The following is a 57,671-nucleotide window of genomic DNA, read 5'->3' on the forward strand; positions in this document are numbered from 1 at the left end:
CAGCAGCAATTAACGATCAAAACAGCAGCAAGTTGATCAGCGAATCACCAGCAGCTGGTACTTCTTCTTCCCAAGACGCACTACATAGTAGCCATCGCCCAGCGCCTTTTCCGCCGCAAAGACCTCTGCAGCCTTCATATTGTCATCCATACCCGCAGCGACAGTGTTCACCCACACTGCATTTCGCCCCAGCGCATCCTTTACCTGCTTGCCCGCCGCCATTCCAACATCGGCAAGCAGCTGCGTGAGCGGTCGCTCCAGTAAGTCACCTCGCGACAACTCAGCCGAGGGCAAGCCATCCAACCGTAATTGCTCCAGATCGGCCACCGAAAGATCTGCCAGTTCGCCGGAGAACAACGCCTCCGTAATACGCTGCGCCGCCGCGAGCCCGTCATCGCCGTGAATCAGCGCCGTCATCTGCTCTGCCAATACGCGCTGCGCTTGAGGGCGACCTCCCGCCTGCGCGTCTTCGGCTTCTATTTCAGCAATCCGCTCAACACTCAGGAACGTGAAGTAACGCAGGAATTTGTATACATCGGCATCGGCGGTACCCAGCCAGAATTGATAGAAGGCGTAAGGCGATGTCTTTTCCGGATCCAGCCAAATCGTGCCGGACTCCGTTTTACCGAACTTCGTACCATCAGCTTTGGTGACGAGCGGCATTGTCAAACCGTGCACAGCACCGCCATGCATTCGGCGAGTCAGGTCGATACCCGCTGTGATATTCCCCCACTGATCTGAACCACCCAACTGCAAGCTGCACCCATGCCGCTTATGCAACTCTGCAAAATCCAGGGCCTGAAGCAGCGAGTAGCTAAACTCGGTAAATGAAATCCCAGAGCCCTCACGATCGATTCGCTGCTTCACAGACTCCTTGGCAATCATGCTATTCACCGAGAAGTGCTTGCCGACATCACGCAAGAACTCAAGCGCTGTCATGGGCCCAAACCAGTCCAGATTATTCGCCATCTCCGCGGAATTATCACCGCAGTCAAAACTCACGAAGCGCGATATTTGGGAGCGCAAACGCTCAACCCACCCCGCCACCACATCAGGCGTGTTCAACTGCCTTTCCTGTGCTTTAAAGCTGGGGTCACCAATCAAACCGGTCGCACCACCCACCAACGCTATGGGTTTATGACCGGCATCCTGAAAACGCTTTAGCGCCAATAGCGGCACTAAATGGCCAATATGCAAACTGTCTGCAGTGGGATCAAAGCCACAATACAAGGTCCGAGGAGCTTCAGAGAGGTACTCCGAAAGACCGTTTTCGCCGGTCATTTGCGCGATGAGCCCACGCGCCTCCAAATCGGCCAGTAACCGAATATCGAGCCTTGTCATGTTTAAAGAACCTTAATTCACTATTTCTGTCATACCAAACGCAGGGTACTGCGTCGACGCGAAAGGCAGGGACTGCCTAGGGCCGAGCACGATACAACAAGCCCTGTAAAAATGGAACGCGGCCCCCAGACCGCAGGCGCCACAAAAGCTAGAAATTACGTTAACATTCGGTAAATACGCCTTATAGCACCACAAGTCTTTGTTATAATGGTCAAAAAAACGCCAAATGACATTTACCCGGAACCACGATGCTTGACCGCCAAAAAAAACGACACGCAGCCTTCCGGGAAGGCCCTCGCTTCCCACGGCGGCATTTAGCTATTGCCGCGTCAACGCTGATCGCCTTGGGGATCTCCCTGCTGATGCTGCCCGGAGAAAATGCCGAGGCCAAACGCACAGCGATTCCTCTTAACCTGGAACTCACGCCGATCAGTCCGAGCGAACAGGAACCGGAGCCCCTCTCACCCATAGAACCGCAGCGCGAGTGGCTGGAGATCGAGGTTCGGCCAGGCGACTCGCTCTCAAGCATTTTCAATCGCGCCAAGCTGAGCCCGCAAGACCTACACGAGCTGATAAGCACCGCTAAGAAAACCAAGGCATTGAATCGCATTCGCCCCGGCCAGAAACTCGGCTTTCAGATTAGCGACCAAGGCAAGCTGGACGCGATGAGCCTGCAAGTTGATAAGCTCAACAGCCTGATATATGAGCGCGGCGTAACCGGCTTTTCTACGACAGAAGTCAGCGAAACCCCAGAGGTTCGACAACGCGTCGCGAGTGCGACCATTACCAGCTCTCTATATAAAGCAGCGCAAGAAGCCGGGGTCAGCCAGAGCATCATCATGGAGCTTGCCAATATATTTGGCGGGGTTCTGGACTTCGTCTACGATGTGCGGAAGAACGATTATTTCATCGTCATCTATGAGGAGCTCTACCTCAATGGAGAACACCTTGGCAGCGGCCAAATCCTCGCGGCCCAGTACTTTAATCGCGGCGACTCCTTCCAAGCGTACCGCTATGTGAACAAACAGGGTGAGATCGACTACTTCTCGGAAAGCGGCGAGAGCATGCGCAAGGCGTTTTTGCGAGCCCCACTCGATTTTACCCGCATCAGCTCCCGCTTTGACCCCAAACGCCTTCACCCCGTCTTTAAAACGGTGCGCCCGCACCGAGGCGTTGACTACGCAGCCCCCCGCGGCACACCGGTATATGCGGCAGGCGATGGCAGAGTACTGGAGGCCGGCTACTCAAGAGCAAACGGCAACTACGTTTTTATCAAACACGGCGAAGCGTACGTGACCAAATACCTCCACCTGCACAAACGCGCCGTGTCTCGCGGAGAACGAGTTCGCCAGCGGGAGACTATTGGCTGGGTAGGCTCAACAGGCTATGCCACGGGGCCACACTTGCACTACGAATTCCTGATGAATGGCGTGCATCGCAACCCCGCCACGATCGTCGACAAACTGCCGCCGCCCACTCGCGTCGGGCGTAACGATATGCCGGACTTTTTACAACAGATCAGCGGTCTGCAGTTACAGCTGCGCACCTATGCCGCACAGCGCAACTACAACAGCCCCGGCTCCGAAGGGTGAGCAGCTCGCTATATATTGGGCTGATGTGTGGCACCAGCCTCGATGCAATAGACATTGCCCTGATTGACACCGCGAACCAGTGCGAACTACTTGCCGCCGCCGAGGCACCACTGCCCAGTGCGCTTCGCAACGCTCTACTCGCACTGTGCAGTGCTGGCGACAACGAAATTGAGCGAATGGGCCAAGCCGATCGCGAGCTTGCCCTCGCCCTTGCGCAAGCGGTGAATCAGTTTCTGCGCTCCCAAAGCTTAAACGCTCAACAGATCGCCGCCATCGGCTCCCACGGCCAAACAATACGGCACCGCCCCACAAGCCCGCAAAGGCCTGTCGAGCAGGCATATACACTGCAGATTGGCGACCCAAACACAATTGCCGAGGAGACCGGCATAACCACCATTGCCGACTTCCGTCGCCGCGATATCGCCGCTGGCGGCCAGGGCGCACCGCTCGTCCCCGCCTTCCATGCGGCCGTCTTCTCCCGCGCGGGCAGCAATCGGGTGATCGCAAATATCGGTGGTATGGCCAACATCACTGTATTGCACAAGAACGGCAGCGTTAACGGCTATGATACCGGCCCTGGCAATGTCCTTATGGACAGCTGGGTTCAACATCGCAGGAATATTGAGTTCGACCGCGATGGCGACTGGGCCCGCAGCGGAACCGTAAACACCGGCTTACTCGAGAAGCTACTCGACAACCCCTATTATCGGCAAACCGGCCCCAAAAGCACCGGCCGAGAGCACTACAACCTTGGCACCCTGAAGGCGCTGCTAAATACACTCCCGCCAATACCCGACAACGACGTTCAGGCAACGCTGCTTGAAGCAACAGCGGTAACATTGAGCGATGCAATTAAAGCTGAAAACTTGGAGGGCGAGGTATCGCTATTTCTTTGTGGCGGAGGAGCATATAACGGCGCATTGCGGCAGCGGCTTGAAGAAAAACTATCAGAGATGGTCGTTGAAAAGACAGATGCTCTCGGCATTCCGGCCAACGCAGTAGAGTCTGCCGCATTTGCGTGGTTGGCCTATGCCGCGCTCAACGGCAAGCCCGGCAATGTGCCAAGCGTAACGGGCGCCAAAGGCGCCCGCATACTAGGGGCTATCTACCCCGGCTAAGTTAGCGTTTAAAATTTGTAACCCACGCTAATGGTGTAAACCATCGGATCCACATCAATATCTGCGGTGAACTTACTGCCACCGTCAGTGCGAATTTCGGCCTCAGTTTCCAGGTCGAGCCAACGCGCCGACGCATTCACCAACCAACGCTCGTTCACGTGGTAGTCAGCACCCACTTGCAAGGCGATACCGAATGAGTCTTCAAGGTCGATACTGCCCTTGTCTACCGCGCTTTCGAATTCAGACGTCAGGTCCTCGTCAAACAGCACTGTATAGTTCAAACCCACACCAGCGTAGGGTTGAAAGCCGTTCACCGATGCAAAGTGATAAACCATGCTCAAGGTGGGTGGCAAATGTTTGAAGGTAGCGATATCAACACCGGCTAACGCACCGCGACCTGTCGCCGTATGTTCGAACGGTGTTGCCGCTAACAACTCGACCCCCCAGTTCGCATCCAGCATATACTCGGCGGTAATACCCAGCTGCGTGTCGCTGTCCAGGCCCACTTTCGCGGCCATCGGGCTTCCATTCGCAACGATATTATCGCTACTTTCCCGCGGGTCAGTCGTGGTAACACCACCACGCACCACCCAATCACCAGCTTCGAAACTGTGTGCGGCAATTGGCGCTACCAAGCTACCAAGAAGAAGGGGAACCCATGCTTTCATCTGTTTCATATCGTCATCCTCATGAGGAGTTATCTTCGTTCTGGATTCCATTAGAACGAATTTTCTGAGGGCGACTCTTGATCTAGATTAAGCCTTACTAAAAATAAGGGAATTTAGCGATTGCATAAAAAAATACTGTCTGGCGCCAGTATCTTAAATGCGCGTCAGCGCAGATTTACTCAGACGAGAGTTAAATAGAAAAGGACGAACCACAACCACAGGTGGTACTGGCATTTGGGTTGCTAACAACAAAACGCGAGCCTTCCAAGCCTTCGGTATAGTCGAGCTCAGCACCTTCAATATACTGATAGCTAAGCGGATCGACCAATACAACGACGCCCTCTTTCTCAACCAGCGTATCGTCTTCCTCTGCCAATTCGTCGAAGGTAAAACCGTATTGGAAACCAGAGCATCCACCACCGGTGACAAACACCCGAAGCTTGAGGTCATCATTCGCCTCTTCTTCCATCAGGTGTTTAACCTTCGCCACAGCACGCTCCGTTAACTGCAATACTGACGGCGTATACTCTTCTACTACTGACATACCTTACCTCACTGCTTTTACCCAAAGGGCAGGACACAATTATCCTCTTATCCGAGTAAAACAGTCAAGAATGCCAGACACTAGGGCAACAGCGCGACACCATCCAGGCCCGCAGACTCATCCAAGCCGAACATCAGGTTCATATTTTGGATGGCCTGGCCCGAAGCACCTTTTACGAGGTTGTCGATCACTGACAGCACCACCAGGGTGTTGCGGTTTTGCGGGCGATGCAGCGCAATGCGGCAGGTATTTACACCGCGCACTGTCCTTGTTTGCGGCAGACTTCCCAGCGGCATTACGTCGACAAAGGGCGCATCGGCATAGCGCTTTTCGTACATAAATTGCAGCTCGTCCAAACCCACGGCGGGGTCCAACAGCTCTGAGTACAAAGTGGCGTGGATACCGCGCACTTGTGGTAACAAATGCGGTGTGAAGGTCAACTGCACGGGCTTACCAGATGCCGACGACAACTCCTGCTCAATCTCAGGTAAATGGCGGTGGCCCGCCACGCCATAGGCTTTAAAGCTACCATCTAACTCGGCAAACAAGGTATCCACCTTCGCCTGCCGGCCAGCGCCACTCACCCCAGACGCCGCACTAGCAATAAGCCGCTGATCGTCTATTAGCTGCTGCTCAAGTAGTGGCAAAAACCCTAACTCCACCGCCGTTGGGTAACACCCCGGGCAGGCGATCAAGCGTGCGCCTTTTATCGCGTCGCTGTTGCGCTCTGGCAATCCGTACACCGCCTCGGCGAGCAACTCGGGGCAGGCGTGCTCTTCGTTGTACCATTGTGACCACAACGCGGCATCGCGGATACGGAAGTCGGCCGACAAATCAATCACCCGCGTGCCGCCAGCAAGCAGCTCGGGCACCAGCTGCATTGCGACGTTGTGGGGGGTCGCGAAGAACACAACGTCACAGGAAGACAGTGCTGCCACATCAGGCACTGAGAAGGCGAGATCACAAACACCGCGCAAACTTGGAAAGAGCTGATCAACCGGCACGCCGTCTTCGGCCCTTGAGGTAATCATTGCCACTTCAGCATTGGGGTGGGCGGCAATAAGGCGCAGCAGCTCCGCACCGGTATACCCCGTTCCACCAACAATCCCAACCTTTAACACGGGCCTATCTCCTATTCACTTATCTGTCGTCGATGAAGTATTGCTAGCGACCTCATCATCTTGCTTGCTTTTGAGCAAATGCTCCCAACTGCGAACTAAATCCTGTGCGAGCACGTGGTATACCGGCTGCGGCATTACCAGCTTTGAAACGACCGTTGCCGCTAATGCACTCACCATTAAGGCCGGTAGTATATCGTGATTATTCCCTGTTAACTCTAAAACAATCACGAAGGCGGTGATTGGCCGCTGCACCACACCAGCGAAATAGCTCGCCATGCCGACGAGTATCAATGCTGTCGCCTGCACATTGGGGAAGAGGCTCGTCATCGATGCACCCAACTCCGCCCCCGCCGCCAAGCTGGGCGAAAAGATCCCGCCGGGAATACCACTGAAATAGGTAAGCATCGTCGCCAGAATCCGGCCAAACGCTGTCCACCAACTGCCCTCGGCTTGCTGAGCCAGCAGCGCTTTTGCCTCCACGTAGCCACTACCCATGGTCGCGCCGCCGGATACCAACCCCATCAGCGCTAACACCACGCCAATCACCATTGCCACTCGCATTGGTCGCGCTCGCACCAAAGGCGCCACCGCACGACTTCCTTCGACCAAAAAGAAACTGAACAGACCACCGAGTAATCCGCAGACGACACTGGCAGCAATAATGAAGGGATAGTCTTCAAACGGCATCGCGGTGACATCTGGCACGCCGAAGTAACTGTAGTGACCAGCAAACATGAGCACGACAACACCCGAGAGGATGATTGCCATAATCAACGTCCCCGTTGTGCGCGCCTCCATCGACTGCTGCAGCTCTTCGATGGCAAAAACGATACCGGCCAACGGTGCATTAAATGCAGCAGACACTCCAGCGGCACCCCCGGCCACAATCAGGCTGCTTTCAATTTGTTTTTGCTTCAACTTTGCCCAATGACCAAATTGATACATTAGCGCGGCGCCAACATGTACGCTGGGACCCTCACGCCCCACTGTTGCCCCCAACAGCAACGCGGCACAGGTTAGCAGTACTTTTAATATCGCGACCGGCAGCGATAGGAAGGGGCCTCGAAGCCAGTGATAACTCTGTTTGTGCACCAACAGCACCTGCGGTATCCCACTGCCTCGCGACGCCTTGGCCAAACGGTTCATCAACCACACAATCGCCATCAGGCCGAGTGGCGTTATCACCAGAAACGCATACGGATACTGCGAGTGCGCGTGCTCAAAAAGAGAAAAACTCTCCTCAGAGAGCCAGGCGAACCCCTGTATCACCAACCCCACAGTTAAGGCGCCAAGCCAAAACACTGCACGCATTTTCCAATCTTCCAGCGTACCGAGCTGACGCCGAGTGTGACGACGGTTCAATATCCACCACAAACGCAAGCGACGACGAGCGCGAGCAATGATGCTGTATTCCATGCCAATAAAGCCTGCGGGTAATTGCGAGAAGTGAGATAGCAGCCTAGCCAGACTGCCCAATAAGCGCGCAACTATTGTATGCTAAAGCCACCTACCGCCCAACTGCTGAGTAACATAAGCGAGCCCCACCCCATGCTCTGGTTTAAAGCCCTGCACATTATTGCCGTTGTTTGCTGGTTTGCCGGCATATTTTACCTCCCCCGCCTGTTTGTTTATCACGCCATGGCTGAAGACGCCGCCACGCAGCGTCATCTCTCGACCATGGAGCAAAAGCTCTACCGCTTCGTTAGCCCGTTTGCGATGTTGACCGTCATCTTTGGCATCGCCATGATTGCGTACAACCCCAATTACTACCTGCACGCTGGCTGGCTGTGGCTTAAGCTGGCCTTTGTCGCCTTCTTAATCGTTTACCACCTATACTGCGGCAAACTCGTAAAACGCTTTGCGAATAACGAGAACCAACGTGGCCACGTGTTTTACCGCTGGTTCAACGAAGCGCCCGTTATTGCGCTGTTCGCTATTGTATTTCTTGTTGTACTCAAACCCTTTTAAAACCCGTATACCCAGTGAAGCCGACGACAAGATGTCGCGCTTCCCTAGGAAAAATCGCCCCAAGTCGGGATAATACCCGGCGCTTATCTGCCCAATATTGAGGTTCTCGCATCCACCATGAGTCGTTCAGAGCAGCTATTCCAGCAAGCCCGCCAACACATCCCCGGCGGTGTAAACAGCCCCGTCAGAGCCTTCAAAGCCGTTGGCGGCACCCCGCGCTTTATTGAGCGCGCAGAAGGGGCCTATGTCTTTGATGTCGATGGCAAACGCTATATCGACTACGTTCTCTCGTGGGGGCCTATGCTGCTCGGTCACGCCCACCCCTCAGTGATTACTGCGGTAACGGAACAAATTCAAAAGGGCCTCAGCTTCGGCGCGCCCACCGAAATAGAAACACGACTGGCAGACCGTCTTTGCGACATCGTTCCCGGCATGGACATGGTGCGCATGGTGAACTCTGGCACCGAGGCGACGATGAGCGCGATACGCCTGGCGCGAGGTGCCACGGGGCGAGATAAAATTATCAAATTCGAAGGCTGCTACCACGGTCACTCCGACTCCCTGCTAATCAAAGCTGGCTCTGGAGCACTGACCTTTGGCGTACCCAGCTCACCAGGGGTACCGGCCGCACTCGCCGAGCATACCGTCACCCTCAGTTACAACGATATTGAGGGCGTACAAAAGGCGTTTGCTGAGTTTGGCGACCAAGTTGCCTGTGTGATCGTTGAGCCCGTCGCGGGCAACATGAACTGCGTTCCCCCGCTGCCCGGCTTCTTAGAGTGCCTGCGCGAGTGTTGCGACGCTCACCAAAGCCTGCTGATTATCGATGAAGTAATGACCGGCTTCCGCCTTGGCCTCCAAGGCGCTCAAGGCTATTACGGCGTAACAGCAGACATCACCTGCCTGGGCAAAGTGATCGGCGGCGGCATGCCGGTGGCTGCCTTCGGCGGTCGACGCGACATTATGGAGCAGCTGGCACCCAGCGGCCCCGTCTACCAAGCGGGAACCCTGTCCGGCAACCCCGCGGCCATGGCCGCCGGTCTGACGATGATTGACGCCATTTCTCAGCCGGACTTCTACAACATACCCTTCGCTCGCACTGACATGCTTATTAATGGCTTACATGCACGCGCTGAAGCGGCTGGCATTCCCCTGAGCAGCAACCATGTTGGCACCATGTTCGGTGTGTTCTTCACCGAAGAGAAACGCATCAGCAACTACCAGCAGGTGATGGCCTGTGACACCGACCGCTTTAACCGCTTCTTCCACGGCATGCTGGAGGGCGGCGTATACCTCGCCCCAGCGTCCTATGAAGCAGGCTTTATGTCGGCGGCCCACACTGAGGCCGATATTCAGGAAACGCTGGATGTTGCTGAGCGCGTGTTCGCCAACCTTCGCTGATCCCACATTACAAGGATGCAAATCATGACGACCTCCCTGCAACGCGGTGCTTTTCCTGCCACGCGGATGCGTCGCTTACGCGCAGCTGATTTCAGTCGCCGCTTGGCGCGCGAAAGCTCACTCACGCCGGACGACCTGATATACCCGATGTTCGTCCACGAGGGTGAGAATCGGCGCGAGGCCGTGGCGTCCATGCCCGGAGTCGAGCGGTTGAGCATCGACCTGCTTGCCAAAGAAGCGAAAGCCCTGGTCGAGCTAGGCATACCGGCGATTGCCCTGTTCCCTGTTGTCGGCGACGGCGGCAAATCTCTTCACGCCGAAGAAGCTTACAACCCCGACGGTTTGGCGCAGCGAGCGATCAGAGCCGTCAAAGATGCCGCGCCCGAACTGGGCGTGATTACCGATGTCGCCCTCGACCCTTACACCACGCACGGCCAAGACGGCATCATTGATAAGCACGGCTATGTACTCAACGACATCACCACCGAAGTACTGTGTAAGCAGGCTCTCGCACAAGCGGATGCTGGCGCCGACGTCGTGGCCCCCTCTGACATGATGGACGGCCGTATCGGCGCCATCCGCCAGAACCTCGAAGCCGCGGGGCACATCAATACCTGCATACTCAGCTACGCCGCCAAATATGCATCGAGTTACTACGGCCCGTTCCGCGACGCCGTCGGCTCAGCGGGCAACCTGGGTAGCGGCAACAAGTACAGCTATCAAATGGACCCCGCCAACAGCAACGAAGCACTTCATGAATGCGCTCTCGACCTTGCCGAGGGTGCCGACATGATCATGGTGAAGCCCGGCATGCCCTACCTGGACATTGTTCGCCAAGTGAAAGATGAGCTGCGTGTCCCCACCTACGCCTACCAAGTGAGCGGGGAATACGCCATGCACTGCGCAGCATTCGACAATGGCTGGCTGAATCGCGAAGCAGTAATTTTGGAATCGCTACTGTCATTCAAGCGCGCTGGCGCCGACGGTGTTTTGAGCTACTTTGCCAAAGAAGCGGCAATATTACTGAACCGCTAGTCTTTACCCTGTAACAGGGAGGACTTATGGTTCTAAAACAATAGTTACGCACAACAAGAAATAACGACCACAACAGGGGAAGAGCATGATCAACAAAAAATTGATGACCGCAGCAATGCTAGCGACATTCGCGGCCGGCACACAGGCCGACATTCTCGGTGCCACAGCAGGTGCCTATCAGTGGAAGCAAAGCTGGGAAGGTGACGTTCAATCAGGCCCAGACGCCATCGACATGAACGACGACCTGGGCTACGACGACGAGACGGGCACCAGTATTTACGTCGCCCTGGAACACCCCATTCCGGTACTCCCTAATATCCGCCTGCAGCGCACCGACCTGGATATTTCTGAGCGCAACAACCTGTCTCGTACTTTCACGTTCGAAGGAGACGTCTACACCGCGGCTGATACCGTTGACTCAACGACCGACCTCACGCATACCGATGCCACGTTCTACTACGAAGTGTTGGACAACTGGGTAAACCTGGATGTCGGCCTGACGGTTCGTATGTTCGACGGTGAGGTTCGCCTGGCCACTACCGGCCGCGAAGGTTCGATCGAGCTGGATGCGCCGGTACCGATGCTCTACGGTAACGCACGTTTCAACCTGCCCTTAACTGGCTTGTACGCACAGGCAGTGGGCAATGTGATTAGCTTTGGCGACAACAGCGTGACCGACATGGCAGTAGGACTGGGCTACGAAGTGGCTATCGTGTCTCTGGAAGTCGGCTACCGCAACTTTGACGTCTCGCTGGAAGATGACGACGAAGAAGCCAGTGTGACTGTCGATGGCATTTACTTTGGCGTTAATATCGACATCTAAGCCCCGCGGTAAATAGAGGCTTCACAAACGCGCAGTACGGGGAACCGCTGCGCGTTTTTATTTGTCTGATGATCACATAGCCCCGCGATAACCCGAGTACGACAACATGCTCCGATTATTCGGCCCACTGCTACTCTCATTGCTAAGCCCATCAGTCCTCGCCTGCGACTGCCTGTGGCAGGGCCCCTTCAAAGCCGTATACGACAACGCCGACCTGCTCGCGCATGTGCGTGTTGAGGCCACCAAAGGCAATAGCGCCGACCTCAGGTTATTAGAGACCCTATCCGGAAAAGAGTATCGTGAGAACATTCGCTTGTGGGCAGACACTGGCGAACTCTGCCGCCCGGAAATCGACCAGTTCAGCGAGGGCAGCGAATGGGTAATTGCGGCGCAGCGCATCGACACCCCGCCCGAAGATAGCTTTAACCCCTTCAAGCCCAACATCAGTTTTGGCCGCCGAGGCGATTACTTTTTGTCCAGCTGCGGCGTATATTGGCTCCCGGTCAAAGGCGGACGCGTCAGCGGTAACATATTAACGGCAACCCGCTGGCAGTACCTCGACCCAAAAAAAACGCCTGTCATCATGCCCTTGTTTTACCAGTGGCTAAACGGCGAAGTCAGCGACGCCACGCTAAGCGAAGCCGTTCGCCCGCAGCCAGCCTCTCGCCAACTGCTTAACGATACAAAGATATTCCTATGGCAGCTTGAGCGGGAACGGAGCGAGACCGAGTAACTCGTCCAGCATCGCCAGGGACATTCCCCATATCCGCCGACCACCATAAAAGTAGCAGGGTAAATTCAACGCCAGCTTTCCCCTGCGCCACTCCATTCGCTCGCGGTTACTGTGGTCCATTAAAAATGCCAGCGGCACCCATACCGCTTCGGCCACTTCGTGATTGGGGGTAATGCCAACCGGCGTATGCAAGCGGTAAACGTAGGGCGAAACCACCATTGGCCGGCGCCCGGAATGAGGCCTGCTGACCAAGTCCGACAGTCGGCCAATGCAATGACCGGCCTTTTCCAAATCGACACCCAGCTCTTCCAAGGTTTCGCGCTCTGCAGTGCGAATGCCCGTTATGTCATCTGGATCCATGCGCCCACCGGGAAAACCCATGTGACCGGACCAGGGGTCGCCCTCCCTTTCGGCCCGCTTTATCATCAAAACCTCTAACTCATCAGCATGCTCGCGAAGCACAAGCGCCACCGCCGAGCGCTTAACCCAGCGACGCCACCAGCGGCGGCGCGGGCGCGATGCGCTGAGTGCCAACATGAGATGTTTCAGGGTTAATTTGCTGCCTTTCACCGCTTTCAGCCTCGCGTTTCCCAGAACTTAGCCATAAAGACGTTGCAAGCGATCTACCGCTTTTTCCAGTTGCGCCATACTGGTGGTATAGGCAAACCTAACATGCTTCTCTGCACCGTAACGGCCGAAGTCTGCCCCCGGTGTTATTGCAATGCCGTGCTCCTCGAGCAATTCCAGGCAAAATTGCTGGCTGTCCTTGGCAAACCGGTCAATGCCCGCGTAAAGGTAGAACGCCCCAGCGGGACAATGTGGAATCGAAAAACCGAGGTCGCGCAGCGCTGGGTACAAGAAGTCGCGGCGACGGGCAAACTCGTCTCGACGCGCATCCAGAATCACTCTGCTTTCAGGGGCAAACGCTGCCAAAGCGCCGTACTGCCCCATCGTCGACATGGAAATAAATAAATTCTGCGCGAGCTTCTCTAAATGAGGCACTGCCCACTCCGGCGCCACCAGCCAGCCCAGCCGCCAGCCGGTCATACCAAAGTATTTTGAGAAACTGTTGATCACAAAGGCCTCGTCGGTAATCGACAAGACACTCGGCGCCGCCTCGCCAAAACTCAGGCCATGATAAATTTCATCAACAACGAGGTGGCCGTTGCGCTGTTTGCAGAGCGTATGCAGATCGCGCAATTGGCTGGCGCTCAGTATCTCGCCACTCGGGTTGGCAGGCGAGGCCACCATCACCCCGCAGGTATTGGGACGCCAGTACTGCTCGGCAAGTTGCGCATCGAGCTGGTAACGCTGCTCGGGACCAACCGGCACCAATTGCCCCTCACCCTCGACCAAGCGCAGGAAGTGACGATTACAGGGGTAGCCTGGGTCGGTCATCAACATTCCCTCACCAGGGTTGACCAGCAGGCCCGCCAGCAACATCAGCGCTCCACTCGCGCCCGGCGTGATCATGATGCGCTGCGGATCGATGTCCAATCCGTAGTCACTGCGGTAATAGTCTGACAGCGCCTGGCGCAGCTGAGGAATTCCCGCAGCGGGACTGTACTGAGTCTCGCCCCGCGCCAACGCCTGCTGCGCAGCGACAACGATGGGCTCTGCCGTTGTGAAGTCAGGCTCACCGGCCGCCATGTGAACAATATCCTCACCGGCCTGCTGCAAGGCCTTGGCGCGAGTGAGAACCTCTACAACACGAAACGGTTCAATATCAGCGAGACGATCCGCGAAACGCATTACCACAACGACCTCCAGTCCGTTTTTCAGCCCCCTAGTGTAACAGCGCCCCTCACCCACCGGCAGCGCTACATCGCTTTCTGCGCGTTTTTCTGTAGCACCAACTACACTTATCTGGTAGTTTTGCCGGTTTGGCGGCACAGCGTCGCGCGCACATCCGCGGTCTGCGGTTAACGGCTTGTTAATAAAGAGGGCCAAGCATGCCTGCAAAGGACACAGCACAAGAAAGCCTTAAGTCATTTGTTCCCTACGTCCCCAAAAAGGGCGAGGAATACATGAACGAGGCGCAAAAAGATCATTTCCGTAAAATCCTGTTCAGCTGGAAGGCCGAACTGATGGAGGAAGTTGATCGCACGGTAACTCACATGAAAGACGAGGCGGCGAACTTCCCGGACCCCGCCGACCGCGCCACCCAAGAAGAAGAGTTCAGCCTGGAACTTCGCACCCGTGATCGCGAGCGCAAGCTGATCAAAAAGATCGACGCCACGCTCGACCTTATTGATGAAGACGACTACGGTTTCTGCGATACCTGCGGTATTGAAATCGGCATTAAACGTCTAGAGGCACGCCCAACGGCGACACTGTGCATTGATTGCAAAACCCTGGACGAAATTAAAGAGCGCCAGGAGCGCGGTTAAACGACAGGGCGGCCACCGCCGCCCCATAAGTCTCTGTGTATGGCCCACTCCCACGCTGGCTATGTCGGCCGCTTTGCACCTTCGCCCACCGGCCCCCTGCATTTCGGCTCACTGTGTAGTGCGCTCGCAAGCTATTTAGATGCCCGCGCTCACAACGGCCACTGGCTGCTACGTATAGAGAACCTAGATCCTCCTCGCGAACAAGCCGGCGCCGACCACGCCATTATCGAATCATTAAAAGCCCATCGATTGCTCTGGGATGGCGAAGTGCTCTGGCAAAGCGATCGCCTGAGTGCCTACCAAGATGCACTGGACCAACTCCTGACAGCCGAACACGCCTTCCTTTGCAGTTGCTCGCGCGCCCAGCTGGCAAGCCGTAATGGCATTCATCTCGGTAGCTGCATTGCCCCCCTGGACCGCAACGACGCGGCCGTCAGGCTGCGCACAAACCGCCAAACCTATACCATTGAGGACCGACTGCTAGGCCCACAGCAACATCGCGTCGAGGACGGCGGCGATGTCGTGCTCAAGCGCCGCGATGGTCTGTTCGCCTACCAACTTGCCGTCGTCGTCGACGATGCCTACAGCGGCATTACCGATGTCGTTCGCGGCAGCGACCTGCTCAGCTCCACAGCCTGGCAATGGTTGCTGCAAGAGCGCCTGAACTACGCGCACCCAAGGTACCTCCACCTCCCCCTGCTCACTGACGACAAAGGGGATAAACTCAGTAAACGCAGCCACGCCCCAGCACTAGACAACAGCTGCGCCGAGGACAATATTCGCACTGCGTTGCGCTACCTGGGTCAGCCATCGCCACCACCACTAGGGAGCCTTGATGCGGTGCTAACGTGGGCGGCTCAGCATTGGTCTGCCGGGGCGATTCCCCACAGCGATATCGTCGTGCGCTAATACAGGCTTTGCAGTTTGCCGATGCGGCAGTAATAATTCGCACCATTACCTCTGCACACGGCTCACTCATGCGCTTACAAGCCCCACTGCTATTGCTGCTCTGTTTCATGGTGGTGTTCACCCCCACGCTGAACCACTGGATATACAGCGGTGGGCAGGCCTGGTACCGACTGCATCTATTGTGGCTGGCCGTTATTGTTTTTGTTTTCCTGGCCAACTATCGGCGCAAGCGCGATGTTTGAAGCCAATGTTCTGCTGCTCTGCGCGCTCGCCTATCTGCTCACCTTGTTTGCCATCGCTTATGCCAGTGAGCATCGCTGGCTGCCGAGCAAGTTAATTGATCACCCGGCGGTCTATGTTTTGTCGCTCGGTGTCTACGCCAGCGCTTTCGCTTTCTACGGCGTAACGGGCATGGCCAAGGCCTATGGCCTGGGTTACCTGAACTATTACCTTGGCATTTCAGCTGCACTGTTTTTGTTACCGATCGTTATTACCCCGCTGTATCACATCTGCAAAAACTACCAGCTGCATTCGCTGGCCGACTTGTTGAGCTTCCGCTATCGCAGCCAGTGGGTAGGCTCTTTAACAACTGTTTTCTGCAGCATCGCCATGTGGCCGCTGCTGGCGATGCAAATTCAAACAGTCTCCGATGCCACGCTACTACTTACGCCCTCAGCATCTGAGACTGACAGCAGCACGTTCAGGCACCTGTCTGCATTTATGTTCTGCCTGATCATTAGCCTGTTTACCATCCTCTTTGGTTCTCGCAATTTATCCTCGCGCGATAGCCACCAGGGGTTAGTCGTCGCACTGGCATTCGAGTCGCTGGTTAAACTTGTCGCTTTTATTTGCCTGGGCGCTGCAGCGATATTTGGCATATTCGGCGGCTTCAGCGACATGCAAAATTGGTTGCAAACTCAGCCTGAATTAATTGAAAAATTACGAGATGCCAGCCAGCGAGAAAATGCCCGCATGATGCTGGTGCTGTTCTTCTCGGCATCGCTGTGCATGCCACATGTCTTCCACATGCTCTTCGCGGAAAACCCCAGTGGCAAAAAACTCTACGGCGCAGGCTGGGGCCTCCCCCTTTATTTATTGCTTATCAGCCTGCCCGTACTGCCACTTTTGTGGGCAAGCACGGCAATTGGCGGCGGGGAAAGTAGCGGCGACTATGCCGCACTACACGTGCTGAGCGCGCTTGATAGCCCTTTACTCACATTGCTTGTATTCATTGGCGGGATCTCCGCGGCCAGCGGCGCAATTATTGTCGCCACCCTGGCAACCGCCTCCATGAACCTCAACCACATTGTCCTGCCGTTACACAGTCCCCAGCGCCGCCCAGGCGATATTTATCGCCAATTGCTCTGGTCGCGACAGCTGCTGATATTCACCACTATCATGCTGGGCTACTTGCTATACGTCCTTATCCCTGAGCGGCAAGTGCTCAGCTCACTGGCCGTCATTTCCATCGCCGGTTGCGCGCAGTTTCTACCCGGTTTGCTGGCGGTCATGTACTGGCCCTCTGCAAACAGAAACGGCTTTATCGCCGGACTGCTTACCGGCTTCTCTGTCTGGCTACTCGGCCTACTGATACCAGCATTTGGCCTGGAGACCCCCGCGCTAATCCTTGCCCTGCCAGGCATCGACCCCAGCCGAGGCCCGCAGTGGATGGAGATCGCCACACTCTCACTCGGGCTAAATGCCTTTGTAATGATCCTCGTCTCACTATTAAGCGAAACCTCCAAAGAAGAACAAAGCGCCGCAGAAGCCTGCGCCATTGACGACTTAAACCGCCCCGGCCGCCAAGCACTTACGCTCAAGAGCGCTCACGAGATGCGCCACCGCCTTGCCGAGTCGCTCGGCAGCGCCGTCGCGAAGGAAGAGCTGGATCGGGCTCTGGAGGAACTCCAACTCGACGACAATGAGACCCGCCCTTACGCCCTGCGACGTATTCGCGACCGCATAGAGGTCAACCTCTCAGCGTTACTCGGCCCGACGATCGCCCGCAGGGTCATCGACCGCAGCCTGCCTTATGCCAGCAATTTGATGGGCGAGGGCGAAGACATCAATTACATCGAAGATCGCTTAGAGCATTATCAGGCCCACCTCACGGGGCTGGCCGCCGACCTCGACGCCCTGCGGCGGTACCACCGCCAAACCCTCGAAGATTTACCCACAGGCGTCTGCGCCTTGGCCGCCGATCAGGAAATCCTGCTGTGGAATAAAAGCATGGCGACCATCACCGGCGTGGCCAGCGGCGATATCACCGGGTCCAGCCTCAGCGGGCTCCCCGCCGAGTGGCAAACCTTGCTGCGAGATTTCAGCGCGAGCAAAGACCAACACTGGAGCAAGGCAGGCATTGTTGTCGACGGCGCGCCCCGCTGGCTAAATCTCCACAAAACGGATTCCGAGCTGCCCGGGCGCGACGAGCTGATTATCGTCGTTGAAGACATCACTGACACCCAGCTGCTGGAAAAAGAACTCGGACACCAGGAGCGGCTAGCCTCTATCGGCCGACTGGCCGCTGGCGTTGCTCATGAAATCGGCAACCCGGTCACCGGTATCGCCAGCCTGGCCCAGAACCTGCGCTATGAAACCGACGACCCCCTACTACTGGAAAGCGCCGAACAAATCGTCAAGCAGACCCAGCGCATTAGCAGCATTGTGCAAAGCCTGGTCAACTTCGCGCACAATGGCCGCGAACACCCAACGCGAGCGAAAGAGGCGGTTGCGATACGCAGCTGCATCGCCGAGGCCATTCAGCTACTCGAGCTCGATCGCGCCGCCGAGCAGGTCCGCTTCGTGAATCAATGCCCCACTGACCTCGACGTCGCCGGCGACCAGCAACGGCTAATGCAGGTATTTATTAATTTGCTCACCAACGCCCGGGATGCCAGCCCCGGCGGCGGCCAGGTGACTATCGATGCCAATGCAGACGACCACCGTCCCTGGGCACATATTCGAATCAGCGACCAGGGCAGCGGCATAGATGCAGATTTGATCGAGCAGATATTCGAGCCATTCTTTACCACAAAGGAACCCGGCAAAGGCACCGGACTAGGCCTTGCCCTGGTCTATCGAATCATCGATGACCTCGGCGGCGAAATCAGCGTAGAAAGCCCCTACAACGACGGCGCCGAACGCGGCACCCGCTTCCATATTCGGCTGCCTCTGGCCTGTCACCTCAGCGGCGACTGCGCTCCCCCAACACCCTCTGAAAAGTAGAAATATCGAGCCGGACGCGTTATGTTGTTCGGCTGAACTCAGGCAAGCAAATGTAGCGATGGAGTCCTCAATATGCCTCGTATTTTGATCGTTGAAGACGAAGATGTCATTCGCCTTGCGCTGCGGCGCCTGCTTGAACGCAACGACTATCAGGTAGATGAGGCCGGTTCGGTTCAAGAGGCCCTGGAGCGCTTCGACCTCAATAGTTACCAGCTACTGATCAGCGACCTGCGGCTGCCCGGCGCACCGGGCACGGAGCTGATTAGCAAAACCGAGCGCCCGGTTCTTATCATGACCAGCTACGCCAGCCTGAAGTCTGCGGTCGACTCGATGAAACAGGGGGCAATTGACTATATTGCCAAACCTTTTGACCACGATGAAATGCTGGAAACCGTCGCGCGCATCATTGCCGATAACGCCAGCAACCCGCCGCCGATGCCTGGCCAGCAAAAAGCCCTGCAGGTAGACACCAGCGGCATGATCGGTAGCTGCAAACCCATGCAGCGATTATATGAATACATCAACCGCGTAGCCCCCACCGACACAACCGTACTGGTACATGGTGAAACCGGTACCGGTAAAGAGCTGGTGGCCAGAGCCATTCACAGCCAGAGCACCCGCGCAAGCAAACCCATCGTTTGCGTGAACTGCGCGGCAATACCTGAGACTTTAATTGAGTCAGAACTTTTCGGATACGAGAAAGGTGCCTTTACCGGGGCGAACGCCAATCGCATCGGCCTTATCGAAGCCGCGGATGGCGGCACGCTCTTCCTCGACGAAATTGGCGAGCTGCCACTGGAAGCGCAAGCGCGCCTGCTGCGCTTCATTCAGGAAGACGAAATCCGCCGCATCGGCTCCGTGGAGTCAAACAAAGTCGATGTACGGCTGATTTGTGCCACGCACCGCGACCTCAAAGACATGGCCCATAATGGCCGCTTCCGCGAGGATTTATATTACCGCATCAATGTGATGAAGCTGGAACTCCCCCCTCTTCGCGAGCGCGGTAAGGATATCCTGGAAATCGCAGAAACACTGCTTAGTCGTCGCTGCGAGGCACTGGGGCGGGGGCCACTCAAATTCAGCCCCAAAGCCATCCAAGCAATTACCACCTACGTCTGGCCCGGCAATATTCGCGAGCTGGAAAATGCTGTGGAGCGCGCAGTGATTCTCTGCGAAGGCGATGAGATCGACAACGAGCTATTGGATATCGATCTGGAGCTGGTAGACATCAGCCAAATTCGCGGCCGCAAACCCGAGCGCAATCGCAGCAGCAATAATCTGGGAAGCGATCGCAAAGACAGCCGCCCCAGCAGAGTGCGAAGCTCGGATCCCGCGGAAGACCTGTCACTCGAAGATTACTTCCAACGCTTTGTACTGGAACATCAGGACAGCATGAGCGAAACAGAGCTCGCACAGAAACTCGGTGTTAGCCGAAAGTGCCTGTGGGAAAGAAGACAACGCTTGGGCATTCCGCGCAAGAAGAGCTCGCGCTCCAGTAGCAACTGACACCGTTACCCAAACCAGCTGCGCGTAACAAACGCCGTTTACTAAGGTAACAACCGGCCATAAAAATCACGTCACCACCAACCCCGGAAAAACACAACCCATTGATTTATATACAAAATAAAAAGTTGGCACAGGCAGTGCATTTATAAGCGACAAAGAAGAATAACAAATACAATAAAAATAATAAGAACGCGGAAAAATAAAAATAATAGACGTAGTAAAAAGACCTGGGTGGGGAAGACATTGTTTTCCCCTTCTTCATTTCTGGCCCCTCGAAAACCTTTCCCTTTCCAAAAAGCGCCTTCAGTTCTGCTTGTGCTAGAATACTCGCTTTGCCCTTCCAGGCTGACATCGAGAGCAATGAGCGCAAACACCGTTTCAGGACTTTGGAAAAAACTCGCTGGCAAACTAAGCCGTTCCAACAAAGGTTCGCATAGCCCGACTATTATCCCCCGCGACGACCACGGCGTGTCGCGCAGCATGATCAGCGACAGCGCCTTAAAGGTCATTCACCGCCTCAACCAATCAGGGCACGAGGCCTACCTTGTAGGCGGCGGCGTCCGCGACATTCTGCTGGGCGGCGACCCCAAAGACTTTGACGTTGCCACCGACGCCACCCCCGAGCAAGTAAGGGGCTTATTCCGCAACAGTCGCATCATTGGCCGGCGCTTTCGCATAGTCCACGTCCGCTTCGGGCGCGAAGTTATCGAGGTGACCACCTTTCGTGGCAGCCACGATGCTCCCACTTCGCAGAGCAGCCCGAAAGGCAAACACTCTGCACGCAATGAAGCCGGCATGCTGCTGCGGGATAATGTCTATGGCAGCATCGATGAAGATGCCATGCGCCGCGACCTCAGCATTAACGCGCTGTACTACTCCAGCCGGGACTTCGCCATCTACGACTTCGTCGGCGGCATCGAAGATTTGGAACGCAGACTGATACGCGTAATCGGCGACCCCGAAACACGCTATCGAGAAGACCCTGTGCGCATGCTGCGCGTTGTGCGCTTTGCCGCCAAGCTAGACTTCGACATTGAGGCCGCAACAGAGGCGCCTTTGCGGGAACTCGCGCCACTGCTTGGCGATATCGCCGCCGCCCGTATGTTTGACGAGGTGCTAAAACTATTCATGGGTGGCCGCGCTCTGCAAACGTATGCCCTGATGCAGCGCTACGGGCTATTCGCCCCACTATTCCCTGCCACTCAGCGCTTGCTTGATGAAGAGTGCCCGGAAACGCAAGAACTCATCCATCAGGGCCTGGCAAATACCGACGCGCGCATTGCCACAGGCAAGCCAGTCACCCCGGCCTTCCTTTACGCGGTACTGTTATGGCCGGTCGTAAAGAAGCTGCATAAAGAGGTGCTGGAGGATGGCGTCCCGCCGATTCCGGCCCTTCATCAAGCCGCCGAGCGCTGCCTCCACAAGCAGCAGCAACGCATTGCTATTCCCAAGCGCTTCTCGCTACCTATGCGCGACATTTGGGAGCTACAGCTGCGCTTTGAGCGCCAGTCCGGCAAACGCGCCTCGCAATTAGTCGAGCATCGCTATTTCCGCGCCGGTTACGATTTCCTGCTATTGCGTGAGCAATCCGGCGAGGTCAGCGAGCAGCTCAGCCAGTGGTGGCAAGCATTCTATGAGGCGCAGCCAACAACTCGCAGCGATATGCAGAAGCACACCAACGACGCCGCCGAGCGGGAGCGCAACCGCCGCCCCAGACGTCGACGCAGAGGTCCGCGCAAGCCATCATGATTCGCTGTTATATCGGCCTGGGCAGCAACCAGGCCTCTCCGCTCGCACAAATTTACGGCGCCCTGAACGCACTGCGGCGGCTGCCGGGCAGCCGCTTAGTGGAGAGTTCACGGTTCTATGGCAGTCGCGCTATCGGCCCTGGCGAACAGCCCGACTACATCAATGCCGTCGCCGCGCTAGACACCGCGCTCTCCCCTGAAGACCTGCTCGCCGCCCTGCAACGCATTGAGCATCAGCATGGTCGCAAACGTGATGTACGCTGGGGGGCGCGCACACTAGACTTGGACATCCTGCTGTACGGCGAACAACACATAGACAATAGCACGCTGCAGATCCCGCATCCGCGCATGCCCATGCGCCCCTTCGTACTCGCCCCACTGGCAGACCTGTCTGAGGAACTTGCCCGGCAACACAGCCAGCTCAACGCGCCGGCCGACCAGTGGGTAGGCAGCGAAGAACTCTGGCTTATAGGCACTGAAGAACTGTCGCAATATGCAGAATAGACCGCTGTTCAAGTCCGACGCACCACCACGCCATATCGCTATAGAAGGCCCGATTGGTGTGGGTAAAAGCACACTGATGCGGCGCCTTGCTGAATCATTAGGCTACGCAACCCTCGAAGAGAAGGCGGACGAGAACCCCTTTCTGGAGCGCTTTTACAGCAATCGCCAGCACGCCGCTCTCGCCACACAGCTGTTTTTTCTGTTTCAGCGCGCCCAGCAGCTCAGCGATCTGCAACAAAGCGACCTCTTTGCTCAGGGCTACGTCGCCGACTTCCTCTTTCAAAAAGATCCGCTATTTGCACAACTCACCTTAGACGCCAACGAACTTGAGCTATACCAAAAGGTTTACCAACAACTTGCCGTCGACCTGCCACCGGCCGATCTTGTGATTTACCTACAAGCGCCGAGCAAGGTACTCAAGGATCGCATCCAGCAGCGCGGCGTTCGCTTTGAGCGCAATATCGACAGCCATTACCTGGAGCAGGTAAACGAGGCGTACAGCGAATATTTTCTTCATTACAGCGCCTCGCCACTCTTGATCGTGAACGCAGAAGATATAGACTTCGCCCACAACGACCGCGATTATCAGCAACTACTCGACTATTTGCTGGAAATTCCCAGCGGCCGCCATTACTTTAACCCCACCTTCTTCTGAGTCTCCGCGAGGCCCACTATGAGCAAAATCAGCATCCCCAGCCTGATGCAGAAAAAACAGCGTGGCGAGAAATTTGCCGTTGTCACCTGCTACGACGCCAGTTTTGCCCGCCTGGTGGAGAAAGCCGAGATTGAAGTCATTCTTGTTGGCGACTCCTTAGGAATGGTCCTGCAAGGCCACGACTCCACCATCCCCGTGACCGTCGATGGCATGGCCTACCATACCGCCTGCGTGGCCCGCGGCTGCTCAGCACCACTCATCATCGCCGACCTGCCGTTCGCCAGCTACCACAGCACTCAGCAATGCCTCGACAATGCAACGCAACTGATGCGTGCCGGCGCACAGATAGTCAAATTAGAGGGCGGAGACTGGCTCTGCGACGACATCCGCCTGCTAAGTCGTGCAGGCATTCCGGTTTGCGGACACCTTGGGCTTACGCCTCAGTCGGTGAATGTGCTCGGTGGATACCGCGTACAGGGGCGCGACGATGACCAGGCCCAGCGCATCATCAACGATGCAAAAGCACTAGAAGCTGCCGGCGCCGCAATGCTGGTGCTGGAATGCGTACCCCGCCAACTGGCCAAACAAATCAGCCAAGCCCTTGCTATCCCCGTTATCGGCATTGGCGCCGGTGCTGACACCGACGCTCAAGTACTGGTGCTGCACGACCTGCTTGGCATCACCGAGAAAACCGCCCGTTTTGTCCGCAACTTTGCCCAGGACAGCTCCAGCATCGAACACGCCCTGCAGCGCTATCGCAGCGCAGTGCTTGATGGCAGCTTTCCCGCCGCCGAACACGGTTTTGACTAAGCGGCTGAAATCCCTGAAACTGTTACCCAGCGAAACACTTTTGAGCGGTAACAATGCCATGAATTTTTTGTTACCAAGGCATTGAACGGCCATTGCTCTTGGGGCATACTTGCCCGCCACCGTAGAACTGGTCAGTTTGTGACCAATGTAAGCAGTGTAAACGCACCGCGGTGGAAAGGTCGCCAGCCCGCAGAATCAGCGGACTGACTTCACAGCAAACTGCCTTTACGCAAAGCGCGTAAAGATCGAGATTGGGAAGTTAGGTGGTATGAAAACATACAGCACAACCGCAGCGCTCAGGGCAGCACTTTCCGCCGCTCGCCGCGCAGGTAAAACTGTTGCCTTCGTTCCCACTATGGGTAATCTGCACGAAGGCCACTTATCGCTGGTGAGACGCGCGGCTCGCGAGGCCGATGTCGTTGTCGTGAGTATTTTTGTCAACCCGCTGCAGTTTTCCGCTAGCGAGGATCTAGGCAATTACCCGCGCACCCTGGCGGCTGACAAAGAGAAACTGTTCGCTGAAGGCGTCCAGTTCCTGTTCCAACCTCAGGTGGAAGAAATCTACCCAGAAGGCATGGAGCAGCACACCAAAGTTTCCGTTCCCGCCGTGTCGGAACAGCACTGCGGAGCCAGTCGCCCAGGTCACTTCACCGGTGTGGCGACTATTGTGAACAAACTGTTCAATATGGTTCAGCCAGACACTGCGGTGTTTGGTGAAAAAGACTTTCAGCAGTTGAGCGTGATCCGCAAGATGGTTAAGGATCTCTGCATGCCCATCAACATTATTGGTGTGGCAACTGCCCGAGCTGAAGACGGCCTGGCTCTAAGTTCGCGCAACGGCTACCTAGACGATAGCCAGCGCAATACCGCGCCCCTGCTGCACCGGGTGCTGCAAGAAATGCGCGAAGCCATCGCCTGCGGCTACGACAGCTACAGCGACCTTGAACTCTACGCCAAACTGGCGCTCAAGGACGGCGGCTTTGAACCCGATTATGTAAATATTTGTGATGCCCGCAGCCTAGAGCAGGTTCGCCCGGACACAGAAGAAGTTGTTATACTAGCCGCCGCTAAGCTCGGCTCGACGCGGCTTATCGACAACGTCACCCTGACCCTGAATCCCAGTGCCGACTGGGGCATGCTGGCGGCTAACTAAGCCCCGGCCGAGACCGAAGAGAAAGGAACAGCGTTATGCAGTCCGTTATGCTGAAAGCCAAACTCCATAAAGCTCGCGTGACCCATGCGGTATTAAACTACGAGGGCTCGTGCGCCATAGATGGCAAACTGCTGGACATGTCTGGCATTCGTGAGTTTGAACAGATTCAAATCTACAACGTCACCAATGGTGAACGCTTCACGACCTACGCGATTCGCGGTGAAGATAACAGTGGCATCATCTCCATTAACGGTGCAGCCGCCCACAAGGCCGGCGTCGGTGACACTATTATTATCTGCGCGTACGCGAGCTATACCGAAGCGGAACTGCTTAACTTCAAGCCGCGCCTGATTTATATGAACGAAGACAATACCGTGAGCCACTCGAGCAACGCCATCCCTGTACAGGTTGCGTAACCTCGCTCACAGACTTCCTTAAAAGGCCCCTTATGGGGCCTTTTTTATTGCCAATTTATAGACTTGCTCACATTTCGCGAGGCTGAGACATTGCCTTGCCCCCCTACCTCGTTACTATTTGCCAGCACCTGCCGGGGCCGAGCGCCTTCGGCAGCATAACAACAATAACAACGGCAGCACCGCGCGCCATCGCAGTGATCCATTCGCTGTATGCGGCTGCGCCTTGCCTCCAATACAAAAATAAGGAAATCTATGAAGCACTTTCTTAGCAGTCGCTTGCCTGATCTGCGCCGCTGCGCGGCAGCCTGCGCTATGGTGACTGCCAGCATGTCAGCACAAGCACTGAACTTAGGCGCTCTATTCGGCGGCGGCAGCGAAACACTACCGCTCCCCCGAGCGGTTAGCTTTACCTATACCGCAGGTGAGCAGCTTATTCCCGACAAACTCACCGCGGAGGGGATTGAGTTGACCCCCGCCGCTAACGGGGAGACCCTTACGCACTACCGGCTGTACTGGGCAGATACGCAAGGCAACAAAATCCTCAGCCTACCGCTGCTCGGCACACCCGCCCTGATTACCGAGCTCCCCGCCGAGAGCGGCGAACTCAACTATCGGTTTGACGAAGACACCATTGTGCCCATTCAAGCTTTCTCGGTACTCGCCTGCTCGGTGGGAGCAAATGGGGAATACTGTGGCGGCAGCGCTGAGGACAGGGTCGTCTATCGTTTCCGGGATAGCGATCTGCCTGGCCTACTGACCGAGCTCCCTCTTTTAGTTGGCGATATCGGCGGGCTTGCCACATGCCCTAGCCTGGAGATCGCCGCCAGCTGCGGCAACCAGATGTGCGACGCGCTTGAGACCGCCGACAACTGCCCTGCCGACTGCGGCGATTGGCAGCTCGCTTCTTACAACTACCAAACCCTGTGCGACGACATTGAAACACTGCACACACCCAGTAGCGTTGACGAGGTAAAGCAACTGGTGAGTGCAGCTGCCGCGGCCGGGAAACGCGTGAAGGTCACAGGCAAAGCCCATTCCGCGACCGATGTAATGTGCACCGACGGCGTGTTAATCAGCACCGCACAACTCACGATGCACAACCCCAATATGGGCATACAACTGGAGACCTTTGAAGGCGTCGACGTTGTCAACGTGCCCGCGGGCACGCTGATGTGGGATCTCTCGGAATGGCTGCATCCTCGCGGCAAGTCCATTGGCTACACCCACCTGGGTTACGCATTTCCTACCGTAGCAGGGCACATTGCAACCAGTTCACACGGCAGCTCTCCCAAGCATCGCACCGTGCTTTCCCACAGCGTGGTCAGCATGGACGTCGTGACCGCAGACGGGCAGTTGCGACACTTCTCTCGCGGCACGACGAATAAAGACGAGTGGAAAGCCCTCACCGCCAACCTCGGCTATCTCGGCGTTGTCACCCGTCTGAGAATCGAGGTGCAAGACACTAAAAACCTTCACGTCAAAGTCACCTACCACGATGACGACTACTTGTTTAACAACGGCCCCGACTCAGCCTGGGAGAACATTAAGCAGTGTGATTTCGGCCAGTACAACTGGTATCCAGGTGTTGGCAAGGTCGTGCGAACCTGCGGCAAAGAAACAACCGCCGCCGCCGAGCCCGGCGCCCAGAATCGCCTATTGAACCCCTCCGTGCCCGCGCAGATTTTCCCCTTCTTCAAACAGGCCATGCACACCGCCGCGTGTAACCCAGGCGGGTATCTCGACGGGGTAATGGAGCGATTCCGCTATCTGCAGTTTGTGAATCAACCGCCCTTCACCAAAGAGCAAGACGGAAAAACGGTATTCAGCGCCGATGTTATTGGCCCCCAACACCGAATGATTACCAGCACCCTGGTCGACGGCCAAGACGGCTTCTTCCAAATGGACTGGGAAGTCGCGGTTCCTCGCGCCAATGCTGCCGCCGCCATGGAATATATCAACCGCTTCCTGCACGGCCAGAACCGCAAGAACCTTGACGTTCGGCTTCCTCTTGTCGGCGTCTTCACCCGCTACGCAAAAAGTGAGGACCACACTCTCATGGCCTACACAGGCACCGGCGGCCCATTTGAAGACAACAGCCATGTCGTCCACATTGAGATGCCGATCTACGTGCCGGCCGGTTTCAGCGACGCAGAGCTGGAAGCGTATATGGCACCCTTTGTGGAGTATGTCACGGTATTGATTGAAGACTTCGGCGCCAGAGCCCACTGGGCAAAGAATCGTGAATGGGCCTTCGACCTGCAACGTGAACTCGGCGTTTACGACTACGGCAAACGCCTCAGCCGCTTTAATAAAGTGCTGGCAAAATTGGACCCCAATGGGGTTTTCGCCAATGAGTACGCCAAGCGCATCGGGCTTGAATACCCCAACTTCGACTACCCCGAACACTGGTAGCTCGCGCACAGGGCCTTCGGGCCCTTTTGCCCCACCATCCGCCCATTCGAGCGGAAATATCGCTAAAAAATCCCCTTCGACTTTAGTCTATTTGGGCTTCAACGGCGTGTTATCAGCAGGTATGCTCAATGCATCGGTCGCTGCCTAATGGATTCCGGCAGCCACAATAAATGCAATAAACAGGATGCGCCATGACGACTTTTACTCCCCATTCCGTACCCGAAGCCTTTGCCCGTGATGCGCATATTGATCGCGATCGCTACGAAGAAATGTATCGGCAATCCATCGACGACCCAGACACCTTCTGGGCGCAACAAGCCAGTGAAATGCTGAGCTGGGACACGCCTTGGAACAATATCTGTGAGTACGATTTCCCCAAGGGAGAAGCCAGCTGGTTTGACGGTGGCAAGCTGAATGTAAGTTATAACTGCATCGACCGGCACCTGGAAAGCCGCGGCGATCAAACGGCGATTATCTGGGAGGGCGACGACCCCAGCGACAGCGCTCATATCAGCTACCGCGAACTGCACACCGCGGTGTGCAAACTCGCCAACGTGCTGAAAGCACGCGGCGTGACGAAGGGCGATCGAGTATGCATTTACATGCCGATGATTCCCGAGGCGGCTTACGCCATGCTGGCCTGCGCCCGCATCGGCGCCGTGCACTCAGTGGTATTCGGCGGGTTCTCCCCCGAGGCACTGAAAGACCGCATTCAGAACGCCGAATGCAAAATGCTGATCACCGCTGATGAGGGTGTTCGCGGCGGCAAGGCAATTCCCTTGAAAGAGAATGCCGACAAAGCACTCGCCGACTGCCCCACCGTCGACAGCTGTATTGTGGTGCGCCGCACTGGCGCCGATGTCAGCTGGCAGGAAGGCCGCGACGTTTGCTACGAAGAAGCCACCCAGGCGGCAAGCGCCGAATGCGCCCCTGAGGCCGTCGAGAGCGAGGCGCCTCTATTTATCCTCTACACCTCCGGCTCAACCGGTAAACCCAAAGGTGTGCTGCACACCAGCGCTGGCTATCTGTTGCAGTCAGCCATGAGCCACAAATACGTCTTTGACTACAAAGACGGCGAGGTCTACTGGTGTACCGCCGACGTCGGCTGGGTAACCGGACATAGCTATATCGTATACGGCCCACTGGCCAATGGCGCGACCACGCTACTCTTTGAGGGCGTGCCCACTTACCCCGATGCCTCGCGCTTTTGGCAGGTCATCGACAAGCATAATGTCAGTATTTTCTACACAGCACCCACGGCAATTCGCGCACTCATGGGGGCAGGCGATGAATTTGTGGAGCGCAGCTCGCGCAGTAGTCTGCGACTGCTGGGCACCGTCGGTGAGCCGATCAACCCAGAAGCCTGGGAGTGGTACTACCGCGTTGTTGGCGACAAACGTTGCCCGATCGTAGACACATGGTGGCAAACAGAAACCGGCGCGCATATGCTCACCCCCCTGCCCGGCGCCACCGACATGAAACCGGGAGCAGCCACCAAGCCCTTCTTTGGCGTTGAGCCCGCCCTGCTGGACACCGAAGGCAACGAAATTGAAGGCCCCGGTGAAGGCCTGCTAGTAATCAAACGCTCCTGGCCTAGCCAAATTCGCAGCGTCTACGGCGACCATCAACGGATGATCGACACCTACTTTAGCGCTTACCCCGGCTACTATTTCACCGGTGACGGCGCGCGCCGCGATGAAGACGGTGACTACTGGATTACCGGCCGCGTCGATGATGTGCTGAATATCTCCGGCCACCGCATGGGTACCGCCGAGGTTGAAAGCGCTCTGGTACTGCACGATAAGGTCGCCGAAGCGGCGGTGGTCGGCTACCCCCACGATGTGAAAGGCCAAGGTATCTATGCCTACGTCACGCTAATGCATGACGTAGAAGGCAGCGAGGAACTGGTTAAAGAACTCACCGCGCTCTGCGTGCAGGAAATCGGCCCCATCGCAAAACCGGACCTGGTTCAGTGGGCACCGGGGCTACCCAAGACCCGCTCCGGCAAAATTATGCGGCGCATCCTGCGCAAGGTTGCCGCCAATGAGCTGGAGAACCTCGGCGACACCTCAACACTGGCCGACCCCTCGGTTGTCGACCAGCTGATCGACCAGCGGCTCAACCGCTAACCCCATAAGCTGAAACAAAAACGGAGCCATAAGGCTCCGTTTTTTTGCTGGCAGACAACATTGTCTCAGTAGACAAACTCGTCTTCGCTAACATCCATCAACGCGTCAGCCCCCGCTAGCATAGCCGCCTTGTGGGTTGCAGTGCGCGGCAGCAGGCGCTGGAAGTAGAAGCGCGCCGTTTTAACCTTACCTCGGTACAGGCCGTTGTCTTCACCGGCATCCAATTTCTGCTGGGCCACCTCGGCCATTTGCGCCCAAATGTAGGCAAATGCGACATAACCGGAGTACATCAGATAATCCACCGACGCCGCGCCGACTTCGTCAGCATTGTTCATCGCTTTTTCACCCACCGCCATGGTGAGCTCGCCCCACTCTTTGTTCAGCGCCGCCAGCGGTTCAACAAATTCAGTCATCGCACTGTTGTCTTTGTGAGACTCGCAGTACTTGTGAATGATTTTGGTAAAGTGACGCAGCACTTCGCCACCGCTGCCCATTACCTTGCGGCCAATCAAGTCCAGCGACTGAATACCAGTGGTTCCTTCGTACACTGTTGAGATGCGGTTATCACGTGCGATGCGCTCCATGCCGTGCTCACTGATGTAGCCGTGACCACCAAATACCTGCATGCCAAGGTAGGTAACTTCTTGGGCCGTTTCCGTACAGAATGCCTTGGCAATGGGTGTCAGTAACTCCAACAACTTGCCCGCGTGTGCCTGCTGTTCTTCATCGCCGTGCTTGGTTAAATCCACCTGTTGAGCCAACCAGTAGATGAACGCGCGCTGGCCTTCCACAAAGGCCTTCTGAGTAAGCAGCATACGGCGCACATCGGGGTGAACAATAATCGGGTCGGCGGGGCCATCTGGGTTCTTCGGCCCTGTCAATGAGCGCATCTGCAAACGCTCGCGGGCATAATCCATCGCACCCTGATAGGCGATCTCACCCATGGCCAGCCCTTGCAAGGCGGTCCCCAAACGGGCGGAGTTCATCAGCTTAAACATAATTTCCAAGCCGCGATTCTCTTCGCCCAACAACACCGCCCGCGCGCCGTCGTAGTTCATTACGCAGGTCGCCGAGGCTTTCAAACCCATTTTCTTTTCAATGGAGCCGCAGTTGATGTTGTTGAAGTCGCCCGTTGAGCCGTCTTCATTCACCCAGTATTTCGGCGCGATAAACAGTGACACGCCCTTGGTGCCCTCAGGCGCCCCGTCAACACGCGCCAAAATGGCGTGAATGATGTTGTCGGTCATATCCTGCTCGCCACCCGAGATAAAGATCTTGGTGCCCTGCAGGGTGTAGGTACCATCGTCATTCTTGGTGGCTTTTGTGCGCAGCAGGCCGACGTCGGAGCCACAGTGCGCCTCGGTCAGACACATTGTGCCTGCCCACTCGCCGCTTAGCAGTTTGGGGAGATAGCGCTGTTTTTGCTCCTCAGTGCCGCCGTTAAGCAGGCAGGTAACGGGAGCCAATGCGAGGCCGCCGTACATACTGAATGCCCAGCTCGGGGCGCCGACCATTTCACCAATCACCGTGCCAAGCGACGAAGGCAAGCCCTGACCACCGTCTTCAGCAGGTACACCCAAGGCCTGCCAGCCGCCTTCGCCCCACTGGCGAAAGGCTTCCTTGAAACCATCTGGCGTAGAGACCTTACCATCAACGAATTTACAGCCCTGCTCATCACCAGTAGCGGCAATGGGGTTAACGACGTTCTCTGCGAACTTGGCCCCTTCGCTAATGATCGCATCCATCAGGTCACTGCTAAGCTGCTCACAGCCCTGCAGACCAGCATAGTGTTGTTCACTATTAAGGAAGTCATTCAAGACAAAATCGATATCACGCAGGGGAGCTTTATAATCGGCCATCACGAACCTCGTGGTGCATAATCTATTGGACAAAACGAGGCCGAAGCATAGCAGATACGCCCAAACGGTTGAGTAACATTGGGGGTCAATACAAGAACAGTTCGTGCGCCTAGCGGCCGGCCACCCTTACTCGGCGTCAGCCGCCAGCCAGCAGTAGGCATAGGGCGGCAGCATTAGATCGCCGCGCTCGGCGCCAATCTCCGCGCCGCTGAGCAATTCCCGCCAGCGCAAGCCAGCATCGAGATTCAGCTCGGCAAGGGGCAGTCGCTGCGTGTCCGCACTGAGGTTGTAGATTGCCAGCAGGGTTTGCTCTGCGCCTTCAACAACGCTCTCTCGGCGCAGGCCAAACAGGGCGCTGCCCAAGTGAAGCGGGTACTGAGCGGCATTGGGGTGAAACGCCGGCTGCTGAGCGCGCCGACGAATCATCGCTTTAAGGGTATCGAATATCCGCCGGTGATGACTGCCCTCCGCCAGCGCACAGGCGAGCTCGTCAGCCTGCCACTGATGACGATTAATCGCGCGGTTGTGGTTGCTGTGCGCTACGCGCTGTTCATCGTTAGGTGTCGCCAATAGGCTGTGAATATAAAACGCGGGTATGCCCTGCAGGGCCAGCATCAAAGCGTGAGCGCAGAGAAAACGCGCCTCCTGGAAGCCATCCTCGCCCGCGCCCTGGCGCTGGCGCATCGCATCGAACAAGCTAATGTTAATCTCGTAGGGGCGGCTGGCACCACTACCCAAGGCGCGCCACGACACCCGGCCACCGCTGCGCTGCATCAGCGCCACTAGGTCATCAATTTCGGCATCGCTCAACAAGCCCTCGGCCGGGCGCAAACCAATGCCGTCGTGAGAGGCAATAAAGTTGAAGTAACTGGTACCGTCCTGCGCCGCGGGCATTCCCATCATCCAGTTAGTCAACGCGGCGCTGTCACCGCTGACCAGCGCATTGAGCAGCAGTGGCGGCAATGAGAAGTTGTATACCAGATGCGCTTCATTGGCGTTGCCGAAGTAGGCCAAATTTTCTCGCAGCGGGATATTCGTCTCTGTAATCAGAATGGCATCTGGCGCGGCGTGCTCAACCAAGCTGCGAAACAGCCTGACAATTTCGTGGGTCTGACTCAAATTTAGGCAGCTGCCACCAACCTCCTTCCACAGAAAGGCGACCGCATCGAGACGAAAAATTTTTACCCCCTGATCCAGGTAGTGCCGAATAATGCGCACAAACTCCAGCAGCACCTCGGGGTTGCGAAAATTGAGGTCAACCTGGTCGTGGCTGAAGGTGCACCAGACATGGCGCTTACCGTCGAGCGTTTGCACCTCCGCCAGCAAATCGCTGGTTCGCGGCCTGACCACCGCAGACAGGTCCCATTGCGGGTCACCCTCTACGAAGTAGTCCTTTCCCGGGTGGCGGCGCTGCTTGTAATTTTCAAACCACTGACTGCGGCTGGAGCAATGATTGACGACCAAGTCAGCCATTAGATCGAAGTCGCGAGCAATGGCGCTCACGTCCTGCCACTCACCCAGCGCCGGATTCACTTCAACGTAGTTGATAACCGAAAAGCCGTCATCGGAACTCCAGGGATAGAACGGCAAGATATGCACACCACTGATCACCCCACGGCATTCGCTGCGCAAGAAATCGTGCAAGGTATGCAGCGGCCATTCCCCCTCTTTGAGCAGTGAATCGCCGTAGGCAATCATTAAACAGTCGCGCTCGTCCCACAGGTTCTTGTGTGGCTCAGGCATAAAACAGCGCTGATTGAGGTCCATCAGCGCGATCATTTTTTCTATGAGCTCGTCAGCATTTTCAGCGGGGTAGATATGCTCGACATGCGCATAGAGCTTGTCTTTCAAGTGCTGCTGGGCGTCGCTACCTGTCATTGGCTGTACTCGGCCATATCAGCGTCGACCGCCGCCAGCAGTTCGCCGGGAAGTCGCGGCTCAGCGCTACACACGCGGTTCCAGCTGGGAATGAAGGGCGTCTCCATCGGGTTGTCGAGAAAATCATTGCCCGCTTTAACAATATTGCCGGCAAACAACTCCACCGCCTCTTCCTCTCGGTGAAGATCCAGGTCCAGGCCATTCATCACGGCGTCATTGCGATAGCTCTCAACAAAGTCCAAGGCCACGCGAAAATACGTTGCTTTGATGGAGCGGAAGGTCTCGCTGTTAAACACCACCCCGGTAGTCGCCAACTTGCGAAAAATCGCCTTGGATATATCGATAGACATTTTCGACAAGCCACCGGCATCGTTATCGGCAGACAGTGATTGATGCTTGTGATCGTAGGCATCCGCGATGTCTGCCTGACAGAGACGGTTCGTCGAGTAATTGCGGTACATCTCCGACAGTACGCCGATCTCCAGCCCCCAGTCGCTGGGGATACGCAGGTCATTGAGCACGTCTCGTCGCATGGAGAACTCACCGGACAAGGGGTAGCGATAGCTATCCAAATACTCCAAGTAGTCGAGATCGCCAAAAATCTTTTTGAGTGAGCGAATCAAGGGAGTCACCAACAGGCGACTAACCCGGCCATTCATCCTGCCGTCGGCAACCCGCGCATAGAAACCCTTGCAAAACTCGTAGTTGAAAGCGGGGTTGGCAACCGGATAAAACAGCTGTGCAAGCAGGCGTCGATCATAGGTCAAAATATCGCAGTCATGCAGCGCGATCGCCTCACTGTCGCCCGACGCCAATATGTAGCCGAGGCAATACCAAACGTTTCGCCCCTTGCCCGCCTCGAGCGGCGCCAGCCCGCGCCCTTGCAGTTTGGCATCCAGGGCGCGCAGGCGCGGCCCATCATTCCATAACACCCTGTGACGCTGAGGAAGGCGGTTGAAAAAGGCCAAGGCGTGGCGGTACTGCGCCTCATCCGCTTGGTCTAAGCCGATCACCACCTCGTTGATGTAGGGGACTTTGGCGATTTCATCAATGATATTCGCCAGTGCCGGCCCCTCAAGCTCGGAGAACAGCGATGGCAACACCAGCGCCATCGGCCGATGTTGCGCGAATTGGCTGAGCTCTGTCTCAAGGGCTTCAATGGGGCGATCAACCAGGTTATGCAATGTGGTGATGATGCCGTTTTGATAAAAATCTGCCATGGGGTTTCCCTGTCGTTATTGTCCGTCTGTGCATGCCGCCTCGCTGCCCTAGCATTGTCGAGGTGGCGATCAGACGCCCGATTACCTATACATTACTAGGCATTTTCCGTGCCGTTTCTAGCGTTGTTGTCCAACAGCGCTAATACAGCGCTATTCCACCCCTCAGGGCCAACAGCATCGGTTAATTGCAGGCGCCCCTTCGGCGCAGGAATCGGCGGTGGCGCATTGGCATGGGAGCGAATCAACACCGCCTCATCCGCCAGCGCGAGCATGGGCACATCATTCCCGCCGTCACCCAAGGCAATGGTACGAGGGGCCTGGCAGCCCTCGACCAGACGAGGCGCCAGCCAGAGCATGGCCTGCCCCTTGTCGCAGTGGTCGCTGATATGAATAAATCGTCCGCCACGCTGAGCTCGCAGCCCCTCCGCCGTTAACCGTCGCTCAAAGCGCTGCCAGCTCGCGTTGTCGCCCTGCCAGACCATCGGCTCGGAATATTCCCGCTGCAAAGCCGCCTCTGCTTCATTTTGGGTCAACCCGGTTTCGTCGCACAATTCTGGTGCACTCATATCCGCAAAGCCGCGAAAGCGAAACCCCTCCTCCGCTCGCCACTGGTGCAAGTGAGGAAGGAAGTCCTCTCGACAGCGGGCCAACTGCTTTACCCGCCCCCAGCGACACTCGCGCAAGCCGTCCGGCGCATTCTCCGGGTAAATCACCGCCGCGCCATTTTCAACAATGTAGGGATAACGATTGTTCAGCTGTTGGCGGAGTACTGACATCTCGGCGGCCGTTTTGCTGCTGTTCAATATCCACGGAATGTTACGCAACGCCAGCAATGCCAGCGCTTGCGCGGCCGCCGCAAACGAGTAGCTGTCGTGGTCGAGTAGGCTGCCATCTAAGTCGGTAAACACAACACTGGGCTTCACGAGTCTGCCTCCCGGTACTGTAATGCTCGCACTCGGCGCTGAGCGTCAAGCACCATGCAGGCATCGGCCTGCGCCGGCAGCACGGCAATGGCATGCCGCGTTAAGCGCTCGTAATGGCTGATAAACCGATGTATCTGCGCGGCGCTCATAAACTGTGCGTTGGGGTCATTCGCTCGCCGAGCCATTAGCTTTTTTTCCTGTTCACTGCGCCAGTGTGCCACACAGTCAAAGCTCGGCGCCTGCAGCATCAGTAAATAATCGAGCTCAGCAAACAGCGGTTGATAAACCGCTTGCAACTGCTCATTCACCCAGCGGCGCCAGTTTCCCGATGCATCTTCGCCATGCTCCAGGGCGTTAATTGGGTCACGTAATTCGGCATCCCGCTGAGGGGGCACCCCCAGGCACCAGCCCTCGAAAATCACTACATCGACACCGCTCACCTGAGGCCATTCGACTGAGGGAAAGGCGCGATCCCGCGCTTTATCAAATCGCGGTAACGAGCACGCCTGGCCTGCCCGGAGCGCGGACAAGGTACGACGAGCCAAGGCGACATCGTGCGTGCCAGGCACGCCTCGGGTAGCGAGTAAGGGGTGAACCTGCTGCGCTAATTGTTCGCGCTGTTCAGGGGAGAGGTAGAAATCATCCAAAGAGATAGCCGCCACGCTAAGGCCACAACACTCACTCAAATACCATTGATAAAAGGCCGTTAACGTGGATTTACCACTGCCTTGCGCGCCGTGAATACCCAGCACGCGAACACCCTCGGCCGGGGCTGCCAGATACCCCTGAATAAATGGCAGAAAATACTCATGGATTTGCTGGGAATACCTGGCTGGCAACGACTCACGCTGCAAAAACGCTGCGATACCAAGTTCTAGTTGAGACACTCAATGCTTCTCCTTGAATTCTTATAAGCATAATAGCCACCAATAAAAGTGGCCGCTCAAGGTAAACAAGCAGGTTTCTTGCCAGCAACGGCAACAGGGTGAAACACGGGGGGAAAATACGAAAGTGGGGAACGCAGGGGGGACAGGCCGATGGCTACCGGCCCGTCAAACCGCTCAATCAGTGCACGTGACCGTGAGCAATTTCCTCTTCGCTTGCCTGACGCACGTCGGCAATGCTGACTTCGAAGTGAAGTGTTTGGCCTGCCAGTGGATGGTTGGCGTCGACCGTGACGTTCTCGTCATCAACCGCTTTTACAACGACCATCTGCACTTGACCACCAGCGCCCTGCGCCTGGAACTGCATACCCACCTCGATCTGCTCTACACCCTGGAAAGCGTCGCGGGGCACAGCTTGAATCAGCTCGGGGTTGAGCTCGCCATAGGCGTCGCCTGGCTGAACAGTCACTTTCAATTCATCACCCGCGACTTTGCCTTCCAGCTCGCGCTCAAGGCCGGGGATAATGCCGCCATGGCCATGCAGATACGCCAGGGGATCCTGACCTTTTGATGAATCGAGTTCCACACCGTTGTCGTCGGTGAGGGTGTAGTGAAATGCCACCACGCAATCGTTGGCAATATTCATGGGAACCTCCCGTTAAAATGAGGCGGCAAGCATGACAGCTTTAGCCGACGAGGTCACGCGAAGCGGCGGTTCAGGCCAGGGTTTGGGGAATATTTGTCCGATTAATGGGTTACGACCAAGTGTTCTCTAAGCCACTTGCAAGCGCTGTCGCGCGAGGGAAATAACTCTAGCTTCAGTACGTGATCGCGCGGCAGACGACGAATAATATCGAAAACCAAGTCACTGCGCGGGAATTGCCGAACGATGGCGATAGCCTGTAAGCCCGCAACATTTCCCAAGTCGGCCTGCGCTTCAAAGCCCAGCGAGAAATCTAAGGAACCCGTGACCAACACCGCAAACCGCGGGGGCATATGCGCGCCTATCCACGTGCGAAATTCAGTGAGGGACTGGAGCGTCAATTCACGCCCCTCGTCAATACAGAGTTCGACAATATTGCCGACTGGTCGAACGCGACCAAAACTCAACTGGTGCACCCCGGATGCCCTACAGATAAAAACTGCAGTGTACGCAGTGCAAGCAGGCGGCTATATAAGTAAATCTCGCTAGCCGTGCTCGATCATTTCCTGGCCCATATCAACGATGCGGCGGCGCAACCAAATGTGACCGGGGTCGTGCTGCAGGAGCGGACTCCAAGCCAGTTTCAGCTCGATGGGAATAATCATAAATGGCGGCTTGCGAACTGCCAGCCGTGGATCTTCGGCGTACAACTTGGCGACCTGGGTAGGCAGGGTAGCGATCAGGTCGGGGTGCCTCGCCAGCAAGGCAGCCACTTGATAGTGGCGCGTGAAAACGCGAATCTGACGTTCGTGCCCCACTTCGGCCAGTGCCTCATCCACCCAGCCCAAGCGCTGACTGTCTCTGTGGCTCATGCCACGGCCAACCCCCATACCGGTCTTGCTTACCCAGATATGCGGCGCAGCAAGAAAGGCATCCATATCAAAGTTCTCCAGCGCCTTATTCTCGCTGCTCATCAGGCAGGAAAAACTGTCGCGCCAGACGGTAGCCTGATGGAAGGATTGCGGCAAACGGTCGAAACGGTTGACCGCCATATCGATCTTGCCTTGCTCAAGGTCCTGGAAGGTCACATCGGAGGGCGTCAGGATATCCAGTGTAATATTAGGTGCCTCGTCACGGAGCTTGAACAAGAGCCTCGTCAACAAGGTCGACTCGGCGTAGTCACTGGCCATAACCCGGAACACCCGCGTGCTCTCGGTCACTTCAAAGTCTGATACGGGCAGCACCGCCTGTTCTACTGAGGACAGAATATTCCTTACCTGCGGCTGCAGCTCCAGCGCGCGCTCTGTCGGCGTCATCCCTTCACTAGTGCGCACTAAAAGCGGGTCATTAAACAGGTCACGCAAGCGCCGCAAACCGTTACTCAGGGCTGGCTGGGTAATTCCCAACTGCTCCGCCGCTCGCGTGACATTTTTCTCGCGCAGAAGCACGTCCAGGTAAACCAGCAGGTTCAGGTCGATACGCGATAAATTCATGAGACTGATGACTCCGCTACTCAATATAATACGGGGTGATTATGGGCAGTTTTTCGCCACTTCGCCAGCAAAGCACATAGAAAGCGGGCAAAAAAAAGGCCCGGTAGAACCGGGCCAAGCCTCACTGACAGGAAATCGTTGTGGACCGGAGTCCTTAAGCGCCGTGCTTCGCTTTATATTCAATACGGCGGCGGTGCAATACTGGTTCTGTGTAGCCACTGGGCTGTTTGACACCTTCAAAAACCAGCTCACAAGCGGCCTGGAAAGCCACACTATCGTCGAAGTTCGGCGCCATATTGCGGTAGCTTGCATCGCCGGCATTCTGGCGATCAACAACCGCCGCCATCCGCTGCATAGTTTCCATTACCTGCTCTTCGCTGCAGATGCCGTGGCGCAACCAGTTGGCGATGTGCTGACTAGAAATACGCAGTGTCGCGCGGTCTTCCATCAGGCCCACATCGTTGATATCTGGCACTTTAGAGCAGCCCACGCCCTGATCGATCCAGCGAACAACATAGCCGAGAATACCCTGGGCATTGTTATCCAGCTCGTTCTGAATTTCTTCGGCGCTCCAGTCGGTGTTTTCGGCGACAGGGATGGTCAAAATATCTTCCAAAGCGGCGCGCTGACGGCCCGCCAACTGCTCTTGCTGGCTGCGCACATTCACTTCATGGTAGTGCATTACGTGCAGGGTGGCTGCCGTGGGCGACGGTACCCAGGCACAGTTGGCGCCAGCTTTGGGGTGGCCGATTTTGGCTTCCATCATCTGCGCCATTTCGTCTGGCATGGCCCACATGCCCTTACCGATTTGCGCCTTGCCACTGAGGCCGCAGGCCAGACCGATATCCACGTTCCAGTCTTCGTAGGCGTTGATCCAAGCCTGTTGCTTCATGTCAGCCTTGCGGACAAAAGCGCCGGCTTCCATGCTGGTGTGAATTTCATCGCCGGTGCGATCCAGGAAGCCGGTATTGATAAAGATCACGCGCTCACTGGCGGCAGCAATACAGGCTTTAAGGTTAACCGTGGTACGGCGCTCCTCATCCATAATGCCTATTTTCAGGGTATTGCGAGCCAGACCGAGAGCGTCCTCAACGCGGCCAAACAGCTCGGCGGCAAAAGCCACTTCTTCGGGGCCGTGCATTTTCGGCTTAACGATGTAAACACTGCCGGTGCGTGAGTTGCTCAGGCTGCCGGTCTTTTTCAAGTCGTGCATCGCCGCCAGTACGGTAACCATGGCGTCCATAATGCCTTCAGGGATTTCGTTGCCCTGTGCATCGATAATCGCGTTATTGGTCATCAGGTGACCGACGTTGCGCACCAGCAGCAGGCTACGGCCGTGCAGCACTTTTTCACCGCCGTTGGGCGCGGTGAACACGCGGTCTTCAGCCATGCGACGAGTCTGCTCTTTGCCACCTTTGCTAAAGGTTTCGCTGAGGTTGCCCTTCATCAGGCCGAGCCAGTTGCTGTAGGCCACGCACTTGTCTTCAGCGTCTACCGCGGCAACTGAGTCTTCACAGTCCTGAATGGTGGTCAGGGCAGATTCCAGGCAAACATCTTTCACCTGAGCGGCATCGGTTTTGCCAATCGGGTGGTTGCCGTCAATCTGAATATCAATATGCAGGCCGTTGTTAACCAACAGGATATTGCTGGGCGCAGCGGCATCGCCGATATAACCGGCAAATTTCTCCGGCGCTTGCAGACCGGTATTGGCGCCATTCGCCAGGCTAACTACCAGACTGCCATTTTCTACTTTGTATGCCGTGGCATCGGCGTGACTGCCTTCAGCCAGAGCAACATGCTTGTCGAGGAAGGCCTTGGCATAAGCGACAACCTTATCACCGCGAACCGGGTTGTAAGCGCCAGCTCGCTCGGCACCACCCTCTTCAGAAATCACATCGGTGCCGTACAGAGCGTCGTACAGGCTACCCCAGCGGGCGTTGGCAGCGTTCAGACCAAACCGGGCATTCATCACCGGCACTACCAGCTGAGGTCCAGCCAGTTCAGCGATTTCTTGATCGACGTTTTCGGTGGTAATGGTAAAATCAGCGGGCTCGGGCAACAGGTAACCCAGCTCTTCCAGGAACGCTTTATACGCCGCCATATCCGGCTTACCCGGGTTGGCGCGGTGGTAATCGTCAATCTTGGCCTGAATTTCGTCTCTCTTGGCCAACAGAGCTTTGTTCTTTGGCGCCAGATCAGCGACAATCGCGGCCAGTGCAGACCAGAACGCGTCGGGCTCGATGCCGGTGCCCGGGGCAACCTGCTCATTCACCAGACGGTACAAGACCTCGGCAATCTGAAGACCACTGTGTTCTACCCGGTTGATTTGCTGCGCTGACATCTGCCACTCCTTCTAGCGTCGGTGAGTCTGTAAACCGCCCTTTATATAAGAAGCATGAATGTTAACAGCTAACACATGCAAATCAGAGATAACGGCTTAGGAGGACATCCTAGCTAGCCGCCAATGATTTCACAAATATATCCACATTATGCTTGTTATTCATTTATTAAATGGTGGATAGCCAGCGGGCCCCGCAGCAATTTATTAAAATAGAAATTGCTTATGCAAGCGGAGCAGCACAACACCCCAGCAACATTCCTCGCGAAAATACCGAATATAGAATCTATAAATTAGAAAAATTTATAGGTCGCGAGTACACTAGCCTGCGTTAAACCACCCACCGCAATGAAAAGGGACCGCATATGTCATCGTTAGAAGCAGACATCCAATCCATCGCCGGACTTAAAGAGCAAGCCGGTAGCCCATGGGATGCTATCAACCCCGAATCTGCCGCGCGCATGCGTGCTCAGAACAAATTCAAAACCGGCCTGGACATTGCCAAGTACACCGCTGGCATCATGCGTCGCGACATGGCCGAGTTCGACAAAGACAAAACCAAGTACACTCAGTCTCTGGGCTGCTGGCACGGTTTTGTTGGTCAGCAAAAGCTGATCTCTATCAAAAAGCACTTCGGCTCAACTGAGCGCCGCTACCTCTACCTGTCTGGCTGGATGGTTGCTGCACTGCGCTCTAGCTTTGGTCCTCTGCCTGACCAGTCTATGCACGAGAAGACCGTTGTTGCCGACCTGGTAAGAGAGCTGTACACCTTCCTGCGCCAAGCTGACGCACGTGAGCTGGGTGGCTTGTTCCGCGAGCTGGACGCAGCACGCGAAGCTGGCGACAGCGCTAAAGAAGCTGAAATCCAAAGCAAAATCGACAACCACGAAACTCACGTTGTACCCATCGTTGCTGACATCGATGCCGGTTTTGGTAACGCTGAAGCGACTTACCTGATGGCCAAGCAAATGATCGAAGCCGGTGCATGCTGCCTGCAGATCGAAAACCAGGTTGCCGATGAGAAGCAGTGTGGTCACCAGGACGGTAAAGTAACCGTACCCCACGCTGACTTCCACGCTAAGCTGCGCGCGCTGCGTTACGCCTTCCTTGAGCTGGGTGTTGATGACGGTGTTATCGTTGCACGTACTGACTCTGAAGGTGCTGGCCTGACTAAAGAAATCGCTGTTGTTCGCGAGCCAGGCGACCAAGGTGACATTTACAACTCCTTCCTGGATTGTGAAGAAGTTGCACCCGAAGACACTGCTGAAGGCGATGTACTGATCAGCCGCAACGGCAAGCTGGTTCGTCCTAAGCGCCTGCCTTCAGGTCTGTACCAGTTCCGTCAGGGCACTGGCCACGAGCGTTGCGTATTTGACTGCATCGAAGCGATCAACGCTGGCGCTGACCTGCTGTGGATCGAAACTGCAGTACCGACTGTTCACGAAATCAAAGGCATGATGGACGAGATTCGCAAGGTTCACCCCGATGCGAAACTGGTTTACAACAACTCACCTTCGTTCAACTGGACACTGAACTTCCGTCAGCAGACTTACGATGCATGGGCGGCTGAAGGTAAAGACGTTTCTGCTTACGACCGTGACAACCTGATGTCTGCTGAGTACGACGACTCTGAACTGTCTGCTGCAGCTGATGCACGTGTACGCACCTTCCAGGCAGACACTGCCCGTGAAGCGAACGTATTCCACCACCTGATCACTCTGCCGACTTACCACACTACAGCACTGTCTGTAGACAACCTGGCGAAAGAGTACTTCGGTGACAAAGCAATGCTGGGTTACGTTGAAGGCGTTCAGCGTAAAGAGATCCGTCAGGGTATCGCCTGTGTTAAGCACCAAAACATGGCCGGTTCTGACCTGGGCGACGATCACAAAGAGTACTACGCAGGTGAAATGGCACTGAAAGCAGGTGGTGCGAAAAACACCTCTAACCAGTTCAGCTAAATCTGAACACGCGTTAGGCGACGTGCCCGGCAATTAGCAACACGCGGGGCACAGCGCACTTGCGAATCGAAAGGCGACACCTTAAAAAGGCGTCGCCTTTTTTGTGGGCAGAATTAGCTAAATAAGATAATCGCAGACCTTTTAGGGCCCGCAGAGATATTGCTAAGCTGTGCAAAGCTTCCCTAAACTTCTACATGCTTTCCAACTCAAACCGACTGTGTAACTTCTACTATGACTGACGCACCAGATTTTCTTAAAGATGCCAGGGCTTTATTAAACGAACAGGGCTTTACCACCAGCAGCACGTGGTATCACGGCACCTCTTCGGCGCTGGTTGACGCCATCATGGAGCAGGGCTTAAAACGCTCCGGCGACAAGGCACTGAAGCAAGCGGCCAAAGAAACCATGGCCACTATCGGCAATAGCTATTCCGAATCCATTGAGCCGGTCTTCTTAACCCAGAGCAAGGAATTGGCTTTTTACTGGGCCGAGCAAACCGTGAGAAATCGCCGCGTAAGGTTTCAGGGAGAGGAGCAGCCAGTTGTACTTGCGGTAACACTTCCTGAAGAACTGAACGCCAAAGTGAAACCCGATGTAGGCGCCGCCAGCTTATTATTAGTCGAAGAGGGCGAGCAATTTATGGCTTATCTGGCAGGTATTTACCAAGCTAATAATTTCGACGCGCCCGAAATAGACCTAATGAAAGCCGATCGCTTGGAGTACCTACATAAATTGGGCATGGCCTATTACGATGCAGATATTAGTGCATCGTGCCTCGCTGTAGTCACAGACTAAGCCCTAACCCGAATCATTTATTTTATGCTCAGCGCCAACACTGCCGCGTTGAGCCCCCGGAGGAAAATCATGCCCATCTCTACACCCGATCTCTGCGACGAATTCGGCGACGACGTACGCGTTCTTGAACTGCCGCTGCGCCACTACGGCGCGACTCACAATTTCGGCGGCCAAGTTGTCACCATTAAGTGCTTTGAAGACAACTCCTTGGTTGCCGAGCAAGTTAAACAGCCTGGCGAAGGCCGCGTATTAGTCGTTGATGGCGGCGGCTCAGTGCGACGTTCACTGCTTGGAGACAACCTTGCTGGCGCCGCGGTTAAAAATGGTTGGAGCGGTATTATCATCTACGGCTATCTGCGCGATGTGGAAGAGATCGCCCCGATGGAGCTAGGCATATTGGCACTGGGCAGCGTGCCGCGTAAAACCGAGAAGCGCAACGAGGGCCAACTCAATGTCGCCCTACACTTTGGCGCTATCGATATCGCACCGGGCGACTATGCCTATGCCGATGAAACCGGCGTTATCTTCTCCAGCAAAGCGCTGGTAAGCTAACCGATTCGAGGGGGCGCAGGGCCCCGCTAAAATAATAAGGGGAACAGCAATGAAACTGGGACTACTACTGGGCTACTCGGGCGCGAAATTAACGCTGCCAATGGATGACATTAAACACGCCGAAGCCCTGGGCTTCGACTCAGTGTGGACAGCTGAAGCCTATGGTTCTGATGCCGTTAGCCCGGCCGCCTGGATACTTGCACAAACCGAAAAAATTAAGGTGGGTACTGCCATTATGCAGATGCCTGCTCGCAGCCCCGCCATGGCGGCGATGACGGCAATGAGTCTGGACGCCCTGTCCGATGGCCGCTTTATCGTCGGCCTGGGTGCATCGGGACCGCAGGTGGTGGAAGGCTGGCACGGCGTGCCCTACGGCAAGCCCGTCACCCGCACCCGCGAGTACATCAAAATTATGAAGCAGATTTTCGAGCGCAAAGGCCCGCTGGAATTTGATGGCAAGATGTACCAGATTCCCAACAAAGGCGAAGGCACCACCGGCCTGGGCAAAGCGCTTAAATCAATTTTACACGGCGACCCCAGTATCCCCATTTACACCGCGTCCATCACTCCCGCCGGGGTAGCCGCCTCGGCCGAAGTCGCCGACGGCGTATTCCCTGTGTGGATGAGCCCCGACAAATATTCCGTGCTTGAGCCGGCGATCAACAAGGGCCTGGAGAAGAGTGGCCGCAGCAAGGCCGACTTCGATGTTGCCCCCTTTGTCGGCGTTATCATGGACGACAACCTCGATGGCTGTCGCCACTTCATTAAAGACTTCCTCGCGCTATATATTGGCGGTATGGGCGCCAAGGGCAAGAACTTCTACACCGACTACGCCACCCGTATGGGCTACGGCGACGCGGCAGAAAAAGTGCAGGACCTCTACCTGGCCGGCAAGAAGGATGAAGCCCGCGAAGCGGTGCCCAATGAACTTGTCGACGAGGTCGCGCTGGTTGGCCCAGAAGCCCGCATTCGCGAGCGCGCCCAAGATTGGAAAGCAGCGAATCAACGCGGCGAAGTCGGCACAATGATCCTCAACTGCCAGCAGGCTGAAGCCCGTGAAGTAATGGCGGACTGCTTCCTGTAAGCGCAAACATCGCAGCCCCCACTGCCCGACTTCGCTTTTCTGCGAAAGTCGGGCAGACTCTTAGCTATACCCTCCTACGTGACAGGACACTACCAGCAATGACCGCTGTTACCCGCCGACTCGCGATGGCCATTCTCAATGGCTTCGATGCGTTTTTCGCCGAATTTAAAAATATCACCCTCGGCGCCCAAGCCCGTTTTGAAGCCGCCGATTGGCACGGTTCTCAAGAGGCGATGCGCGCGCGCCTCAACCTCTGGAAGCAAAAACGGGTCATTGTCGCCGAAGCCGCCCACACCATTACCGGCGGCAGCGTGCAGGACCGCGAGCACTGGGAAGTTGCCAAGCAAGAATACGCCGAGCTAATTCAGAATCACGACAATTACGAGATTGCACAATCCTTCTTTAACTCCATTTACTGCTACGTCTTCGAGCACGAAAAAATTCGGGATCAACACACCTTTGCCACCACGCCGGCAGGACACCGAGGGCCAATCGACAGCGACTCTATTCTCCGGCGCTACAAGTTCAACGGCGATAATGGCGCCGCCATCGTCAAACAAATGTTGGACGATTGTGAGTTCAATATTCCCTGGGAAGACCAGCAGCGCGACATTCAATTTGTCATGAACGTCGTCAACCAAGACCTGGTGCCCCGCATCCCCGAAGGCACTGGGGAGATCTGGGTCGAGACCCTGGAGTCACTATTCTTTCGCAACAAAGCGGCGTATTTGGTTGGGCGCGCCTACAGCGGCAATTTCAGCAAGCCCTTCGTGCTGCCGATCCTGCACTCCGATGACGGTTCGCTCTTCGTCGACACGCTGTTGCACGAGCCTGACGACCTCTCAATTCTTTTCAGCTTCAGCCGCAGCTACTTTATGGTCGACGCCTCGATTCCTTCGGAATACGTGGCATTTTTACGACGCCTCATGCCGCACAAAGAGGTGTTTGAACTCTACAACGCAATCGGTATGCAAAAGCACGGTAAAACGGAGTTTTACCGGTTTGCCGTCAACGATACGTTAAACAGCGAAGATCCCTACGTGATCGCCCCCGGGATCAAGGGCATGGTGATGCTGGTATTCACCCGGCCAGACTTCGGGTACGTGTACAAAGTGATCAAAGACAAGTTCACGCCTCCTAAAGAGATGAGCCGGGAACACGTTAGAAAATGCTACAGCCTGGTAAAACGCTGGGACCGCGGCGGCCGCATGGCCGACACCCAGGAATTTAACAACCTGGCCTTTGACCGCCGCCGTTTCTCGGACGAGCTCATGGCCGAGCTCTATAAAGAGGCCCCCTCGTTGGTCGAGGAGCACGGCAATGTGTTGATACTCAAGCACGTCTATATTGAGCGGAAAATGATTCCTCTCAACCTCTACCTGAAAGACTGCAACGAAGAGCAGCTTTACAGCGTTATGGACGAATACGGCAGCGCCATTAAACAGCTCGCCGCGGGGAATATTTTCCCCGGCGATATGCTGCTTAAAAACTTTGGTGTTACCCGCCACGGACGCGTGGTTTTCTATGACTACGACGAAATTTGTCCACTGACCGACTGTAACTTCCGCCGCCTGCCAGAGCCCAAAACAGAGGAGCAGGCCATGGCCACTCACCCCTGGTATGAGGTCAAACCCGAGGATGTGTTCCCGGAAGAGTTTCGCCTGTTCTTCTCAGGGAATCAGCGCGCCAAGAAGGTATTTGACGAGTTGCACAGCGACCTCTACGACCCCGATTACTGGCGCGAGCTGCAGGACAAGATTCGCAACGGTTATGTCGCCGACGTATTCCCCTATAGAAAGAAACAGCGCTTCCAACAGCGCGATGGCGGCAACAACAGCCCGGCCACCTCAAATTAACTCTGGCTGGGAATAACACCTATATAGGCAGCAATTCCAGGGATCGCGATTACCGTGTTAAGAAAACGCCTCAAGTTCGTACTACCACCGTTAATCGTTATCGGCGCACTGCTGCTGGCCAAGGTGCTTATCAGCAGCCGGCCAGAGCTTGCATCCCAACCCCGCGTGGACGAGCAACCGCTTGTGCAGGTGCACACCATCGAGCGCCAAGGGGCCGCGATGACCCTGGGCTCGCACGGCACGGTGAGAGCAAAAACCACCTTGCAATTAACCAGTGACGTCGCCGGCAGAATCACCTGGGTGAACCCTGCGCTGGAGGTCGGCGCCATTATTGCTGCCGATACCCCCATCGCCAGAGTAGACCGCAGCCAATACAAACTGGCAGAAGCCCAGGCGCTACTCGCCCTGCGCGATGCCGAGCTAGCCCTGGCAGACACCCGCAGCCGCTTTGAAACCCGCAACCCACGCCACCCGCAAATTCGACGGGCGCGCGCCCAGATTGCCGCCGCCAAAGCGCAAATCCGCAAGGCCAATGTCGACCTTTCGCGAACAGAAATCTCACTGCCGATGGAAGCGCTGGTCAGTATCAAACAAGTGGCTCTCGGGCAGTATGTGGCTCCCGGCAGTGTCCTCGCCAGCTTTCAAGCGGTCGACCAAGTAGAGATTCCCTTGCCGATTAGCCACGCCGAGTTAGAGATGCTGGAGGCAGTCGATGACGCCAGCGTTACGCTCCATGCTATCGACCAACAAACCGGTCGCTGGCAAGCGCGCCTCGGTCGCCTCAATCAACAATTGGACGATGCGACTCGGGTCGCCTATGCCGTGGCAGTGCTGGATGCCCCCTACGCGACCAAGCCGGCGTTGCGCATCGGTCAGTTTGTTCGCGCCGACATTCACGGCGTTGAATTTGACGACGCCTTTCGCATTCCCGCGAGCGCGGTTTTTGAAAACCGCTTCGTTTACCGCCTCGACCCACAGCAGCAATTGCAGAGCGTGGCGGTAACCCTACTGCAAAAGAATGCCCAATACGCCGTGGTAAGAGGAGACATAAACGTCGGCGACCAGCTGGTACTCAGCCGCCTCGACATTATGACCGATGGCATGAAAGTTAGAGTCGAGTCGCTATGACCCCCTATGATCGCCGCAGTGGCGCCATTGGCTGGATGGCCCGCAATCCCGTCGCCGCCAACCTGTTAATGGCCGTGGTGATGCTCGCCGGGCTGGTCTCCCTGTTAGATTTGCGCAAAGAGGTCTTCCCCACGATCCCACTGGAGATGATCCGTATCACTGTTCCCTACCCTGGCAGCTCCCCCAGCGAGGTAGAGGAAGGCATTCTGATCAAAATTGAAGAAGCCCTGCAGGATATGGAAGACGTCGACGACATCATTGCCGAAGCCAATGAGAATGTCGCCACAGTGCTCGTGCAAATGCAGCCCAAGACCGATATGGCGCCGGTACTCAACGATGTCACCTCCCGCGTTAACGCCATCGCTTCGTTTCCCGCCAATGCCGAAAAACCCATCATTGAAGAAATACTGGCCAAGAATCACACCATCAACCTGAGTATCGCTGGCGAAAAGCTTAGCGAGCATCAACTCAAAGCCCTTGCTGACGACGTGCGCGACGACCTGCTGGCCACCGGCGAGATTACCCAGATTGAACTCGTCGGTGTGCGCGATTACGAGGTGGCCATCGAGCTCTCCGACAGCACACTTCGCCAGTACGGCCTGAGCTTCGACCAAGTGGTAACGCTCATTCGCAGTCGATCCGAAAACTTACCCGGCGGCAATGTTCGCACCGACAGCGGTACGATTACTCTTCGCTCACAAGGTCAGGCCTACAGTGGCGATGAGTATCGCCGCATTCCGCTACTCACCCGCCCGGACGGCACCCGCTTGCTGCTAGGCGATATTGCCAATGTGCGCGATGGTTTCAGCGAGCAGCCTATTCTCAGCCGCCTGAATGGCGCCAACGGCGCGCGGCTCACAATCTTCACCGTCGGCCGCCAGAGCACCCTCGATGTCAGCCAGTTAGTCAAAGACTACGCCGCCCAGAAGCAACAGGAATTACCCGATGGCGTCAGCCTCAATGTCTGGTTCGATAACTCGCGTATCCTCAAAGGCCGAATCGACCTACTACTTAAAAATGCGCTGCAAGGGGGCATTTTAGTTCTATTGGCACTGGCGCTATTTTTACGCCTGAGCATGGCCTTTTGGGTGTTAATCGGCGTGCCATTCAGCTTTCTTGGCGCCATGATGGTAATGAACCTTGGCTTTTTCGACTACTCGATAAACCTGATGTCGCTATTCGGTTTTTTGCTGGTGCTGGGCATTGTGGTGGACGATGCCATTGTTACCGGCGAGAGTGCCTACAGCTACCTTGAGAGCGAACAGCAAGGCTTAGACAGCATTATTCACGGGGTAAAACGCGTCTCGACAGCGACAATATTTGGCGTGCTTACGACTATTATCGCCTTCACCCCAATGCTGACAATGACCTCGCACATCGGCCGCTTTGGCTCCAATATCGCGGTGGTCGTGATCTTCTGCCTGATCTTTTCTCTGATAGAAACCAAGCTGATCCTGCCCGCCCACCTTCGTCATATCAAACTGGATAAAAAATCCACCGGCCCCATCGCGGCCCTGCAAAACGGCTTTGACCGCCAGCTAAAAGCGTTTGTGTACAATATTTATCGCCCAGCGTTGCAAACCTTGCTTGCGTATCGCTATGTCAGCCTCGCCGTATTTGTGGCCGGCTTTATCGTCGTTCTCAGCCTGGTACCCGCTGGCATTGTCCGCATGGTGTTCTTCCCCGATGTTCCCTCAGACCAGATCGTAATTAGCCTGCGGCTGCCGCCCAGCGCGCCCTACCAGCTCACTCATGACTACGCACTGAAAATCGAGACGGCGGCGACGACCGTCAATGAGCGCTACCGCGAACGTACTGGTGAAGATGTCGACGCCATTAGCAATATTGAAACCCTGAGCAGCTCCGACGACCAGGCAAGAATTTGGGCGTCTCTCGTCCCCTCGGAACAACGGCAAATCGATTCCGTTATTCTCGCCCAGTGGTGGCGAGAAGCGATCGGCCCGCTCCCCGGTATTAAACAGCTGAGCTTCGATGCGAAAGCGGGCCCGGGCGAAGGCGTCGACCTCGACGTCGCGTTAGAGTCTGACGACCTCGCTGAACTGCAGCGCGCCGCACAGTGGCTCAAAGCGGAGCTTCAGCAAATAAGCGGCGTATTCGATATCCGCGATACCTTTGGCGCCGGCGCACCGGAGGTGGATATTCGCATTAAACCCGCCGGCGAATTGCTGGGTCTCGGCCAGGCTGAAATTGCCCGCCAAGTGCGCCAAGCCTTCTTTGGCGCTGAAATTCAGCGTTTCCAACGCGGCCGTCACGAAGTGCGAGTCTACGCGAGATTGCCACTCGCCGAGCGCAACACGCTGGAAACCCTGGAGCAATTGTGGATCAAGCTGCCAAGTGGTGAGCGGGTACCCTTCAGTGAAGTGGCCGAAGCGCAATATTCCTCCGGCATTTCCAGCATCAAACGGGTCGACAGAAAGCGCGTGGTCAATATCCAAACGGGCATCGACAAAGCCACGATAGAGCCCGATGCGGTGGTCGCCAAGCTCGACCGGGACGTGATGCCCACGCTACTGAAACAATTCCCTGCGGTTAGCTATTACTACACCGGCCAGGTGGAAGAGCAGCAAAAAGACACCCGCGAGCTGCAGGTGATGGGGTCGCTGGTATTACTGCTGATTTTTGCCGCACTGGCCATTCCGCTGAAGTCCTATATCCAGCCGCTGTATATCATGTCGGCAATTCCCTTTTCAGTGGCGGGCGCCATTATTGGACACTGGCTCACCGGCAATGATCTGAGCATGCTGTCTATTATCGGTGTGGTTGCACTCGCTGGGGTGGTGGTGAATGACTCGCTGGTTCTGGTGGACTTCATCAACCAGAAGGTTTCCGAGGGAGAAGAAAAACTCAAAGCCGTGGTCGAAGCCGGACAGATGCGCTTTCGCGCGGTGATACTGACCTCACTAACCACTTTTTTGGGGCTACTGCCCATTCAGCTGGAAACCTCGATACAGGCGCAATTCATCAAACCAATGGCCACCTCCGTTGGCTTCGGTATATTGTTTGCCACGGCGGTCACATTATTTTTAGTGCCAATCCTGTTTTTTATCGCCCATGACATCAGCCAGTTTTTTGCTAAACGACTGAGCCCAAAAACCCTCTGAAGCGTGCAAAAAAAAACGGCGCTCCCTGCGCCGTTTTTTTTGCCGCCGCCGCAGTTAAAACTGCACGCGGCCACTAATGCCAAAGCTGTCTGTATCCAGGTCGCCAACAAAGCTGCGATTCAGCTCCGCTGCCACAGAGACCAGCGGCGTCACGTAGAGTCGCACACCTGCACCGAGCACAGCGCCGCTATCATCACCCTTATCGTAATCTGCGTGGGCATAACCCGCACTGAGATTACCCTCTATATTATTGGTCAGCCAGGTGCGTGATTGCACACTCGCTGCCAAGGTATCGATGTCGTTGTCACCCCGGTCTGGATCGGTATAGCTGTAGTCCAGCGCCAATACTAAGTCGCTGCGCTCAGAAATCCGCATCGGATGGCCCACACCGAGGCTCACCACATCGGCCTCACCGGGATCAAAATCCAGATTACCCACTGACGCGCGAATAAAGACATTGCGATCCAAGGCCAGCGAGCCGCCACCATAAAGGTAGTCGCCATCGCGATCATCCACCTCAATATCAGCCACCCCTAATTCCGCATAACTGTAGCTAAATTCCTTTGCCATCAGTGGTGAGCTGACCGCCAGTGCAAGAAAGCCAGCGGGAACCATTAGAGTCGATGTAATGCGCTTCATAAGACATCCTTTTTTTGCCAATAGATGCCTTTTAGACGAGCTCATATTACTGAGTTCACCGAAAAAACCGGCTTTGTGAAGAAGTTGACACAGACGCAAAAAACGGCAAAAACGCGGGAACCGCGTTGCCATAAATCTGTCGGGAGTGGGATAACGTTACGATTCCAGTAGAAAAGTCACCGGCCCGTCATTGAGCAGAGAGATCTGCATATCCGCGCCAAATTCTCCGCTTGCCAGTTTTGCCTGGCGAGGAAAAAGCCACGCCAGGGCATGATCGTAAAGCTGGCGGGCGCGCTCGGGTTCGGCGGCCGTTGAAAATCCGGGGCGCCGCCCCTTACTGGTTTGTGCCGCGAGAGTAAACTGGGAAACCACCAACAGCCCGCCTTCAATGTCGCGCAGCGACAAATTCATACGCCCCTGCTCATCGGAAAAAATGCGGTAATTCAGCACCCTTTCCAATAACTTTTCCAGCTCGGTTTCACTGTCGTGTTTTTCCAGCCCAAGAAACAACAATATTCCCTGACTAATTTCACCAACGCAGCGCTGATCAACCTCGACCTTCGCGTGACGAACCCGTTGAAGTAGTGCTTTCATTCAATTCTCTATACGTAAATCCGTGGTGCAGTATTATGCGCCCTCGCCCGAAAACTGCCGTACCAGCACCTCGGCAATCTCATCTGTTGCCTTAACCAGGGCATCACTCATGCTCGGCTCAAAAGCGGAGTGCCCGGCATCGCGAACCACGAACAACTCGGCGGCTGGCCAGTATTGCGATAGTTTCATCGCATTGTCCAGCGGGCAGATCATATCGTAACGACCGTGGACAATAACCCCGGGGATATCTGCCAACGCCGACATATTCTCCAGGATTTCCTGACTCAACAGGTACGGGTCACTGCGGAAAAAGTGATTCTCGATATGCGCCATCGCCACGGCGGTGTGAGCGTCCAGCAAATGCGACTCAACATCGTGGTTAGGGCGCAGCGTTGAGCAGCGCCCCTCCCAGTGGCACCAAGCCTTTGCGGCCGACATCCGCGCCAGCTCATTACTGCCGTGCAACTGCCGGTGATAAGCCTCGATCCAGCTCTCACCGGGCTGGCGATGGGCGGCCTCGTCAAACTCCTGCCAGTAATCGGGAAAAACGCGGCTCGCGCCTCCCTCCTCGTAAAACCACTGAAGCTCCTGAGGACGGCACAAAAATATACCGCGCAATATCATTGCCAGCACGCGGCTCGGGTGACGTTGTGCATAGGCAATACTGAGCGTGGATCCCCAGGAGCCACCAAACAGCACCCAGTGATGTACACCCAAATGCTCTCGAATAGCTTCCATGTCTTCGATCAGCGCTTGCGTCGTATTGTTGTCCAAACAGGCATGGGGCTCGGATTGGCCACAGCCGCGCTGGTCAAACAAAATAATGCGGTAGACCTCGGGGTCAAAAAAGCAGCGCGCCTTGGGGCTGCAACCTGCACCGGGACCGCCGTGCACAAATAGCACGGGGATACCGTCCGGGTTACCAGATTCTTCTACATAGAGAACGTGAGGGGCTTGAACAGCCAGACGATGACGTTGATAAGGTTTGATATCGGGATAAAGTGCCAACATTCAGCGCACCTGAGGTCGATTAACAGCGGAGACCTTCAGTGTAGCGCAGCGAGGGACGGCTTGCCCGCCCTCGCCCCAGGCAAATTATTTTGCCGCGCGTTTGCGCTCGTTTTCCGTTAGCAGTTTTTTACGCAGGCGAATGCTCTTCGGCGTCACTTCCACCAACTCGTCGTCTTCAATAAACTCGAGCGCTTGCTCAAGGGTATGACGTACCGGCGGCGTCAGCGTCAGCGCGTCATCGGTGCCAGAAGCGCGAACGTTAGTCAGCTGCTTGGCCTTGGTCGCATTCACCACCAGGTCGTTGCTACGGCTGTGCAAACCGATAATCTGCCCTTCGTAAATTTCCTCAGCGTGGCCGAGGAACAAGCGACCGCGATCCTGCAGGTTAAACAGACCGTAGGCAAGGGTTTTGCCCTTCACCATCGAGACCAATACGCCGTTTTGGCGTTTGGCCATCTCACCGCCTTTCACTTCACCGTAGTGGTCGAAGACAGTGGTCATAATGCCGCTGCCCGAGGTCAGCGTCAGGAATTGACCGCGGAAGCCGATCAGGCCACGCGCAGGCGCAATAAACTCAAGCTTAACGCGACCTTTGCCGTCGGGCTCCATGTTGGTCAGCTCTGCCTTGCGCAGCCCCAACTCTTCCATGACGGCACCTTGGTGCTGATCTTCAACGTCGATAACGACCTGCTCGTAGGGCTCTTGCAGAACACCGTCAATTTCTCGCTGAACAACTTCAGGACGTGACACACCCAGCTCAAAACCCTCGCGACGCATGGTTTCAATCAATACCGACAAGTGCAGCTCACCGCGACCGGACACTTTGAATTTGTCGGGGCTGTCGCCCTGCTCAACCCGCAGCGCCACATTGTGGATCAGCTCTTGCTGGAGACGGTCGTTGATATTACGCGAGGTAACAAACTTGCCTTCCAAACCGGCAAACGGTGAATCGTTAACCTGGAAGGTCATACTGACGGTGGGCTCGTCAACAGTCAGCGCTGGCAACGCTTCCGGCTGACTGGGCGAACAGATGGTATCGGAAATATTTAAGCCTTCGATACCGGTGATACATACAATATCGCCGGCTTGTGCTTGTTCGACTTCAACACGCTCCAGACCGTGATAACCCATCACCGTGAGCACACGCCCTTTGCGCTGCTTACCATCGGCGCCAACAACCACAACCTGCTCATTGGGCTTCATGGTACCGCGCGTGATGCGGCCAACACCGATAACGCCGACATAGCTGTTGTAGTCCAGCGCTGAAATTTGCATTTGCAGCGGACCGTCAACATCGACATCTGGCGAAGGCACTTTATCCACGATCATCTCAAACAGCGGCGTCATATCCTCCGCCAGCTCGTCGGCCTCTGGGCCGGCAATACCGTTCAAGGCAGATGCGTAAATGATGGGGAAATCAAGCTGTTCGTCGGTCGCACCCAGGCGGTCGAACAGGTCAAAGACTTGGTCAATTACCCAGTCAGGGCGAGAGCCCGGGCGGTCGACTTTATTGACGACGACAATGGGCTTGAGACCGCGCTCGAACGCTTTTTGTGTAACGAAGCGTGTCTGCGGCATAGGGCCGTCTACGGCGTCTACCAACAGCAGTACACAATCAACCATCGACAACACCCGCTCTACTTCACCGCCAAAGTCGGCGTGCCCTGGGGTGTCCACAATGTTAATGCGGTAGTCGTTCCAGCGGATCGCGGTGTTCTTAGCTAGGATGGTAATGCCGCGCTCTTTCTCCTGATCATTGGAGTCCATAACACGCTCGGTGTCTTGGTTGCGGCGGTCGAGCGTACCCGACTGACTCAGCAGTTTATCAACCAGGGTCGTTTTACCGTGGTCAACGTGGGCGATGATGGCAATATTGCGCAGCTTATCAATCATGGGCGAGGTCGTCGTCGGATAAATTTGGGCGCGCAGTATACACCAGCAGCGCCGAGATACGCACAACTCATCGGCATCTACGACATATTGCCAGTGTTTACTCGACCACCGCACTGGCCAAACCTTGGGCCGAAGTACCATTTACCGCTACAATTCCCAAAAAAGCCTTCCCGCGACGGAAAAAATAATATGAGTAAAGCCCTTTCGGCCCCCGAGGGCGTGACATGGAAATCGCGCTGGACATTTATACTTGCCGCCACAGGCTCAGCCGTCGGCCTTGGCAACATTTGGAAATTTCCCTACATCACGGGTGAATATGGTGGCGGTGCATTTGTACTGGTTTATCTCGCCTGCATATTGATGATCGGCATTCCCGTGATGATCGCTGAAGTTATGCTCGGCCGCGCCGGGCGCAGCGACCCCGCCGACTCAATGGCCAAACTGGCAAAAGAAAGCGGGCGCAGTCGCTACTGGGGCGTGATCGGGGGTGTCGGCATGCTCGCCGGCCTGCTTATCATGATGTTTTACAGCGTTGTCGCTGGCTGGGCGTTGGAATACGTATCACAGAGTATCGGCGGCACTTACAGCAATTTAGACCCGGCGCAAATCGAGAGCAATTTCAGCAGTTTACTCGCCAGCAACAGCCAACAGTTGCTTTGGCACAGCGTGTTCTGCCTGCTCACCGCCGGCGTTGTGGCAGCGGGGGTCACACAGGGCATCGGCAAGGCCGTCGACATTTTGATGCCCATGCTGTTTTTCTTCCTGTTGCTACTGGTGGGCTACAGCGCAGTAAACGGCGATTTCGAAGCCGGGCTGCACTTTATGTTCGACACGGATTTTAGCCGCCTAAACGGCGAGGCAATACTGGTAGCGATGGGGCACGCCTTTTTCACCCTGAGCCTTGGCATGGGCGCCATCATGGCCTATGGCGCATACTTTCCCGGGCATTCGTCCATCGGCAAAACCGTCATGACGATCGCCGCACTGGATACCATTATTGCCCTATTGGCGGGCATGGCGATGTTCCCGCTGGTCTTCGCTAACGACTTAACACCGGGCCAAGGGCCGGGGCTGATGTTTGTCACACTGCCGATCGCCTTCTCCAACATGAGCGGCGGCATCTTTTTCGGCACCCTGTTTTTCACGCTGGTGAGCATCGCCGCACTCAGTTCGTCGATCTCCCTTATTGAGCCGGGCGTCGCGTGGCTGGAAAAGCACGGCGTCAAGCGGCCGGTATCCACCTTCGGCTTGGCCGGTATCGCCTGGCTGGGCGGCATCGCGAGCATTCATTACGAGTCCGTGTTCAACGCCCTGGACTACCTGACGGCCAACGTTATGCTGCCGCTTGGCGGCCTGTTAATCGCGGTATTTGTCGGCTGGCTGATGCCTAGCGACCGGGTGTTCGACGAAACCGGCATATTGCACGCCAAGGTCTTCAAAGCCTGGCGCTTTTTGTTGCGCTACATTGCACCACTGGGCATTATCGCGGTGTTCCTGCACAGCCTGGGCCTACTCGGCTGGCTTATGCGCCATTGATACCGCTAGCACCTCATTTAGGATCACTTGTGAACAGCACCCTGCTCCGCAGCTTTATTTT

General features: G+C 56.0%; 50 protein-coding genes (1 of these 50 running past the window's edge). 29 read left to right on the forward strand and 21 right to left on the reverse strand.

Features of this window, described 5'->3' with window-relative positions:
* Positions 1-36 precede the first annotated feature (36 nt).
* Positions 37-1,341 carry a tyrosine--tRNA ligase gene (tyrS, locus tag B3K78_RS15840; RefSeq protein ID WP_286696209.1) on the reverse strand — a complete coding sequence of 435 codons (1,305 nt, stop codon included), beginning with the start codon at positions 1,339-1,341 and terminating at the stop codon, positions 37-39.
* 248 nt (positions 1,342-1,589) lie between these two features.
* On the opposite strand from tyrS, the gene B3K78_RS15845 reads away from it, so the two are divergent.
* Together B3K78_RS15845 and B3K78_RS15850 are read left to right on the forward strand one after the other, a co-directional pair.
* Positions 1,590-2,933, forward strand: a complete 1,344-nt coding sequence (locus B3K78_RS15845) for an OapA family protein (protein ID WP_204997400.1) — start codon at positions 1,590-1,592, stop codon at positions 2,931-2,933.
* Positions 2,930-4,051, forward strand: coding sequence for an anhydro-N-acetylmuramic acid kinase (locus B3K78_RS15850; RefSeq protein WP_286696210.1), 1,122 nt, complete (start codon positions 2,930-2,932; stop codon positions 4,049-4,051). The genes B3K78_RS15845 and B3K78_RS15850 overlap by 4 nt, the downstream gene beginning before the upstream one ends.
* Positions 4,052-4,059: 8 nt before the next feature.
* Here the strand turns inward: B3K78_RS15850 and B3K78_RS15855 are convergent, their stop codons facing one another.
* The 4 genes from B3K78_RS15855 to B3K78_RS15870 all read right to left on the reverse strand — a co-directional run bounded on the left by B3K78_RS15855 (position 4,060) and on the right by B3K78_RS15870 (position 7,800).
* Entirely contained in the window at positions 4,060-4,728 is a 669-nt protein-coding gene (locus tag B3K78_RS15855) for an OmpW/AlkL family protein (RefSeq protein ID WP_286696211.1), read from the reverse strand.
* A 181-nt stretch (positions 4,729-4,909) separates the two neighbouring features.
* Positions 4,910-5,263, reverse strand: coding sequence for an iron-sulfur cluster insertion protein ErpA (erpA, locus tag B3K78_RS15860; RefSeq protein WP_027873028.1), 354 nt, complete (start codon positions 5,261-5,263; stop codon positions 4,910-4,912).
* Between the two features lie 80 nt (positions 5,264-5,343).
* Positions 5,344-6,384 (reverse strand): N-acetyl-gamma-glutamyl-phosphate reductase, encoded by a 1,041-nt coding sequence (gene argC / locus B3K78_RS15865; protein ID WP_286696212.1) that lies wholly within the window; start codon positions 6,382-6,384, stop codon positions 5,344-5,346.
* Between the two features lie 15 nt (positions 6,385-6,399).
* A complete protein-coding gene (locus B3K78_RS15870) occupies positions 6,400-7,800 on the reverse strand; it encodes a chloride channel protein (protein WP_286696213.1) in 1,401 nt (466 codons plus the stop codon).
* A gap of 132 nt (positions 7,801-7,932) precedes the next feature.
* Here B3K78_RS15870 and hemJ point away from each other — a divergent pair, with 132 nt between their 5' ends.
* The 5 genes from hemJ to B3K78_RS15895 all read left to right on the forward strand — a co-directional run bounded on the left by hemJ (position 7,933) and on the right by B3K78_RS15895 (position 12,344).
* Positions 7,933-8,352 (forward strand): protoporphyrinogen oxidase HemJ, encoded by a 420-nt coding sequence (hemJ, locus tag B3K78_RS15875; protein ID WP_286696346.1) that lies wholly within the window; start codon positions 7,933-7,935, stop codon positions 8,350-8,352.
* A 117-nt stretch (positions 8,353-8,469) separates the two neighbouring features.
* On the forward strand, positions 8,470-9,753 hold the full coding sequence (gene hemL / locus B3K78_RS15880) for a glutamate-1-semialdehyde 2,1-aminomutase (RefSeq protein ID WP_286696214.1): 1,284 nt from the start codon (positions 8,470-8,472) through the stop codon (positions 9,751-9,753).
* Positions 9,754-9,777: 24 nt separating this feature from the next.
* Complete coding sequence (hemB, locus tag B3K78_RS15885) at positions 9,778-10,788, forward strand: porphobilinogen synthase (RefSeq protein WP_286696215.1); 1,011 nt, start codon at positions 9,778-9,780, stop codon at positions 10,786-10,788.
* 85 nt (positions 10,789-10,873) lie between these two features.
* Positions 10,874-11,611, forward strand: a complete 738-nt coding sequence (locus B3K78_RS15890) for a TIGR04219 family outer membrane beta-barrel protein (protein ID WP_204997394.1) — start codon at positions 10,874-10,876, stop codon at positions 11,609-11,611.
* Between the two features lie 106 nt (positions 11,612-11,717).
* Positions 11,718-12,344, forward strand: a complete 627-nt coding sequence (locus B3K78_RS15895) for a hypothetical protein (protein ID WP_286696216.1) — start codon at positions 11,718-11,720, stop codon at positions 12,342-12,344.
* On the opposite strand, the gene B3K78_RS15900 is transcribed toward B3K78_RS15895, so the two are convergent.
* Both B3K78_RS15900 and B3K78_RS15905 read right to left on the reverse strand, forming a co-directional pair.
* Positions 12,306-12,881, reverse strand: a complete 576-nt coding sequence (locus B3K78_RS15900) for an NUDIX hydrolase (protein WP_286696217.1) — start codon at positions 12,879-12,881, stop codon at positions 12,306-12,308. The genes B3K78_RS15895 and B3K78_RS15900 overlap by 39 nt on opposite strands.
* Positions 12,882-12,941: 60 nt before the next feature.
* Complete coding sequence (locus B3K78_RS15905) at positions 12,942-14,096, reverse strand: pyridoxal phosphate-dependent aminotransferase (protein WP_286696347.1); 1,155 nt, start codon at positions 14,094-14,096, stop codon at positions 12,942-12,944.
* A 200-nt stretch (positions 14,097-14,296) separates the two neighbouring features.
* Between B3K78_RS15905 and dksA the strand changes: the two genes are divergently transcribed.
* The 5 genes from dksA to B3K78_RS15930 all read left to right on the forward strand — a co-directional run bounded on the left by dksA (position 14,297) and on the right by B3K78_RS15930 (position 20,374).
* On the forward strand, positions 14,297-14,734 hold the full coding sequence (dksA, locus tag B3K78_RS15910; RefSeq protein WP_027873037.1) for an RNA polymerase-binding protein DksA: 438 nt from the start codon (positions 14,297-14,299) through the stop codon (positions 14,732-14,734).
* Positions 14,735-14,773: 39 nt separating this feature from the next.
* The gene (gene gluQRS / locus B3K78_RS15915) at positions 14,774-15,643 is read left to right on the forward strand and encodes a tRNA glutamyl-Q(34) synthetase GluQRS (protein ID WP_286696218.1); all 870 of its coding nucleotides are present in this window, start codon (positions 14,774-14,776) and stop codon (positions 15,641-15,643) included.
* A 68-nt stretch (positions 15,644-15,711) separates the two neighbouring features.
* A complete protein-coding gene (locus B3K78_RS15920) occupies positions 15,712-15,885 on the forward strand; it encodes a hypothetical protein (protein ID WP_204997390.1) in 174 nt (57 codons plus the stop codon).
* Positions 15,878-18,868 (forward strand): sodium:solute symporter family transporter, encoded by a 2,991-nt coding sequence (locus B3K78_RS15925; RefSeq protein WP_286696219.1) that lies wholly within the window; start codon positions 15,878-15,880, stop codon positions 18,866-18,868. The genes B3K78_RS15920 and B3K78_RS15925 overlap by 8 nt, the downstream gene beginning before the upstream one ends.
* A gap of 72 nt (positions 18,869-18,940) precedes the next feature.
* Entirely contained in the window at positions 18,941-20,374 is a 1,434-nt protein-coding gene (locus B3K78_RS15930) for a sigma-54-dependent transcriptional regulator (protein WP_286696220.1), read from the forward strand.
* A 143-nt stretch (positions 20,375-20,517) separates the two neighbouring features.
* Here the strand turns inward: B3K78_RS15930 and B3K78_RS15935 are convergent, their stop codons facing one another.
* Positions 20,518-20,883 carry a hypothetical protein gene (locus B3K78_RS15935; RefSeq protein WP_286696221.1) on the reverse strand — a complete coding sequence of 122 codons (366 nt, stop codon included), beginning with the start codon at positions 20,881-20,883 and terminating at the stop codon, positions 20,518-20,520.
* Here B3K78_RS15935 and pcnB point away from each other — a divergent pair.
* The 8 genes from pcnB (at position 20,855) to acs (ending at position 30,201) form a co-directional block, all read left to right on the forward strand.
* Positions 20,855-22,123: a polynucleotide adenylyltransferase PcnB gene (pcnB, locus tag B3K78_RS15940; RefSeq protein WP_286696222.1), complete on the forward strand. Its 1,269-nt coding sequence runs from the start codon at positions 20,855-20,857 to the stop codon at positions 22,121-22,123. The genes B3K78_RS15935 and pcnB overlap by 29 nt on opposite strands.
* Positions 22,120-22,626, forward strand: coding sequence for a 2-amino-4-hydroxy-6-hydroxymethyldihydropteridine diphosphokinase (gene folK, locus B3K78_RS15945; RefSeq protein ID WP_286696223.1), 507 nt, complete (start codon positions 22,120-22,122; stop codon positions 22,624-22,626). Before pcnB ends, folK begins: the two co-directional genes overlap by 4 nt.
* Complete coding sequence (locus B3K78_RS15950) at positions 22,616-23,281, forward strand: deoxynucleoside kinase (RefSeq protein ID WP_204997386.1); 666 nt, start codon at positions 22,616-22,618, stop codon at positions 23,279-23,281. Before folK ends, B3K78_RS15950 begins: the two co-directional genes overlap by 11 nt.
* Positions 23,282-23,299: 18 nt before the next feature.
* A complete protein-coding gene (panB, locus tag B3K78_RS15955; protein ID WP_286696224.1) occupies positions 23,300-24,091 on the forward strand; it encodes a 3-methyl-2-oxobutanoate hydroxymethyltransferase in 792 nt (263 codons plus the stop codon).
* Positions 24,092-24,359: 268 nt separating this feature from the next.
* Entirely contained in the window at positions 24,360-25,244 is an 885-nt protein-coding gene (panC, locus tag B3K78_RS15960) for a pantoate--beta-alanine ligase (protein WP_027873043.1), read from the forward strand.
* A 35-nt stretch (positions 25,245-25,279) separates the two neighbouring features.
* A complete protein-coding gene (gene panD, locus B3K78_RS15965) occupies positions 25,280-25,660 on the forward strand; it encodes an aspartate 1-decarboxylase (protein WP_027873044.1) in 381 nt (126 codons plus the stop codon).
* Between the two features lie 252 nt (positions 25,661-25,912).
* Positions 25,913-28,072 carry an FAD-binding protein gene (locus B3K78_RS15970; RefSeq protein WP_286696225.1) on the forward strand — a complete coding sequence of 720 codons (2,160 nt, stop codon included), beginning with the start codon at positions 25,913-25,915 and terminating at the stop codon, positions 28,070-28,072.
* 191 nt (positions 28,073-28,263) lie between these two features.
* A complete protein-coding gene (acs, locus tag B3K78_RS15975) occupies positions 28,264-30,201 on the forward strand; it encodes an acetate--CoA ligase (protein ID WP_286696226.1) in 1,938 nt (645 codons plus the stop codon).
* A 65-nt stretch (positions 30,202-30,266) separates the two neighbouring features.
* On the opposite strand, the gene B3K78_RS15980 is transcribed toward acs, so the two are convergent.
* From B3K78_RS15980 to B3K78_RS16020, 9 genes are all read right to left on the reverse strand, one after another.
* Positions 30,267-32,060: an acyl-CoA dehydrogenase C-terminal domain-containing protein gene (locus B3K78_RS15980; protein ID WP_204997382.1), complete on the reverse strand. Its 1,794-nt coding sequence runs from the start codon at positions 32,058-32,060 to the stop codon at positions 30,267-30,269.
* Positions 32,061-32,186: 126 nt separating this feature from the next.
* Complete coding sequence (locus B3K78_RS15985; RefSeq protein ID WP_286696227.1) at positions 32,187-33,938, reverse strand: alpha-amylase family glycosyl hydrolase; 1,752 nt, start codon at positions 33,936-33,938, stop codon at positions 32,187-32,189.
* A complete protein-coding gene (locus B3K78_RS15990; protein ID WP_286696228.1) occupies positions 33,935-35,158 on the reverse strand; it encodes a glycosyltransferase family protein in 1,224 nt (407 codons plus the stop codon). Before B3K78_RS15990 ends, B3K78_RS15985 begins: the two co-directional genes overlap by 4 nt.
* 95 nt (positions 35,159-35,253) lie before the next feature.
* Positions 35,254-36,081, reverse strand: a complete 828-nt coding sequence (locus B3K78_RS15995; protein ID WP_286696229.1) for an HAD-IIB family hydrolase — start codon at positions 36,079-36,081, stop codon at positions 35,254-35,256.
* Positions 36,078-36,968 (reverse strand): phosphoribulokinase, encoded by an 891-nt coding sequence (locus B3K78_RS16000; protein ID WP_286696230.1) that lies wholly within the window; start codon positions 36,966-36,968, stop codon positions 36,078-36,080. Before B3K78_RS16000 ends, B3K78_RS15995 begins: the two co-directional genes overlap by 4 nt.
* Before the next feature lie 178 nt (positions 36,969-37,146).
* A complete protein-coding gene (locus tag B3K78_RS16005; RefSeq protein ID WP_286696231.1) occupies positions 37,147-37,611 on the reverse strand; it encodes an FKBP-type peptidyl-prolyl cis-trans isomerase in 465 nt (154 codons plus the stop codon).
* A 101-nt stretch (positions 37,612-37,712) separates the two neighbouring features.
* Entirely contained in the window at positions 37,713-37,961 is a 249-nt protein-coding gene (locus tag B3K78_RS16010) for a hypothetical protein (RefSeq protein WP_286696232.1), read from the reverse strand.
* Positions 37,962-38,153: 192 nt separating this feature from the next.
* Entirely contained in the window at positions 38,154-39,101 is a 948-nt protein-coding gene (locus B3K78_RS16015; RefSeq protein WP_204997376.1) for a LysR family transcriptional regulator, read from the reverse strand.
* A 154-nt stretch (positions 39,102-39,255) separates the two neighbouring features.
* Positions 39,256-41,442: a malate synthase G gene (locus tag B3K78_RS16020; RefSeq protein ID WP_286696233.1), complete on the reverse strand. Its 2,187-nt coding sequence runs from the start codon at positions 41,440-41,442 to the stop codon at positions 39,256-39,258.
* 362 nt (positions 41,443-41,804) lie between these two features.
* Here B3K78_RS16020 and B3K78_RS16025 point away from each other — a divergent pair, with 362 nt between their 5' ends.
* The 7 genes from B3K78_RS16025 to B3K78_RS16055 all read left to right on the forward strand — a co-directional run bounded on the left by B3K78_RS16025 (position 41,805) and on the right by B3K78_RS16055 (position 51,937).
* A complete protein-coding gene (locus B3K78_RS16025; RefSeq protein ID WP_204997374.1) occupies positions 41,805-43,400 on the forward strand; it encodes an isocitrate lyase in 1,596 nt (531 codons plus the stop codon).
* Positions 43,401-43,631: 231 nt separating this feature from the next.
* Entirely contained in the window at positions 43,632-44,195 is a 564-nt protein-coding gene (locus B3K78_RS16030; protein ID WP_286696234.1) for a hypothetical protein, read from the forward strand.
* Positions 44,196-44,264: 69 nt separating this feature from the next.
* On the forward strand, positions 44,265-44,747 hold the full coding sequence (gene rraA, locus B3K78_RS16035) for a ribonuclease E activity regulator RraA (protein ID WP_204997372.1): 483 nt from the start codon (positions 44,265-44,267) through the stop codon (positions 44,745-44,747).
* A gap of 49 nt (positions 44,748-44,796) precedes the next feature.
* Positions 44,797-45,831: an LLM class F420-dependent oxidoreductase gene (locus tag B3K78_RS16040; protein WP_286696235.1), complete on the forward strand. Its 1,035-nt coding sequence runs from the start codon at positions 44,797-44,799 to the stop codon at positions 45,829-45,831.
* 98 nt (positions 45,832-45,929) lie between these two features.
* Complete coding sequence (gene aceK / locus B3K78_RS16045) at positions 45,930-47,687, forward strand: bifunctional isocitrate dehydrogenase kinase/phosphatase (RefSeq protein WP_204997370.1); 1,758 nt, start codon at positions 45,930-45,932, stop codon at positions 47,685-47,687.
* 54 nt (positions 47,688-47,741) lie between these two features.
* Complete coding sequence (locus B3K78_RS16050) at positions 47,742-48,815, forward strand: efflux RND transporter periplasmic adaptor subunit (protein ID WP_286696236.1); 1,074 nt, start codon at positions 47,742-47,744, stop codon at positions 48,813-48,815.
* On the forward strand, positions 48,812-51,937 hold the full coding sequence (locus B3K78_RS16055) for an efflux RND transporter permease subunit (protein ID WP_286696237.1): 3,126 nt from the start codon (positions 48,812-48,814) through the stop codon (positions 51,935-51,937). Before B3K78_RS16050 ends, B3K78_RS16055 begins: the two co-directional genes overlap by 4 nt.
* Before the next feature lie 54 nt (positions 51,938-51,991).
* On the opposite strand, the gene B3K78_RS16060 is transcribed toward B3K78_RS16055, so the two are convergent.
* The 4 genes from B3K78_RS16060 to typA all read right to left on the reverse strand — a co-directional run bounded on the left by B3K78_RS16060 (position 51,992) and on the right by typA (position 56,074).
* On the reverse strand, positions 51,992-52,576 hold the full coding sequence (locus B3K78_RS16060) for an outer membrane beta-barrel protein (protein WP_286696238.1): 585 nt from the start codon (positions 52,574-52,576) through the stop codon (positions 51,992-51,994).
* 156 nt (positions 52,577-52,732) lie between these two features.
* Positions 52,733-53,170, reverse strand: coding sequence for a D-aminoacyl-tRNA deacylase (gene dtd, locus B3K78_RS16065; RefSeq protein ID WP_286696239.1), 438 nt, complete (start codon positions 53,168-53,170; stop codon positions 52,733-52,735).
* Between the two features lie 33 nt (positions 53,171-53,203).
* Positions 53,204-54,181, reverse strand: coding sequence for a prolyl aminopeptidase (pip, locus tag B3K78_RS16070; RefSeq protein WP_286696240.1), 978 nt, complete (start codon positions 54,179-54,181; stop codon positions 53,204-53,206).
* A gap of 84 nt (positions 54,182-54,265) precedes the next feature.
* Positions 54,266-56,074 (reverse strand): translational GTPase TypA, encoded by a 1,809-nt coding sequence (typA, locus tag B3K78_RS16075; RefSeq protein ID WP_286696241.1) that lies wholly within the window; start codon positions 56,072-56,074, stop codon positions 54,266-54,268.
* A gap of 189 nt (positions 56,075-56,263) precedes the next feature.
* Here typA and B3K78_RS16080 point away from each other — a divergent pair, with 189 nt between their 5' ends.
* Both B3K78_RS16080 and B3K78_RS16085 read left to right on the forward strand, forming a co-directional pair.
* Positions 56,264-57,610 carry a sodium-dependent transporter gene (locus tag B3K78_RS16080; protein WP_286696242.1) on the forward strand — a complete coding sequence of 449 codons (1,347 nt, stop codon included), beginning with the start codon at positions 56,264-56,266 and terminating at the stop codon, positions 57,608-57,610.
* Between the two features lie 29 nt (positions 57,611-57,639).
* A protein-coding gene (locus B3K78_RS16085; protein ID WP_204997362.1) for a hypothetical protein crosses the window boundary here: on the forward strand, positions 57,640-57,671 show its beginning. It continues 403 nt past the right edge of the window; the window shows 32 of its 435 coding nt (coding positions 1-32); the start codon lies at positions 57,640-57,642; its stop codon lies off the right edge, out of view.

The sequence above is a fragment of the Spongiibacter sp. UBA1325 genome (genome assembly GCF_002306875.1).
GTDB classification, from domain to species: domain Bacteria; phylum Pseudomonadota; class Gammaproteobacteria; order Pseudomonadales; family Spongiibacteraceae; genus Spongiibacter; species Spongiibacter marinus.

What these genes read in the sequence shown, in the direction of transcription:
- B3K78_RS15905 (WP_286696347.1), bottom strand. Translation starts at nt 14,096, where the DNA reads ATGCGTTTCGCGGATCGTCTCGCTGATATTGAACCGTTTCGTGTTGTA.
- folK (WP_286696223.1), top strand. Translation starts at nt 22,120, where the DNA reads ATGATTCGCTGTTATATCGGCCTGGGCAGCAACCAGGCCTCTCCGCTC.
- B3K78_RS15900 (WP_286696217.1), bottom strand. Translation starts at nt 12,881, where the DNA reads ATGTTGGCACTCAGCGCATCGCGCCCGCGCCGCCGCTGGTGGCGTCGC.
- erpA (WP_027873028.1), bottom strand. Translation starts at nt 5,263, where the DNA reads ATGTCAGTAGTAGAAGAGTATACGCCGTCAGTATTGCAGTTAACGGAG.
- pcnB (WP_286696222.1), top strand. Translation starts at nt 20,855, where the DNA reads ATGATCAGCGACAGCGCCTTAAAGGTCATTCACCGCCTCAACCAATCA.
- B3K78_RS15990 (WP_286696228.1), bottom strand. Translation starts at nt 35,158, where the DNA reads ATGGCAGATTTTTATCAAAACGGCATCATCACCACATTGCATAACCTG.
- B3K78_RS16020 (WP_286696233.1), bottom strand. Translation starts at nt 41,442, where the DNA reads ATGTCAGCGCAGCAAATCAACCGGGTAGAACACAGTGGTCTTCAGATT.
- B3K78_RS15890 (WP_204997394.1), top strand. Translation starts at nt 10,874, where the DNA reads ATGATCAACAAAAAATTGATGACCGCAGCAATGCTAGCGACATTCGCG.
- B3K78_RS15855 (WP_286696211.1), bottom strand. Translation starts at nt 4,728, where the DNA reads ATGAAACAGATGAAAGCATGGGTTCCCCTTCTTCTTGGTAGCTTGGTA.
- tyrS (WP_286696209.1), bottom strand. Translation starts at nt 1,341, where the DNA reads ATGACAAGGCTCGATATTCGGTTACTGGCCGATTTGGAGGCGCGTGGG.
- B3K78_RS15845 (WP_204997400.1), top strand. Translation starts at nt 1,590, where the DNA reads ATGCTTGACCGCCAAAAAAAACGACACGCAGCCTTCCGGGAAGGCCCT.
- B3K78_RS16010 (WP_286696232.1), bottom strand. Translation starts at nt 37,961, where the DNA reads ATGCCCCCGCGGTTTGCGGTGTTGGTCACGGGTTCCTTAGATTTCTCG.
- B3K78_RS16060 (WP_286696238.1), bottom strand. Translation starts at nt 52,576, where the DNA reads ATGAAGCGCATTACATCGACTCTAATGGTTCCCGCTGGCTTTCTTGCA.
- B3K78_RS15930 (WP_286696220.1), top strand. Translation starts at nt 18,941, where the DNA reads ATGCCTCGTATTTTGATCGTTGAAGACGAAGATGTCATTCGCCTTGCG.
- aceK (WP_204997370.1), top strand. Translation starts at nt 45,930, where the DNA reads ATGACCGCTGTTACCCGCCGACTCGCGATGGCCATTCTCAATGGCTTC.
- panD (WP_027873044.1), top strand. Translation starts at nt 25,280, where the DNA reads ATGCAGTCCGTTATGCTGAAAGCCAAACTCCATAAAGCTCGCGTGACC.
- acs (WP_286696226.1), top strand. Translation starts at nt 28,264, where the DNA reads ATGACGACTTTTACTCCCCATTCCGTACCCGAAGCCTTTGCCCGTGAT.
- panB (WP_286696224.1), top strand. Translation starts at nt 23,300, where the DNA reads ATGAGCAAAATCAGCATCCCCAGCCTGATGCAGAAAAAACAGCGTGGC.
- gluQRS (WP_286696218.1), top strand. Translation starts at nt 14,774, where the DNA reads ATGGCCCACTCCCACGCTGGCTATGTCGGCCGCTTTGCACCTTCGCCC.
- B3K78_RS16040 (WP_286696235.1), top strand. Translation starts at nt 44,797, where the DNA reads ATGAAACTGGGACTACTACTGGGCTACTCGGGCGCGAAATTAACGCTG.
- B3K78_RS15985 (WP_286696227.1), bottom strand. Translation starts at nt 33,938, where the DNA reads ATGACAGGTAGCGACGCCCAGCAGCACTTGAAAGACAAGCTCTATGCG.
- B3K78_RS15980 (WP_204997382.1), bottom strand. Translation starts at nt 32,060, where the DNA reads ATGGCCGATTATAAAGCTCCCCTGCGTGATATCGATTTTGTCTTGAAT.
- B3K78_RS15925 (WP_286696219.1), top strand. Translation starts at nt 15,878, where the DNA reads ATGTTTGAAGCCAATGTTCTGCTGCTCTGCGCGCTCGCCTATCTGCTC.
- rraA (WP_204997372.1), top strand. Translation starts at nt 44,265, where the DNA reads ATGCCCATCTCTACACCCGATCTCTGCGACGAATTCGGCGACGACGTA.
- B3K78_RS15920 (WP_204997390.1), top strand. Translation starts at nt 15,712, where the DNA reads ATGCGCTTACAAGCCCCACTGCTATTGCTGCTCTGTTTCATGGTGGTG.
- B3K78_RS16055 (WP_286696237.1), top strand. Translation starts at nt 48,812, where the DNA reads ATGACCCCCTATGATCGCCGCAGTGGCGCCATTGGCTGGATGGCCCGC.
- B3K78_RS16080 (WP_286696242.1), top strand. Translation starts at nt 56,264, where the DNA reads ATGAGTAAAGCCCTTTCGGCCCCCGAGGGCGTGACATGGAAATCGCGC.
- B3K78_RS15970 (WP_286696225.1), top strand. Translation starts at nt 25,913, where the DNA reads ATGAAGCACTTTCTTAGCAGTCGCTTGCCTGATCTGCGCCGCTGCGCG.
- hemJ (WP_286696346.1), top strand. Translation starts at nt 7,933, where the DNA reads ATGCTCTGGTTTAAAGCCCTGCACATTATTGCCGTTGTTTGCTGGTTT.
- B3K78_RS16030 (WP_286696234.1), top strand. Translation starts at nt 43,632, where the DNA reads ATGACTGACGCACCAGATTTTCTTAAAGATGCCAGGGCTTTATTAAAC.
- B3K78_RS15895 (WP_286696216.1), top strand. Translation starts at nt 11,718, where the DNA reads ATGCTCCGATTATTCGGCCCACTGCTACTCTCATTGCTAAGCCCATCA.
- dksA (WP_027873037.1), top strand. Translation starts at nt 14,297, where the DNA reads ATGCCTGCAAAGGACACAGCACAAGAAAGCCTTAAGTCATTTGTTCCC.
- B3K78_RS16025 (WP_204997374.1), top strand. Translation starts at nt 41,805, where the DNA reads ATGTCATCGTTAGAAGCAGACATCCAATCCATCGCCGGACTTAAAGAG.
- B3K78_RS15935 (WP_286696221.1), bottom strand. Translation starts at nt 20,883, where the DNA reads ATGACCTTTAAGGCGCTGTCGCTGATCATGCTGCGCGACACGCCGTGG.
- B3K78_RS15870 (WP_286696213.1), bottom strand. Translation starts at nt 7,800, where the DNA reads ATGGAATACAGCATCATTGCTCGCGCTCGTCGTCGCTTGCGTTTGTGG.
- B3K78_RS15950 (WP_204997386.1), top strand. Translation starts at nt 22,616, where the DNA reads ATGCAGAATAGACCGCTGTTCAAGTCCGACGCACCACCACGCCATATC.
- hemL (WP_286696214.1), top strand. Translation starts at nt 8,470, where the DNA reads ATGAGTCGTTCAGAGCAGCTATTCCAGCAAGCCCGCCAACACATCCCC.
- dtd (WP_286696239.1), bottom strand. Translation starts at nt 53,170, where the DNA reads ATGAAAGCACTACTTCAACGGGTTCGTCACGCGAAGGTCGAGGTTGAT.
- B3K78_RS16015 (WP_204997376.1), bottom strand. Translation starts at nt 39,101, where the DNA reads ATGAATTTATCGCGTATCGACCTGAACCTGCTGGTTTACCTGGACGTG.
- pip (WP_286696240.1), bottom strand. Translation starts at nt 54,181, where the DNA reads ATGTTGGCACTTTATCCCGATATCAAACCTTATCAACGTCATCGTCTG.
- B3K78_RS16005 (WP_286696231.1), bottom strand. Translation starts at nt 37,611, where the DNA reads ATGAATATTGCCAACGATTGCGTGGTGGCATTTCACTACACCCTCACC.
- hemB (WP_286696215.1), top strand. Translation starts at nt 9,778, where the DNA reads ATGACGACCTCCCTGCAACGCGGTGCTTTTCCTGCCACGCGGATGCGT.
- panC (WP_027873043.1), top strand. Translation starts at nt 24,360, where the DNA reads ATGAAAACATACAGCACAACCGCAGCGCTCAGGGCAGCACTTTCCGCC.
- typA (WP_286696241.1), bottom strand. Translation starts at nt 56,074, where the DNA reads ATGATTGATAAGCTGCGCAATATTGCCATCATCGCCCACGTTGACCAC.